The sequence below is a fragment of the Roseateles sp. NT4 genome, from assembly GCF_051857475.1.
GTDB lineage: Bacteria > Pseudomonadota > Gammaproteobacteria > Burkholderiales > Burkholderiaceae_C > Pelomonas.
Genome location: NZ_JBPZGZ010000001.1, coordinates 563,630 through 618,465 on the forward strand (window position 1 = coordinate 563,630; position 54,836 = coordinate 618,465).

At 68.5% G+C, this 54,836-nt stretch carries 53 protein-coding genes (2 of these 53 running past the window's edge); 16 read left to right on the forward strand and 37 right to left on the reverse strand.

Features of this window, described 5'->3' with window-relative positions:
- On the forward strand, positions 1 to 323 hold the 3' portion of the coding sequence (locus ACS5PN_RS02570) for a hypothetical protein (RefSeq protein WP_439462375.1). The gene continues 16 nt to the left of window position 1, outside the view; only the last 323 of its 339 coding nucleotides appear in the window; its start codon lies beyond the left edge, outside the window; it ends in the stop codon at positions 321 to 323.
- Here the strand turns inward: ACS5PN_RS02570 and ACS5PN_RS02575 are convergent.
- The 10 genes from ACS5PN_RS02575 to ACS5PN_RS02620 form a co-directional block, all read right to left on the reverse strand.
- Positions 307 to 717: a DUF2809 domain-containing protein gene (locus ACS5PN_RS02575; RefSeq protein WP_439462376.1), complete on the reverse strand. Its 411-nt coding sequence runs from the start codon at positions 715 to 717 to the stop codon at positions 307 to 309. The genes ACS5PN_RS02570 and ACS5PN_RS02575 overlap by 17 nt on opposite strands.
- Positions 718 to 725: 8 nt before the next feature.
- Positions 726 to 1,124, reverse strand: a complete 399-nt coding sequence (locus ACS5PN_RS02580; RefSeq protein WP_439462377.1) for a VOC family protein — start codon at positions 1,122 to 1,124, stop codon at positions 726 to 728.
- A gap of 101 nt (positions 1,125 to 1,225) precedes the next feature.
- Positions 1,226 to 2,206 carry a succinylglutamate desuccinylase/aspartoacylase family protein gene (locus tag ACS5PN_RS02585; RefSeq protein WP_439462378.1) on the reverse strand — a complete coding sequence of 327 codons (981 nt, stop codon included), beginning with the start codon at positions 2,204 to 2,206 and terminating at the stop codon, positions 1,226 to 1,228.
- Positions 2,203 to 3,039 carry a PIG-L deacetylase family protein gene (locus ACS5PN_RS02590; protein ID WP_439462379.1) on the reverse strand — a complete coding sequence of 279 codons (837 nt, stop codon included), beginning with the start codon at positions 3,037 to 3,039 and terminating at the stop codon, positions 2,203 to 2,205. The genes ACS5PN_RS02585 and ACS5PN_RS02590 overlap by 4 nt, the downstream gene beginning before the upstream one ends.
- 9 nt (positions 3,040 to 3,048) lie before the next feature.
- Complete coding sequence (locus ACS5PN_RS02595; protein ID WP_439462380.1) at positions 3,049 to 3,936, reverse strand: DMT family transporter; 888 nt, start codon at positions 3,934 to 3,936, stop codon at positions 3,049 to 3,051.
- Positions 3,936 to 5,117, reverse strand: coding sequence for an esterase-like activity of phytase family protein (locus ACS5PN_RS02600; protein ID WP_439462381.1), 1,182 nt, complete (start codon positions 5,115 to 5,117; stop codon positions 3,936 to 3,938). Before ACS5PN_RS02600 ends, ACS5PN_RS02595 begins: the two co-directional genes overlap by 1 nt.
- A gap of 41 nt (positions 5,118 to 5,158) precedes the next feature.
- The gene (locus tag ACS5PN_RS02605) at positions 5,159 to 6,475 is read right to left on the reverse strand and encodes an aspartate aminotransferase family protein (RefSeq protein WP_439462382.1); all 1,317 of its coding nucleotides are present in this window, start codon (positions 6,473 to 6,475) and stop codon (positions 5,159 to 5,161) included.
- 36 nt (positions 6,476 to 6,511) lie between these two features.
- Complete coding sequence (locus tag ACS5PN_RS02610; RefSeq protein WP_439462383.1) at positions 6,512 to 7,429, reverse strand: DMT family transporter; 918 nt, start codon at positions 7,427 to 7,429, stop codon at positions 6,512 to 6,514.
- A gap of 7 nt (positions 7,430 to 7,436) precedes the next feature.
- Positions 7,437 to 8,219 (reverse strand): ferritin-like domain-containing protein, encoded by a 783-nt coding sequence (locus ACS5PN_RS02615; RefSeq protein ID WP_439462384.1) that lies wholly within the window; start codon positions 8,217 to 8,219, stop codon positions 7,437 to 7,439.
- Between the two features lie 20 nt (positions 8,220 to 8,239).
- Positions 8,240 to 9,121, reverse strand: a complete 882-nt coding sequence (locus ACS5PN_RS02620) for a hypothetical protein (RefSeq protein WP_439462385.1) — start codon at positions 9,119 to 9,121, stop codon at positions 8,240 to 8,242.
- Between the two features lie 82 nt (positions 9,122 to 9,203).
- Between ACS5PN_RS02620 and ACS5PN_RS02625 the strand changes: the two genes are divergently transcribed.
- From ACS5PN_RS02625 to ACS5PN_RS02635, 3 genes are all read left to right on the forward strand, one after another.
- Positions 9,204 to 9,728 carry a gamma carbonic anhydrase family protein gene (locus ACS5PN_RS02625; protein ID WP_439462386.1) on the forward strand — a complete coding sequence of 175 codons (525 nt, stop codon included), beginning with the start codon at positions 9,204 to 9,206 and terminating at the stop codon, positions 9,726 to 9,728.
- On the forward strand, positions 9,725 to 10,681 hold the full coding sequence (locus ACS5PN_RS02630) for an Hsp33 family molecular chaperone HslO (RefSeq protein ID WP_439462387.1): 957 nt from the start codon (positions 9,725 to 9,727) through the stop codon (positions 10,679 to 10,681). Before ACS5PN_RS02625 ends, ACS5PN_RS02630 begins: the two co-directional genes overlap by 4 nt.
- A gap of 129 nt (positions 10,682 to 10,810) precedes the next feature.
- Positions 10,811 to 14,311 carry a hypothetical protein gene (locus tag ACS5PN_RS02635; RefSeq protein ID WP_439462388.1) on the forward strand — a complete coding sequence of 1,167 codons (3,501 nt, stop codon included), beginning with the start codon at positions 10,811 to 10,813 and terminating at the stop codon, positions 14,309 to 14,311.
- On the opposite strand, the gene ACS5PN_RS02640 is transcribed toward ACS5PN_RS02635, so the two are convergent.
- Positions 14,238 to 15,224 carry a LysR family transcriptional regulator gene (locus ACS5PN_RS02640; RefSeq protein ID WP_439462389.1) on the reverse strand — a complete coding sequence of 329 codons (987 nt, stop codon included), beginning with the start codon at positions 15,222 to 15,224 and terminating at the stop codon, positions 14,238 to 14,240. The genes ACS5PN_RS02635 and ACS5PN_RS02640 overlap by 74 nt on opposite strands.
- A 112-nt stretch (positions 15,225 to 15,336) precedes the next feature.
- Here ACS5PN_RS02640 and ACS5PN_RS02645 point away from each other — a divergent pair, with 112 nt between their 5' ends.
- A complete protein-coding gene (locus ACS5PN_RS02645; RefSeq protein WP_439462390.1) occupies positions 15,337 to 16,209 on the forward strand; it encodes an NAD(P)H-binding protein in 873 nt (290 codons plus the stop codon).
- Between the two features lie 140 nt (positions 16,210 to 16,349).
- The gene (locus ACS5PN_RS02650) at positions 16,350 to 16,820 is read left to right on the forward strand and encodes a hypothetical protein (RefSeq protein WP_439462391.1); all 471 of its coding nucleotides are present in this window, start codon (positions 16,350 to 16,352) and stop codon (positions 16,818 to 16,820) included.
- Between the two features lie 6 nt (positions 16,821 to 16,826).
- On the opposite strand, the gene ACS5PN_RS02655 is transcribed toward ACS5PN_RS02650, so the two are convergent.
- The 14 genes from ACS5PN_RS02655 to ACS5PN_RS02720 form a co-directional block, all read right to left on the reverse strand.
- On the reverse strand, positions 16,827 to 17,354 hold the full coding sequence (locus ACS5PN_RS02655) for an AAA family ATPase (RefSeq protein WP_439462392.1): 528 nt from the start codon (positions 17,352 to 17,354) through the stop codon (positions 16,827 to 16,829).
- The gene (gene pnuC / locus ACS5PN_RS02660; RefSeq protein ID WP_439462393.1) at positions 17,351 to 17,962 is read right to left on the reverse strand and encodes a nicotinamide riboside transporter PnuC; all 612 of its coding nucleotides are present in this window, start codon (positions 17,960 to 17,962) and stop codon (positions 17,351 to 17,353) included. Before pnuC ends, ACS5PN_RS02655 begins: the two co-directional genes overlap by 4 nt.
- On the reverse strand, positions 17,962 to 18,255 hold the full coding sequence (locus ACS5PN_RS02665) for a septum formation initiator family protein (protein ID WP_439462394.1): 294 nt from the start codon (positions 18,253 to 18,255) through the stop codon (positions 17,962 to 17,964). The genes pnuC and ACS5PN_RS02665 overlap by 1 nt, the downstream gene beginning before the upstream one ends.
- Positions 18,256 to 18,258: 3 nt before the next feature.
- The gene (eno, locus tag ACS5PN_RS02670) at positions 18,259 to 19,545 is read right to left on the reverse strand and encodes a phosphopyruvate hydratase (protein WP_439462395.1); all 1,287 of its coding nucleotides are present in this window, start codon (positions 19,543 to 19,545) and stop codon (positions 18,259 to 18,261) included.
- 94 nt (positions 19,546 to 19,639) lie between these two features.
- Entirely contained in the window at positions 19,640 to 20,911 is a 1,272-nt protein-coding gene (locus tag ACS5PN_RS02675; protein WP_439462396.1) for a DUF3999 family protein, read from the reverse strand.
- A complete protein-coding gene (locus ACS5PN_RS02680; RefSeq protein WP_439462397.1) occupies positions 20,889 to 23,609 on the reverse strand; it encodes a DUF2339 domain-containing protein in 2,721 nt (906 codons plus the stop codon). The genes ACS5PN_RS02675 and ACS5PN_RS02680 overlap by 23 nt, the downstream gene beginning before the upstream one ends.
- Before the next feature lie 5 nt (positions 23,610 to 23,614).
- Positions 23,615 to 23,905, reverse strand: coding sequence for a DUF1330 domain-containing protein (locus ACS5PN_RS02685; RefSeq protein WP_439462398.1), 291 nt, complete (start codon positions 23,903 to 23,905; stop codon positions 23,615 to 23,617).
- 109 nt (positions 23,906 to 24,014) lie between these two features.
- Positions 24,015 to 24,872, reverse strand: a complete 858-nt coding sequence (gene kdsA, locus ACS5PN_RS02690; RefSeq protein ID WP_439462399.1) for a 3-deoxy-8-phosphooctulonate synthase — start codon at positions 24,870 to 24,872, stop codon at positions 24,015 to 24,017.
- Positions 24,873 to 25,064: 192 nt separating this feature from the next.
- Positions 25,065 to 26,711, reverse strand: coding sequence for a CTP synthase (locus tag ACS5PN_RS02695; RefSeq protein ID WP_439462400.1), 1,647 nt, complete (start codon positions 26,709 to 26,711; stop codon positions 25,065 to 25,067).
- Positions 26,712 to 26,930: 219 nt separating this feature from the next.
- The gene (locus tag ACS5PN_RS02700; protein WP_439462401.1) at positions 26,931 to 27,725 is read right to left on the reverse strand and encodes an alpha/beta fold hydrolase; all 795 of its coding nucleotides are present in this window, start codon (positions 27,723 to 27,725) and stop codon (positions 26,931 to 26,933) included.
- A gap of 58 nt (positions 27,726 to 27,783) precedes the next feature.
- Positions 27,784 to 28,599, reverse strand: coding sequence for a substrate-binding periplasmic protein (locus tag ACS5PN_RS02705; RefSeq protein WP_439462402.1), 816 nt, complete (start codon positions 28,597 to 28,599; stop codon positions 27,784 to 27,786).
- A gap of 8 nt (positions 28,600 to 28,607) precedes the next feature.
- On the reverse strand, positions 28,608 to 31,181 hold the full coding sequence (gene mutS / locus ACS5PN_RS02710) for a DNA mismatch repair protein MutS (RefSeq protein WP_439462403.1): 2,574 nt from the start codon (positions 31,179 to 31,181) through the stop codon (positions 28,608 to 28,610).
- Between the two features lie 15 nt (positions 31,182 to 31,196).
- Entirely contained in the window at positions 31,197 to 32,165 is a 969-nt protein-coding gene (locus ACS5PN_RS02715; RefSeq protein ID WP_439462404.1) for a Bug family tripartite tricarboxylate transporter substrate binding protein, read from the reverse strand.
- Positions 32,158 to 33,078 carry a LysR family transcriptional regulator gene (locus ACS5PN_RS02720; protein WP_439462405.1) on the reverse strand — a complete coding sequence of 307 codons (921 nt, stop codon included), beginning with the start codon at positions 33,076 to 33,078 and terminating at the stop codon, positions 32,158 to 32,160. Before ACS5PN_RS02720 ends, ACS5PN_RS02715 begins: the two co-directional genes overlap by 8 nt.
- 122 nt (positions 33,079 to 33,200) lie before the next feature.
- Between ACS5PN_RS02720 and ACS5PN_RS02725 the strand changes: the two genes are divergently transcribed.
- Together ACS5PN_RS02725 and ACS5PN_RS02730 are read left to right on the forward strand one after the other, a co-directional pair.
- A complete protein-coding gene (locus ACS5PN_RS02725) occupies positions 33,201 to 34,271 on the forward strand; it encodes a porin (protein WP_439462406.1) in 1,071 nt (356 codons plus the stop codon).
- Between the two features lie 16 nt (positions 34,272 to 34,287).
- Entirely contained in the window at positions 34,288 to 35,622 is a 1,335-nt protein-coding gene (locus ACS5PN_RS02730) for a hypothetical protein (RefSeq protein ID WP_439462407.1), read from the forward strand.
- A gap of 65 nt (positions 35,623 to 35,687) precedes the next feature.
- Here the strand turns inward: ACS5PN_RS02730 and ACS5PN_RS02735 are convergent, their stop codons facing one another.
- Entirely contained in the window at positions 35,688 to 36,002 is a 315-nt protein-coding gene (locus ACS5PN_RS02735; protein WP_439462408.1) for an energy transducer TonB, read from the reverse strand.
- Between the two features lie 226 nt (positions 36,003 to 36,228).
- Positions 36,229 to 37,161, reverse strand: a complete 933-nt coding sequence (locus tag ACS5PN_RS02740; RefSeq protein ID WP_439462409.1) for an inositol monophosphatase family protein — start codon at positions 37,159 to 37,161, stop codon at positions 36,229 to 36,231.
- A gap of 108 nt (positions 37,162 to 37,269) precedes the next feature.
- Here ACS5PN_RS02740 and ACS5PN_RS02745 point away from each other — a divergent pair, with 108 nt between their 5' ends.
- The 4 genes from ACS5PN_RS02745 to ACS5PN_RS02760 all read left to right on the forward strand — a co-directional run bounded on the left by ACS5PN_RS02745 (position 37,270) and on the right by ACS5PN_RS02760 (position 42,864).
- Complete coding sequence (locus ACS5PN_RS02745) at positions 37,270 to 38,016, forward strand: RNA methyltransferase (protein ID WP_439462410.1); 747 nt, start codon at positions 37,270 to 37,272, stop codon at positions 38,014 to 38,016.
- Positions 38,017 to 38,026: 10 nt separating this feature from the next.
- Entirely contained in the window at positions 38,027 to 38,803 is a 777-nt protein-coding gene (gene cysE, locus ACS5PN_RS02750) for a serine O-acetyltransferase (protein ID WP_439462411.1), read from the forward strand.
- 42 nt (positions 38,804 to 38,845) lie between these two features.
- The gene (locus ACS5PN_RS02755) at positions 38,846 to 39,469 is read left to right on the forward strand and encodes a hypothetical protein (RefSeq protein ID WP_439462412.1); all 624 of its coding nucleotides are present in this window, start codon (positions 38,846 to 38,848) and stop codon (positions 39,467 to 39,469) included.
- Between the two features lie 107 nt (positions 39,470 to 39,576).
- The gene (locus tag ACS5PN_RS02760) at positions 39,577 to 42,864 is read left to right on the forward strand and encodes a ligand-binding sensor domain-containing protein (RefSeq protein ID WP_439462413.1); all 3,288 of its coding nucleotides are present in this window, start codon (positions 39,577 to 39,579) and stop codon (positions 42,862 to 42,864) included.
- A 3-nt stretch (positions 42,865 to 42,867) separates the two neighbouring features.
- Here ACS5PN_RS02760 and ACS5PN_RS02765 read toward each other — a convergent pair whose 3' ends face one another.
- Genes ACS5PN_RS02765 through yjgA form a run of 4 tightly spaced genes read right to left on the reverse strand, consistent with a single transcriptional unit; the run spans position 42,868 to position 45,317 of the window.
- Positions 42,868 to 43,359 carry a hypothetical protein gene (locus tag ACS5PN_RS02765; protein WP_439462414.1) on the reverse strand — a complete coding sequence of 164 codons (492 nt, stop codon included), beginning with the start codon at positions 43,357 to 43,359 and terminating at the stop codon, positions 42,868 to 42,870.
- The gene (locus ACS5PN_RS02770) at positions 43,352 to 44,188 is read right to left on the reverse strand and encodes a hypothetical protein (protein ID WP_439462415.1); all 837 of its coding nucleotides are present in this window, start codon (positions 44,186 to 44,188) and stop codon (positions 43,352 to 43,354) included. Before ACS5PN_RS02770 ends, ACS5PN_RS02765 begins: the two co-directional genes overlap by 8 nt.
- Before the next feature lie 15 nt (positions 44,189 to 44,203).
- Complete coding sequence (gene mog / locus ACS5PN_RS02775; RefSeq protein WP_439462416.1) at positions 44,204 to 44,788, reverse strand: molybdopterin adenylyltransferase; 585 nt, start codon at positions 44,786 to 44,788, stop codon at positions 44,204 to 44,206.
- Positions 44,781 to 45,317, reverse strand: coding sequence for a ribosome biogenesis factor YjgA (gene yjgA / locus ACS5PN_RS02780; RefSeq protein WP_439462417.1), 537 nt, complete (start codon positions 45,315 to 45,317; stop codon positions 44,781 to 44,783). Before yjgA ends, mog begins: the two co-directional genes overlap by 8 nt.
- Positions 45,318 to 45,507: 190 nt before the next feature.
- Between yjgA and ACS5PN_RS02785 the strand changes: the two genes are divergently transcribed.
- From ACS5PN_RS02785 to ACS5PN_RS02795, 3 genes are all read left to right on the forward strand, one after another.
- Complete coding sequence (locus tag ACS5PN_RS02785) at positions 45,508 to 46,848, forward strand: serine hydrolase domain-containing protein (protein ID WP_439462418.1); 1,341 nt, start codon at positions 45,508 to 45,510, stop codon at positions 46,846 to 46,848.
- Between the two features lie 46 nt (positions 46,849 to 46,894).
- A complete protein-coding gene (gene pmbA / locus ACS5PN_RS02790; RefSeq protein WP_439462419.1) occupies positions 46,895 to 48,262 on the forward strand; it encodes a metalloprotease PmbA in 1,368 nt (455 codons plus the stop codon).
- Positions 48,263 to 48,371: 109 nt separating this feature from the next.
- Positions 48,372 to 49,454, forward strand: a complete 1,083-nt coding sequence (locus ACS5PN_RS02795; RefSeq protein WP_439463683.1) for a TRAP transporter substrate-binding protein — start codon at positions 48,372 to 48,374, stop codon at positions 49,452 to 49,454.
- 53 nt (positions 49,455 to 49,507) lie between these two features.
- Here the strand turns inward: ACS5PN_RS02795 and ACS5PN_RS02800 are convergent, their stop codons facing one another.
- The 6 genes from ACS5PN_RS02800 to ACS5PN_RS02825 form a co-directional block, all read right to left on the reverse strand.
- On the reverse strand, positions 49,508 to 51,082 hold the full coding sequence (locus ACS5PN_RS02800) for a TRAP transporter large permease (RefSeq protein WP_439463684.1): 1,575 nt from the start codon (positions 51,080 to 51,082) through the stop codon (positions 49,508 to 49,510).
- Positions 51,082 to 51,690, reverse strand: a complete 609-nt coding sequence (locus ACS5PN_RS02805) for a TRAP transporter small permease subunit (protein ID WP_439462420.1) — start codon at positions 51,688 to 51,690, stop codon at positions 51,082 to 51,084. Before ACS5PN_RS02805 ends, ACS5PN_RS02800 begins: the two co-directional genes overlap by 1 nt.
- A 97-nt stretch (positions 51,691 to 51,787) precedes the next feature.
- On the reverse strand, positions 51,788 to 52,132 hold the full coding sequence (locus tag ACS5PN_RS02810) for a TIGR01244 family sulfur transferase (RefSeq protein WP_439462421.1): 345 nt from the start codon (positions 52,130 to 52,132) through the stop codon (positions 51,788 to 51,790).
- A 9-nt stretch (positions 52,133 to 52,141) separates the two neighbouring features.
- Positions 52,142 to 52,588, reverse strand: coding sequence for a GatB/YqeY domain-containing protein (locus ACS5PN_RS02815; protein ID WP_439462422.1), 447 nt, complete (start codon positions 52,586 to 52,588; stop codon positions 52,142 to 52,144).
- A gap of 108 nt (positions 52,589 to 52,696) precedes the next feature.
- On the reverse strand, positions 52,697 to 52,909 hold the full coding sequence (gene rpsU, locus ACS5PN_RS02820; RefSeq protein ID WP_012346814.1) for a 30S ribosomal protein S21: 213 nt from the start codon (positions 52,907 to 52,909) through the stop codon (positions 52,697 to 52,699).
- Positions 52,910 to 53,066: 157 nt separating this feature from the next.
- Complete coding sequence (locus tag ACS5PN_RS02825) at positions 53,067 to 54,284, reverse strand: NAD(P)/FAD-dependent oxidoreductase (RefSeq protein ID WP_439462423.1); 1,218 nt, start codon at positions 54,282 to 54,284, stop codon at positions 53,067 to 53,069.
- A gap of 220 nt (positions 54,285 to 54,504) precedes the next feature.
- On the opposite strand from ACS5PN_RS02825, the gene ACS5PN_RS02830 reads away from it, so the two are divergent.
- Positions 54,505 to 54,836 carry the start of a GGDEF domain-containing protein gene (locus ACS5PN_RS02830; protein ID WP_439462424.1) on the forward strand. It continues 676 nt past the right edge of the window, so 332 of the gene's 1,008 nt are visible here — the first part of the coding sequence; it begins with the start codon at positions 54,505 to 54,507; its stop codon lies off the right edge, out of view.

Below are 54,836 nucleotides of genomic sequence, written 5' to 3' on the forward strand. Positions count from 1 at the left end.
TCATCGCCTTCTACGGCGTCAAGTTCGAGCTGGACCCCGACAACGAGGATGAGCTCGACGCCTGCGATACCGACGCAGATCCGAGGTGTGTGCAGGCCAAGCGCGCCGGGCTCGAGACCTTCACCGGCCGCATGACCGAGGGCGAGGACTACTTCCTCTATGTCGGCCGCCGCCTGGCCTGGCTGGGCATCGAGCATGACCCGCACCAGGCGCGGTCCGCCGAGCAGCTGTCCGCCGTGGTGGAGGACGTCAAGGCGAAGTTGCAGGTGGCCGGTTTTTCCGAATCAGCCGAGCTGCACTTCCAGTTCATCGGGCAGTACTAGGCCGCAGCGCGAGCAGTTCAGCCATCGTGCCGGCGGCCACGCCCACGCTGTAGGCCAGCAGGTCCATGGCATGGAAGCCCGACCCCAGCACCAGGTGGCCCAGCGTGGTGTGTCGGATGGCGTTGATCCAGTCCGCCTGGTAGAGCTGGCTGAACTCGACCGCGAACGAGGTCGCCAGTGCTGCCATCGCAATGCGGACGATGGAGGCATGCGGCCAGGCCAGCCCGTAGAGCAGCATCACCATCAGCGCCCACAGCGCATCGCCGGGGTATTTGCCGAGCTGTGCCGGCAGCAGCCCTGGATAGCGGCGAGAAGCCAGGCCGGCGGCGATGACGGCCAGGACCAGGGTTGCGTAGACGAGGCGGTTTCGACGAGCTTGTGCTTGGGCCGGCATCAGATGGTTTATCGCGATCCGAAGCGTGCCTTGGCGGCGTCCGTGACGGGGGTGAAGAGTGAGACGATGCTGCCCTCAGGGTCGCGCAACTGCGCCGACTTGTTTCCCCACGGCAGCATCTTCGGTTCGTGGACCCAGCTGGCCTTGTCCTTGAGGCGCTCGAACTCGGCGTCCACGTCTTCGACCATGAATTCGAGGAGGGCCGTCCGGTTGGCCGCGGGCTCGGCGCTCCCTTCCTTGAACAAGGCCACGGTTTTGGCGCTGCCGATGGCCAGGGTTGCCGCAGGCGTCACGATTTCGGCGAACACCGGTGCCAGCCATTCGGCCTGACGGCCCGTCACGAGTTCGTAGAAGCTGACCATGGCCTTGATGTCGGCGGCAATCAGTCGGGTGGAGGCGAATTTCATCTTCAATGCTCAGGTTGGCTGCGCTTGTGCAGCGGCCTGCGCATCTTGCGAGACCTGTGCTGACAGTCGATGTCAGCACAAGGCAGGAGGCGTTCAGTCGATCAGCCCAGCTTCCGATCGCTCGGCCTTGCCAGGTAGAACCATTCCGTACCGGGCTGAGACTTCACATTGGGAAAGACGATGCGGCCTTCGCTGGGCGCGATCACGGCTTCGCCGCTGGCGCGGGTACCGATCTTCTGGCCTTTCGCGATGGGGTCGAAGCTTGCCCATTCACGTTCGAAGCCGTCGCCCATGTCCTCGCGGTCGATGACGTCGTAGAGCTGCAGCAGCTCGGGCGGCTGCGCAGGGCGATGCGCCTCGACAGCGCTCTGGTCGAGCATGCCGAGGAAGACCAGGGTGCGCAGGATGGCCAGGCGGGCGACTTCGGGGCCATTCGGGTCCAGGTGCTGGCCACATTCCAGCGTGATGGCCCAGCCGCCGGTGGAGCGCATGTATTCGGTGGTGCCGACGCCGTAGTGCGGGTCGGAGATCAGCGAGGCGCGGCGTGAGCCGTCGTGCTCGCGCTGCTGGCGGCGCTGCAGGCCCAGCGCATAGGTCGACAGCCAGCCTTCGACGATGCGGCTCACGCCCAGGCGTGCGGCCAGGGCCGACTCGGTCGCCTCCTGCGAGAAAGGCTCCAGCTCGCCCGTGTTGTTGCGCGGGCCGATCATGGCGAAGGCCGGGCCGTTGCCCTGGAAGCTGTGCAGGTCCAGGATGCCGTCGTGCTGGGCGATCAGCGGACACAGCACGCGCGCGATGCGGTCCTCGAAGTCATGCGCAATGACGGGTGGACGCAGGTTGCGGTTGAGGTTGCGGTCGCCCTCGCGGCGGTTCAGCTGGTGGGCCAGCGGGTTGACGATGGGCACCAGGGTCAGCGTGCCGCGCAGCAGCGTCAGCTCGCCGGCGTCGAGCTGGCGAATGATTTCGGCCATGGCCTTCGTGCCGTGGACTTCGTTGCCATGCACGGCGCCGGTCACGAGGAGGCGCGGGCCGGTCTGCAGGCCGGCGAATTGGTGGACGCGGATATGGGTCGGGTGTGTCATGGCTTGAGCAGGGCGGAAGTCAGGGCCTCGTCGGCCGGCAGGACGCGGCGCGGCAGGTCGCGCATCGGCTGACCCTTGCGGTAGGCGACCAGGCGGTAGAGGGTGGCGAAGGCGAAGTCGGGCACTTCCTCGCCAGCACCCAGCACCAGCTCGCCGCCGCGGCGCACGGCATCGGCCAGGAAGGCCGGCAGGCGCAGGTGGTAGGGGTTGCGCTCGATTTCGCCGGTGTGGCGCTCCAGCGCGGCGATGAGGCGGGCCGTGTCGGCGATATTGGTCTGCACCAGGGCATTGGGCTCGCTCTGCGTCGACCAGAACTCGGTCAGCGCCAGCACCGTGTCCAGCCGCGCGGCGGCGATGGCCTCGACGACGGCGCGGTGCACGCCGCGATGGCTGGGGTTGTCGTCCAGCGCGTGCGGCGCGAGGACGAGGGCCGGGCGGTGCTCGGCGAGGATGGCGGCCAGGGCCTGCACATGTTCGTTCTTGACTTCGTCGGCGCGCACATCGGACAGGCCGTCCGCACCGACGCGGATGCAGTCGAAGCCCAGCACCTCGCAGGCATCGACCAGTTCGGCCCAGCGTGCCTCGCGGCGCTCGGCATTGCTGCCCAGGGTCACGGCGACATTGCTGACGCGCCAGCCCGCCTCCTGCTGCAGGCGCAGCGGCAGGGCGCCGACGATGCATTCATCGTCGGGATGGGGGGCAAACACCAGGCAGTGGCCGGGGCTGGCCTCGGGCGCCGGCAGGGCCTGGCGGTCGGGCGGGTTGCCCAGCAGGGCGGCGAAACGGTTCAGGTGATCGCGCCAGCGGGCGAGATCGGCTTCCAGGGACGACATCCCGGCATCCTACCGAGAGCCGGCTCTCCCCGGCCATGTCGCCAGCAGCACACCCAATAAGGCCAGGCCATAGGCGAAGGCCTGGATGGCGGAGATGGATTCGCCCAGCGCCAGGCCGATCAGCGCCGTGCTGATGGGCAGGAAGACCATGAAGACCCCGGCCTTGGCGGCCGGCAGCCCCTTCAGCCCGGCCATCCACAGCCAGACGGTGATGACGCTGGCCGTGGCGGCGTAATAGGCCAGCAGGCCCCAGTCCAGCGGGCGTGGGGCGGTGAAGTCGAAGCTCAGGGCTTGCCAGGCGGCCAGCGGCGTGACCAGCACCAGGCCCCAGAGGTTGATCAGCGCACTGATGCGCTTGGGTCCCAGGCCGGCGGTCAGCTTCTTGCCGATGACGACATAGCAGCCTTCGCAGAACACGGCGGCCAGCAGCAGCAGGGCGCCAACAGGCGTCGTTTCCGCACCGCCTTGCTTGCCACCCGCCACCAACGCGATGCCGCCGACGGCACAGGCGATGCCCGCCAACACGCGGCCGCTGAGGCGCTCGCGCAGGAACAGCCAGCTCAGCAGTGCGACGGCCGCCGGGATGCCGGCCATGATGACGCCGGCAACGACGGCCGAGCTCTGCCGCAGGCCAAACAGCATGCAGATGGAGAACAGGAAGTTGCCCAGAAACGATTCGAGGAAGAGCAGCCAGCGCGAGCGCGCGTCCAGCGGCGCTTCCGAGGCCGGCTTCTTCAACCAGGGCAGCATCAGCACGGCGGCGAAACCGAAGCGCAGGCCGGCCAGCAGGAAGACCGGAAAGGCCGCAACCAGCAGCTTGGACAGGCCGACGTAGCTGCCGACCAGGCTGGTGCTGGCGGCGAGCAGCGCGTAGGCGCGCCAAGGGACGGGATGCATCAGTTCAAGTTGCCGTCGAGAGTGAAGGCGATGAACTGCGTGAACTGGGCCGGGTTGAAGTTGTTGTCGGACACCAGGATCAGCGTCCGTTTGCCCTCGTGCATGGGGCCGAAGGTGATGCCCTCGATGTTGTCCAGGGCCAGCACGCTGCCGTCGTCATTCTTCAGCGAGGACAGGTCCAGCAGCATGGCGCGTTTGACGGGCACGACCTCGCGGCCCTTGATGCTGGGCCAGCCCGACACGTCGGTGGCACCGCGCGTGTCGATGAGGTAGAGCTTGATGGTGTTGCCGGTGGGCTGCTTGGTATGGGCGGCGACACCCGGCGTCACGGCGCCGACGGCGAAGGCGCGCTCGATGACGATGAACTCATGGGCCGACAGGGCCAGCATGTCGGGTACGCCGTTGGTCGCAAAGTCGCCCTGGCGGGCCGGCGGGAAGGGCACGGGGCCGACGTCGTAGATGTATTCGGCGCCGGCCTTGCCGCTGTCCAGGTCGAAGGACAGCAGGCGCGCGCGGCTGCCGCGGCCCACGGCGGTGGGCAGGCTGTCCTGGGCCAGGCCGTTCTCGCTCATGGTCCACAGCGTCTTGCCATCGGGCGTGATGGCGATGCTCTCAAAGGCCAGGTTGTTGTAGACGCCGACGTCGCCCGGCGCGATGCCGCTGGCGCTGCCCGAGGGGTTGTAGTAGCCCGGCACCGGGAACTCGCCGGCGGGCTTGCCGTCGCCGCTCATGCGGCGCACGGTCGGGTTCTGCATGGCGCCCGACACGCGCTGGCCTTCGTTGGCCCAATAGATCAGGTTGCGCTTGGTATCGAGGCGCAGGCTCTCGGGGTCGACCGTGTTGCGACCGAAGGGCTGGCCGTCGAGGTCGAGGATGGTGGTCGCGTTGACCCAGGTCACGCCCGCCTCGCCGGGGTTGGCGCTGCGGCGGAACTTGGACAGGTCCAGGCTCAGCTCGTAGAAGCGGGCCGGCGCGCGGTCGCTGCGGTCATCGCAGATGGCCAGGTAGCGGCCCGTCGCCGCCACATAGTCGATGCTGGAGAGGCCGCCGACCGGCGCGCCCTTGAACATCGGGCTGCCCTGCACGATCTGCTGGCCGAGATAGGTCAGCGTCTGGGCGACGGCGGGCAGGGACAGCAGCAGGGAGGCCGCAACGGCGGCGCAACGGGCGGTCAACTTCATCAACAGGATCCTCAGGGGCGGCGCAGTCTAGCCGCCCCGGCTCAAGCCGCTCGCCGCAAGGCTCCGCGCAGTGTTTCGATGATGCGTTCGATGTGGCTGCTCTCGATGATGAGAGGCGGCGACAGTGCCACGGTGTCGCCCGTGGTGCGGACCAGCAGGCCCTTGTCCCAGCAGTCCAGGAAGACATTGAAGGCGCGCTTGGCGGGTTGGCCATCGAGGGGTTTCAACTCGATGCCGCCGACCAGGCCGATATTGCGCACGTCGATGACATTGGGCTCATCGCGCAGCGAGTGCAGCGCCTTGGCGAACTCGTCCTGCATGCGCGCGGCGCGGGTCAGCAGATCGTCGTCGGCATAGGTGTCCAGCGTGGCAATGCCGGCGGCGCAGGCCAGCGGGTGGGCCGAGTAGGTATAGCCGTGGAAGAACTCGATGAGGTGCTCGGGCCCCGTCATGAAGGCGTCATGAATCTTCTGCTGGGCGAACACCGCGCCCATGGGCACGCAGCCGTTGGTGATGCCCTTGGCCACCGTCATCAGGTCGGGCGTCACGCCGAAGGTCTGGGCGCCGAAGGGCTTGCCGGTGCGGCCGAAGCCGGTGATGACCTCGTCGAAGATCAGCAGGATGCCGTGCTTGTCGCAGATGTCGCGCAGGCGCTGCAGATAGCCCTGGGGCGGGATCAGCACGCCGGTGGAACCGGCGACAGGCTCGACGATGACGGCCGCGATGGTGGAGGCGTCATGCAGGGCGACCAGGCGCTCCAGGTCGTCGGCGAAATCGGCGCCATGCTGGGGAATGCCGACCGAGAAGGCATTGCGCGCCGGGTCGTGGGTGTGGCGGATGTGGTCGACGCCGGCCAGCAGGCTGCCGAACATCTTGCGGTTGGCGACCATGCCGCCGACCGAGATGCCGCCGAAGTTGACGCCGTGGTAGCCGCGCTCGCGGCCGATCAGGCGGGTGCGGGCGCCTTCACCGCGCACGCGGTGGTAGGCGATGGCCATCTTCAGCGCGGTGTCCACCGACTCGGAGCCCGAGTTGGTGAAGAAGACGCGGTTCATGCCGGCGGGTGCGATCTGGGCCAGGCGCTCGGCCAGTTCGAAGGCCTTGGGATGGCCCATCTGGAAGGGCGGCGCGAAGTCCAGCTCCGCCGCCTGCTCCTGGATGGCCTTGACGATGCGGGGTCGGTTGTGGCCCGCGTTGACGCACCACAGGCCGGCGATGCCGTCCAGAACCTCGCGGCCCTTGTCGTCACGGAAGAACATGCCGTCGGCCTGGGTCAACAGGCGCGGCGCCTGCTTGAACTGGCGGTTGGCCGTGAAGGGCATCCAGTAGGCGTCAAGCTTGGAAACATCAGCGCTCATGCGGGGCTCCTCGAGGGGGACGGCAGAGTCTAAAAGTTAATTTGACGGGGTGGTCAGAATTTGCCGGCGCCTCAGGGTTCCCACCAGCGGCATCAGTTGCACCAGCAGGATGCAGCCCAGCATCAGTCCGCAGCCGATCAGCCCGGCCGTGTTGAGGCGCTCACCCAGCAGCGCGTAGCCGAAAGCGGCGGCAAACAAGGTCTCGGCCGACAGGATGATGGCCGCGTCCGCCGCATGCGCATAGCGCTGGGCGACGACCTGGGCCGTGAAGGCGATGCCGACCGACAGCACGCCGGTGAAGGCGATAGGCACCGCGGCGGCCTCAAGCCCGGCCCAGCGCACCGGTTCCATGACCAAGGCCGCGACCAGCGACAGCGCGCCGCAGACGGCGAACTGGCCGCTGGCCACCATGAAAGGGGCCGCCATGCGGTCGGCCCAGCGGCCCACCATCAGCACGTGGACGGCCCAGGGAATGGCTGAGGCGGCCACCCAGAGGTCGCCCAGCCCGACCTTGAGCTCATGGGCGCCCGACAGCAGGAAGGCGCCCACCAGGCAGCCCGCCGCCGCCGGCCAGACCGACCAGTGAGCGATCTGGCCCAGCAGCAGCCAGGCCAGCACGGGCACCAGGGGCACATAGACGGCGGTCAGGAAGCCGGCGTTGGTCACGCTGGTGTATTGAATGCCGATCTGCTGCATGACGGCGCCCAGCGTCATCAGGCCACCCAGGCCGGCGATGTGCCAGCCGTCGAGGCGGTTCAGCGGGCGGCCTTCGCGGCCCAGGCGGCGCCACTCCATGACGGCCAGCGGCAGCACGACGAGGGCCCCGACCACAAAGCGCACGCCGGTGAAGAGCAGGGGGCCAACATGGGCCATGGCCTGGTTCTGGAAGACAAAGGCCGAGCCCCAGATCAGGGCGACGAGGGTGAGCAGCAGATTGGCTTGAAAACGGGACATGGGGAAATCAGACGGCTTGCTGCAGTGCAGTCAACTCCGCCTCGTCGAAGCCGGCGGCGCGGCGGGCTTCCAGGTTGAAGGGGGCGCGCAGCTTGGGCGCCTGGTAGCGCTCGGCCAGTTCGGCATAGGTCGCCACCGGCTCCAGCCCGCGCTGCTCGCACAGGTGACGGAACCAGCGGTTGCCGGCGGCCACATGGCCGATCTCGTCGCGCAGGATGATGTCCAGGATGTCGCCGGCGCGGTGGTCGCCGGCACCTATGAGCTTGCGCTTGACGGCCGGCGAGGCGTCCAGGCCGCGGGCCTCCAGCGTGCGCGGCACCAGGGCGATGCGGGCCAGCAGGTCATGCCGGGTGCGCTCGGCCATGTCCCACAGCGCGTTGTGGGCGTCGAAGTCGCCGTAGTCGAAGCCCAGCGTCAGCAGATGCTCGCGCAGCAGCGTGAAGTGCAGGGCCTCCTCGGCGGCAATGCGCAGCCAGTCGCGGTAGAAGGCCGGCGGCATGCCGGCAAAGCGCCAGCTGACGTCCAGGGCCAGGTTGATGGCGTTGAACTCGATGTGGGCGATGGAATGCACCAGGGCCGCGACACCGGCCGGCGTGCGCATCGAGGGCGGCTTGAGCCGGATGTGCTCGACCAGCTGCGGGCGGGCTGGGCGGCCGGGGATGCCGGGCGGCTCGGCCAGCACCGCCTCGGTGTCGAGGGGCGCCGCTTCGTCCAGCGCTCTCGCGGCCGCGGCCTTGGCCAGCGGGTCGGTCAGGGCGAGGATCTCAAGGGCGCGGGCACGGACTTCCATGCCCGCGATTATCCCGGCGCCTAGGTTTTCAACCTGGCCGCCACCAGGGGATGCCAGAGCCTGTCGTCCTGCAGCGGTGTGTCGGTGGGCAGGCTCGGGTTGTGCAGCTTCAGCCAGCGCCTGTCGTTGAGTGCGGCGCGCTGCAGCTGCGGGCCCGCCCATTGCTCAAACAGCGCGACAAAGCTGCCATCGGTCATTGCCAGCTCCCAGCCCTTGCGCAGGCGGGCCGCCAGTTCGGGCTGGCTGGGGCTGACGAAAAAGTAGAGCGGCGCCGGGTAGGCGATCAGCCAGCCGTCCAGCACGCACAGGCCCGGCAGCGCGTCGACGAAAGGGAAGACCTCGATGGCGCCGAGCGCAAACAGGTCGATGCGCTCGCGCTCCAGCAGCAGCGGGAAGCTGTCGCGCCTGGCGATGGCCTGCACCGGCCAGCCATTGGCCTTCAGGATCTGGGTGTCGGGCCAGCTCTCGACCTGGGCCAGGCGCAGGCGGCGCGCCTGCTCCAGCGTCGCAACCCCCTGCAGCTCGGCGCGGCGGCGTGACAGCGCGATGGGCAGGCGGATGCCGAGCAGGCCACGGAAGAGGCAGGTGCGCACAGCCAGGGCCTGGGCCTCGTGCTCGGTCGTCGTGACCGAGGTGGTGAGCTCCAGGTCGCCGGCCGCCAGCTGCAGAAAGGCGCGGCTCTGCGTCATGGCCGGCGCGGCGGCCAGGCGGTAGGGGCCGTGGCTGGCCCCGGTCTTGTCCAGCAGCAGGCGCAGCACGGCGAGCTCGTAGTTGGGCACGCCGGGCGGCAGCTCCACGAGCGCGTGGCGTATCAGCGGCCCGGCCGACGGCGCAGCAATGCCCAGGGCTGGCAGCAGCCCGAGAGCGGACAGGCAGCGCCTGCGATGGCGGCTCACTGACATGCGGCCCAGGCTAGCAGAGCTCCCCTCCTAAAATCGCCGCTTTGCGCGCCCTTGCCGGCCGCAGCGTGCGGGAGTACATGCAATGGCCATCTATCAGCTGGACGACTGGGAGCCCGAGGTCGATGACAGCGCCTGGGTGGCGGACAGCGCCGAGGTCATCGGCCGGGTGACGCTGCAAGCCAACGTCAGCATCTGGTTCAACGCCGTGCTGCGCGGCGACAGCGACACGCTGACCATAGGCGCCGGCAGCAACGTCCAGGACGGCTCGGTGCTGCATGCCGACCATGGTTTCCCGCTGGTGCTGGGCGAGAACGTCACCGTCGGCCACCAGGTCATGCTGCATGGCTGCACCATCGGTGACGAAAGCCTCATCGGTATCGGGGCCGTGGTCTTGAATGGCGCCCGTATCGGCCGCAACTGCATCGTCGGCGCCGGCGCCCTGGTCACCGAAGGCAAGGAGTTCCCGGACGGCTCGCTGATCGTCGGCGCGCCGGCCAAGGTGGTGAGGGAGCTCAGCGAGGCCCAGATTGCCGGGCTCAAGGCCAGCGCCAACCACTATGTCAACAACGGCCGCCGTTATGCGGCCGGCCTGAAAAGAATCCGATGAGCGAATTGCACAAGTTCCTGTTCGAAGGCCTGCCGGTGCGCGGCATGCTGGTGCGCCTGACCGAAGGCTGGCGCGAGCTGCTGAGCCGCCGCGAGCCCGGCCAGGAATACCCGCCCGAGCTGCGCGACCTGCTCGGCCAGATGAGCGCCGCGGCCGTGCTGATGCAGGCCAACATCAAGTTCAACGGCGCCCTGGTGCTGCAGATCTTCGGTGACGGCCCGGTCAAGCTGGCCGTGGCCGAGGTGCAGCCCGACCTGGCCTTTCGCGTGACGGCCAAATGCGTCGGCACGGTGGAGCCCGGCGCGACGCTGGAGGCCATGGTCAACCTGAACGGCCAGGGCCGCTGCGCCATCACGTTGGACCCCAAGGACAAGCTGCCCGGCCAGCAGCCCTACCAGGGCGTCGTGCCCCTGCACGGCGACCAGTGCGAGCCGCTGCAGAAGGTCAGCGAGGTGCTGGAGCACTACATGCTGCAGTCCGAGCAGCTGGACACCCGGCTGGTGCTGGCGGCCAATGGCGACCTCGCCGCCGGCCTGCTGATCCAGCGCCTGCCTGTCGAGGGCGAGGGCAATCTCGAAGGCCGGCGCAACGAGGACGACATCGGCCTGTCCGACGCCTTCAACCGCATCTCCATCCTGGCTGGCACGCTGACCTCCGAAGAGCTGCTGACGCTGGACGCCGACACCATCCTGCGCCGCCTGTTCTGGGAGGAGACGGTGACCCGCTTCGAACCCCAGCAGCCCCGTTTTGCCTGCACCTGCTCGCGCGAGCGGGTCGGCCAGATGCTGCGCGGCCTGGGCCGCGATGAGGTCGACAGCGTGCTGGCCGAGCGCGGCGATGTCGAGATCGGCTGTGACTTCTGCGGCCGGCACTACCGCTTCGATGCGGTGGATGTGGGGGCGCTGTTCGACGATCGGACTCACCCTTCCGGCGGCTCGGCCACCATGCAGTGACCGCGGTGTTGCTGCGGGGTGGCTGGCATCCCGACTTCTGAGGACGTTCGCCAGCCTAGTGATTGACGCCGCCCCGGCGAGCTGAGACTTTCGCCCCTGACCCGTTCCTGCAAGGGTCAGGAGACATGGATGGCGGATTCCAAGGGCGGCGTGCTGGGCAGTTTTCCGTGGGCCAGCGTGGCTGTGCTGATGGCGTTCATCGCCAGCACCCAGCTGGTGCCGCATGCCTTCGACGCATTGCGGCCCGCCGAGAAGGCGCGCGCCCAGGCGCCGCTGGACCCCGACCTGGAGATCAACGCCCGGCTCTGGGAAGACCCGTTCGCGGCGCTGCGCCGCTACGAGGTGGAGCGGTCCGAGCGTTGCGAGCGCCAGCGCAAGGCCTCGCAGCCGGTGGACAGCGACTGCGGCAATGTGATGCCCGAGCTGCGTGACCCGCGCAATCTGCTGTCACGCCTGGACGCCGACCAGAACAAGAGCCTCGACGACACGCTGATCGTGCTGGCCCTGATGCCAGGCGCTGACTTCGTCGGCGCCGAAGAGGCACGGCGGCGCATCCGCTACGCCACGTTGGCCGGCCTGCTGGCTCAGGACTATGTGCCCGACAACGCCGAGCGGCTGAGCCTGCTGGAGTTCAAGCTGCTGGACCCGCCCCCGCCCGGCAAGTCCAAACCGGGCCAGAAGGGCGGCGCGGCAGAGTTCACCTCCGGCGGCGGCTACATGGTGCCCTACGAGCTGTTGTCGCTGCGCCGCGAGAACAGCGATCGCTATGCCCAGGTCGCGCTGCTGTGGGTGGACGAGACGGCGCTGCCGCTGCGCAAGCTGGACGCGGTGGCCCGGTTGACCGAACAGCTGATGGGCAAGACGGCGCGTGGCCGGGCCCAGGTGCGCTTTGCCGACGACCACCAGGAGGCGCTGCCGCGCCTGGCCGTCATCGGCCCCTCGTCCACCGACGCCCTGCGTACCGCGCTGCGTGACCTGCGCTGTGCGGCCGACCTCAACAACGCCGCGGGCATCGCCGGCGGCGGCATCGGCCGCAGCGACGCCGCCCGCTGCGCCCGGCGCGGCGAAGACATCACCGCCGGCAAGGTGCTGCCCGACGATGTGCTGGACGGCTACCGCCTGCTGGCCCGGGCCGAGTTCTACAACCCCTCGTCGACGGCCCCCGAGCGCATGCTGCCGGAGCTGCAGCAGTACGCCCGTGACGTGACCCAGGTGGACGATGGCCTGGACGCCTTCCTGACCCAGCACTTCAGCCGCCTGACCGGTGCCAAGGGCAAGCCGACACCCGTGCACATGGTGCGCACCGTGGGCAGCGATGCCGACCTGATCGAGAACCTGGTCAAGGAGGTGAGGCTGCGCCTGCCGCAGACCAAACGCCGCATCGTCGTCGTCGCCGAGCGCGACTCCATCTATGCCCAGGCTCTGGTGGAGCAGTTGCGCGACTGCCTGCCGCCGGCCATGCAGGACACGCTGCGGGTCATCTACTTCTTCCGCGGCATCGACGGCGTGACCACCAAGGAGGCCAGCGCGGCGGCGGCCCTCGCCACGGCCGCGGCCAAGGCGCCGCCGCTGGAGTGGCCGGAAAGCCGCGACCAGCTCGACTATCTGCGCCGGCTGAGTTCCGAACTCAAGCGCAGCGAGGCCGTGGAAGACAGCCTGCCCATCGGCGCCATCGGCATCTTTGCCAACGACGTGCACGACAAGCTGCTGGTGCTGCAGGCCCTGCACGAGACCTTTTCGGATCGCATGTTCTTCACGACGGACATGGACGCGCGCTATCTGCATCCGCGCACCCAGGCGTTCACGCGCAACCTCGTGGTGGCCAGCAGCCTGCCGCTGTCCTTCTACCCGGCGGGGCCCGGCGAGGCCGACCTGCAGGCCGGCACGCCGCCGCTGCGCGACATCTACCAGACCAGCACCTATGCCGCCGCCCGCCGCGCCGGCTGCCGCAGCGAGGCCTGCAAGGCCGCCGAGGCCAAGGCCCTGGACGGGGTGCTGAAGAACACCTCGGTGTACGAGATCGGCCGCTCCGAGAGCGTGCCGCTGGCGGGCTATGCGCTGCTGCAGCGGCCCCACCAGGCGGCGCCCGGGCGCATCTTCGTCGCGCTGCTGATGGCCACGCTGATCGGCTGCATGCTGTTTGCCTGGCCATCCACACCGTCCATGCGCCAGGCTCGCCGCGTGTTGCTGGCCGGTGGTGGCGGGGCGCCGCGCGTCATGAACTTCACGGCCATCGCCCTGGTGACCCTGCATGCGGTGCTGCTGTCCTATGCCATGGCCAGCCTCATCGAGTTCGTGCTGCCGGGCCGCATGAACTTCAGCCATGCGCGGCTGCTGGCGGCTCTGGCGGCCGGTGGTGCGGTGCTGGTAGGTGTCACGGCCTGGAAGGTCGACGAGAGGCGGCAACTGGTCATCGTGCTGGGTGCGGCCCTGCTCGGCATTGCCGCCACCTGGATGTGGCTGGCCTGGCCGCATGGCGGCTGGTGGCCGGGCAAGGTGCCTTGCCTGACCTGCGAGCCCACGGCCTGGCTGGAGGGGGTGAGTGCCTGGCCGTCCCACCTCATCCATCTGCTGGCCCTGTTCTCGCTGCTGTGGACGCTGGATTGGGCCTGGGCCGCCACGCAGGAGCAATTGAAGCGCGACTCCAACTGGCTGAAGCTGCCCCCGCCCGCACCCCACAGCGTGAAGGAACTGCTGGGCGGCTGGTTTTCCAACGCCAGCGTGATGTTCTGGAAGCCGGGGGTCGGCCTCAGCTGCGACTTCAAGCAGCTGTGGGTGGAATACAGCGAACGCGGTGAGGCGACGCCGCGCCTGATCCGCACGCTGTTCTGGTATGTGCTGACGCTGGCTCTCATGCTGCTGCTGTTCTTCGGCATCAACGACGGCCAGATTCCCGAGGTGCCGGCGCGCGGGCGCGAGCACCGCAGCCTGGTGCGGGTGACGCTGTATGCGGCCCTGCTGCTGCTGCCGCTGCTCATCGTCGCGGTGGCCGATGCAACGGTGCTGCTGACGCGCTTTGTGCGCCACCTGAACGCCGGCCGCAGCTTCTACCCGCCCGAGACCATCGCCCAGTTCGCCAATGCGCTGGGCGACGAGCACAAGGGCCTGTGGTCGCAGCGCTTCTGCGCGCGTCCGGAGGAGCGCAACAAGGATGGCAGCGGCTTCACCATGCACACGCTGCTGGACGACTGGATCGACGTGCAGGTGGTGGCCCTGCGCAGCGCGCCGATTGCGCGCCTGGTCATCGGGCCCTTCGTCGTGCTGGCCCTGCTGGTGGTGGCGCGCAGCCGGCTGTTCGACAACTGGGCGCTGACACCGGCCATCGCGGTCGGCGTGACCTTCTATGTCGCGGTGCTGATCGGCCTGACCTTCCTGCTCAAGCAGGCCGCCGAGAACACCCGCCGCCGGGCGCTGGAATCCATGCAGGCCGACCTGCGCTGGATGGCCGGCAGCGGCAAGCCGCTGTCCGATCTGGTGGAGCCCTTCAAGCGCCTGATCGTCCAGGTCGAGAACGAGCAGCACGGCGCTTTTGCTTCCTTCTTCGACCAGCCCCTGCTCAAGGCGATCCTGGTGCCGCTGGGCGGCGCGGGCGGGACGCAGCTGTTCGACTACCTGCTGCTCGGCCGTTGATGCTGGAGGTGGCCGCCAGGCCCACGACGAAGTCCAGCATGGCCCGCGTCTTGGCCGGCATGTGGCTGCGCGAGGGGTGGTAGGCGTAAAGCGGGAAGCGCTCGTCCGACCAATCCGGGAACAGATTGACCAGGGCGCCACTCGCCAGCAATTCGTCCTCGGCCAGTTCGAACATCTGGGCGATGCCGTAGCCGGCCAGGCAGCTGCTCTGCAGCGTGCCGGCGTCGTTGACCGTCAATGGCCCCTGCACCGGCACAACCAGCTTGCGGCGGCCTTGATGGAACTCCCAGGGGAAAGGGCGGCCCGTGGCGGGGTCGCGGAACAGGATGCCGCGGTGGCCTCCGGCGAGGTCGCGCGGATGGGTGGGCCGGCCGAACTGGCGCAGATAGGCCGGTGAGGCCACCGTCAGCACGCGGGCGTCGAGCAGTTTGCGCGCGACCAGCGACGAGGTCTGCGGGTGACCGAAGCGGATGGCGAGGTCGAAGCCGTCGGCCACCAGGTCGCCGAGGTCGTCGCGGGTGCGCAGCTCCAGCTCCAGCTCGGGATGGGCGTCGAGGAAGGCGCCCAGGCGGGGGCCGAGGATGAGGCGGGAGAAGAAGGGGTCGATGTTGACGCGCAGCTTGCCGCGCACCGCGGCTGCCGAGCCGCTGGCCGTCTCCGCAGCCTCGGCCAGCTCGCCCAGCAAAGGCAGGACGCGCTCGTAGAAGCGCCGGCCCTCGTCGGTCAGGCGCACGCTGCGCGTGGTGCGGTCGAAGAGGCGGATGGCCAGGCGCTGCTCCAGGCGCGCGACGGCGCGGCTGACGCCCGACTGCGACATGTCCAGGGCCTCGCCGGCACGGCCGAAGCTGCGGGCGTCGACGACGGCCACCATGACGCGAAAACCGTCCAGCAGCTGCGGGGTCAAAGAGTGCATGGATGCTTGAGCGGCATGAATCAAATGACATTCATGCTATCGCTTTGCAGACCGCGAATCCCAAGAATCCATCCCCGAAGCCACCCATGGTGGGCGGCCAAGGAGAACATGGATGTTTGCAATCACGGGAATCACGGGCCAGGTGGGTCGCCAACTGGCAGGGCGTCTGCTGGCAGCCGGCCTGCCGGTGCGGGCCGTCGTGCGCGATGCCGCCAAGGGCGAAGCCTGGCGGGCGCGCGGTTGTGAGGTGGCGCTGGCCGAGATGCATGACGCCGCCGGCCTGACCGAAGCCTTTCGCGGTGCCACGGCGGTCTTCGTGCTGCTGCCGCCGGTCTTCGACCCTTCGCCGGACTTCGACGAAACGCGCCGGCATATCGCGGCACTGGCCGAGGCGCTGTCGGCAGCCCGGCCAGCGCGCGTTGTGGCCCTGTCCACCATCGGCGCGCAGGCGGCCGAGCCCAATCTGCTGAGCAAGCTGGGCGTGATGGAGGAGGTGCTGGGGGGCCTGGACCTGCCGGTCACCTTCCTGCGTGCGGCGTGGTTCATCGAGAACCTGGCCTGGGACGTCGCACCCGCGCGTGAAACCGGCCTGATGGCTTCTTATCTGCAGCCGCTGGACAGGCCCGTCGCCATGGTGGCCACTGCCGACGTGGCGGAGGCTGCGGCCGAGCTGCTGCAGGACGACTGGGCAGGCCAGCGCGTCGTCGACCTTGAAGGTCCGAGTCGTCTGGCGCCTGTGAACCTGGCCGCGGCGCTTGCGAGCGCGCTGCGTCGTGATGTTCGCGCCGAGGCCGTGCCGCGCGAGAGCTGGGAGGCCCGCTTTCGCCGCGATGGCATGCGCAACCCCGGCCCGCGCATGCGCATGCTGGACGGCTTCAACGAAGGCTGGATCGACTTCAATGCGGCCACGTCACGCAAGGGCCGCACGACGCTGGAAGAGGTCGTTCGCAAGCTGGTGGGCAAGGTGATGGGCGATGTGGCCTGACGGCAAATGCAAGCCCTAGGTCGTTGAGGCTGGTGGTTTGCCGTCCCCCGTCCATACGATGGTGTTTCCGGTCCAGTGGACTAGCTTGTTAGGAGGCGCCCCGGCATCGCCGTCTTCCATGCCGGCCACTGGAGTGAGACATGACCTCCGACCAACGTTTGCTAGCCCTCATCGGCCGCCGCCTGCCGGCCATCTTCGACGTCATCCCGCGCGGGCCCCAGGGCCTGTCACTGCAGGACCGCGTCAGCGCGGTGGCGCTGAATCCCCAGCCGCTGCCGCCCGGCCCGCCCGAACTGGTCGGTGCCGCGCTGGCGCAGGAGTTCGCCCACATGGCCTTCGTCAGCGACAGGCTGGGACTGGCCTGGAAGACCATGGCCCAGGACCTGGACGACTGGTGCCCGACGCAGCCGCGCAAGATCAAGTGGCCCATCCACTGGCCGCCGGTGCCCGAGCCCGATCCGCATCCCAACTGGTTTGCCGAGCTGCATCTGGGCTTTGCGGCCAAGCTGTCGGCGATCTCGGCCGAGCACGCAGGGACGCCACTGGCCGCGACGCTGGACCGCGCCGTCAATCGTTCCGTCGACGCGCTGTCGCAGCTTCGCGCCCAGTGAGACGGTTCAGCCGCTTCGGGCCCGCAAGGCGTCCACGGCGCGTACGGCCTGCGCCAGCCGCTCCGCCTGCGCCACGCCGTGGATATCGAGCCAGGGCAAGCCGTGGGCGGTCAGGGCCGAGCGCAGGCGGGCGTCAAAGCGCGCCCGCACCTCAGGTCCGTCGCGCAGAAAGCCATCGGCCTCCCACGGCAGGTCAGGCGCGCACAGCAGGGTCAGATGGCAGCGGCGCTGGAAGGCGAGGGCGCCATCCAGCAGTGCGTCGTCATTGAAGTAATGCTGGCTGCACAGGGCGGTGATCAGCGGCGTGGTGTCGCAGATCACCAGCTCGTGCTGCTTCGCCGCGGCCTCGATGCGCGCGGCCTGCTCGGCGGCGATATGGGCCTGCTCGTGCTGTTGCGGCGTGCGTCCGTGGGCGGCGCACCATTCGCGCAGGTATTCGGTGACGAGGCCGGCGTTGAAGTGCCGCGCCAGCGCGGGCGCCAGCGTGGACTTGCCGGTGCATTCCGCACCGAGCAGCGTCACCAGGCGGCTCAAGCTCGTCTCCAGGCGCGCCAGCCGATGACGCTCATCGGGATGAAGCCGGCGTAGAGGATGACGGTCAGCCAGTAGCCCTTGAGGCCGAACAACACGACGCTGACCGTGTTGACGACGATCCAGGTCGGCCAGTTCTCCTCGTACTTGCGGGCCAGAAGCCATTGGCCGAGCAGGCTGGCGACAGTCGGGAAGGCATCCCAGTAGGGCAGGGGGCTGTCGGTGACCTTGGCCAGGAAGAGGCCAAGCAGGGGCCACGCCGCCAGCGTCAGCAACACGGGCCGCAGCAGCCCATGCAGGCCCAGTCGCCTCACCTTCAGCACCTCGCCTTCGCGCGTGCGCCCGAAGCGCCATTGCCACCAGCCCCACAGGGCCAGCGCCGCGAACAGCAGCTGCAGCCCGGCCTCACCGTAGAGCTTGCCATCCAGGAACAGCGCGAAATACATCAGCGAGCTGACCAGGGCGAGCGGCCAGGCCAGCAGATGAACGCGCATATTGCAGACCACCATCCAGACGGCCAGCACGAACGCGACCAACTCCAGCCAGGAGATCGGGCTGCCGAAAGCTGAAAAGGCCGGCGCCAGCAGCGCCGCCCAAGCAGTGGCGAACATCAGCGTTTGATGGACGAGGCCGCCGCTGGAGCCAGCGGCACGAAGACTTCGTCGGACTTGATCATGCCCAGCTCGTAGCGGGCCTTCTCCTCGACCATCTCCAGGCCTTCGCGCAGATCGCGCAGTTCAGCCTGCAGCTGGGCGTTGCGTGCCCGGGCCTTCTCGTTGTCGGCCTGAGCACGGCTCAGCTCCTCCCGGAGCTGAGCAACGTGCGGAATGCTGCCCCGGCCCACCCAGAGCTGGGCTTGGATGGCGATCAGAAAGAGCGCCAGGACCGCGGCAAGAACCTTCAAGATTTACTTGAGGTTGTAGAAGGCAGCACGGCCGGGGTAGACAGCGACGTCACCCAGGTCTTCTTCGATGCGCAGCAGCTGGTTGTACTTGGCCATGCGGTCCGAGCGCGACAGCGAGCCGGTCTTGATCTGGCCAGCGTTCAGGCCGACGGCGATGTCGGAGATGGTGCTGTCTTCGGTCTCGCCCGAGCGATGCGACACGACGGCGGTGTAGCCGGCGCGCTTGGCCATCTCGATGGCGGCGAAGGTCTCGGTCAGCGTGCCGATCTGGTTGATCTTGATCAGGATGGAGTTGGCGATGCCCTTCTCGATGCCCTGCTGCAGGATCTTGGTGTTGGTGACGAAGAGGTCGTCGCCAACGATCTGCACGTTCTTGCCCAGGCGGTCGGTCAGGATCTTCCAGCCGTCCCAGTCGCCTTCGGCCATGCCGTCCTCGATGGAGATGATGGGGTACTTGTCCACCCAGGTGGCCAGCATGTCGGTCCATTCGGCCGAGGTCAGCTGGATGCCGCCTTCGCCTTCGAGCACGTACTTGCCGTCCTTGTAGAACTCGCTGGCGGCGCAGTCCAGGGCGATGGCGATCTGGTCGCCGGCGCGGTAGCCGGCCTTGTCGATGGCCTGCAGGATCATCTGGATGGCGGCCTCATGGCTCTCGACGCTGGGCGCGAAGCCGCCTTCGTCGCCGACGGCGGTGGAGATGTGCTTGTCGTGCAGGATCTTCTTCAGCGCGTGGAAGACCTCGGCACCCCAGCGCAGGGCTTCGCGGAAGCTCGGCGCGCCCACGGGGACGATCATCAGTTCCTGCAGGTCCAGGCTGTTGTTGGCGTGGGCGCCACCGTTGATGACGTTCATCATCGGCACGGGCAGCTGGCAGCCGTTCATGCCGCCGAAGTAGCGGTACAGCGGCAGGCCGGACTCTTCAGCGGCGGCGCGGGCCACGGCCATCGACACGGCCAGCATGGCGTTGGCGCCCAGGCGGCTCTTGTTCTCGGTGCCGTCCAGGTCGATCAGGGTCTTGTCCAGGAAGGCCTGCTCGGAGGCGTCCAGGCCGAGCACGGCCTCGGAGATCTCGGTGTTGATGTGCTCGACGGCCTTCAGCACGCCTTTGCCCAGGTAGCGGCCCTTGTCGCCGTCGCGCAGCTCGATGGCTTCACGCGAACCGGTGGACGCACCCGACGGCACGGCCGCACGGCCCATGACGCCGGACTCCAGCAGCACGTCGCATTCGACGGTGGGATTGCCGCGGCTGTCGAGGATTTCTCGGCCGACGATGTCAACGATGGCGCTCATTCAGTGTCTCCAGGAAGTGAAAAATTCGGGCGGCGAAAGTGTGCCAAGCGGGCGTTACCGTGTCACAACAAGCGGCAGCAATTGGGGCGGGAGTTTAAGTGCTGGTCTGCGTCGGCCCCTGGCGCCACAGTCGCCAGGTGACGGCCGCCAGCAGCACGACGCCCACGCCGAGCACGGCCCACAGCAGCAGGCGGCGGGGCGGCACGGCGGGTTCTTCCTTCACCGCCGTGGCCTCGGGCGTGAAGGCGCCGAGCTGGGCGCGGCCCAGCCGGGCCTGCTCGCGTGACCAGTCCGGCACCACGTCAGCCAGCGAGCGCGGGCCGGCTTCGGCCGCCACCGCACCCACCTGCAGGCTGAAGGGCGGCTCGCCCTGGGCAGCCCAGACGATGTGGGTGACGCGCACCGTCCAGTCCAGGCGCAGGCTGTCGGCGGGCGGCAGAGCGGTGCCGCGCGGCGGGAGCAGCCGCAGTTCGCTGGCGCCGATGTTCAGTGGCAGCGAAGGCGCGGTATCGGCCGGCGCCGCGCCGCGATCCACGCGGTAGAAGACGCTGCGGGCCACGGTCTGCCACGGCGATTTGGCGCCGGAGCGCGTCTGCACCTGCACAGGCAGCACCCAGGTGCCCTGCTTGCCGGCGAGCGCGAGGCTCAGCAAGGGCTGCGGGCCGCCGAGAGGAATGACCCAGCCGCCCTCGGCATCGGGCGCTGGCAGCGGGGCGCTGCGCAACTGCTGCTGGGGCGCCATGCCGGCGGGCTGGGCCAGCAGGGTCGCGGCTTCAGGCTGGACGGCGCGGGTGGCGTCGTCCCAGACCAGGCGCAGATAGCGCTGGGGACGACCGACCAGAGGCACCAGCGGTTGGGCCAGCGGCGCGCCTTCGGTCGTGCGCAGGCCGAGCAGCTGTCCCGTTCCCAGCGTTTGCCAGGCTTGCAGGTCGCTGCTGGTTTCCAGCCGGTAACCGGCCCGGAAGGGGGCGGCTTCGGCGGGCCAGCGCAGCCGCAACTGGCGCGGCTCGGCAAGCCATTGGGCCGGCTCGCCCAGGTCCAGCAACCATCCCGCGGGCAGGCGGCTGGGCGGCGCCGACGCGGCGGTGGTGGGCGCGGGCGGCAGCGCGGCCAGTTTCAGCTCGCGCTCGGGCGTGGCGAGCAGCTCGTCCGGCAGCAGTGCGAAGGGCACGCGACGGCCCTGGGCGTCCAGCAGCTGCCAGTCGTGCAGGTCGCTGCCCAGGCTGTGCTGCCAGGCTTCGGCCGTGGCATCCAACGTCAGGAAGGGCGCGGGCTGGGTGACCTGGAGCGGGGCGCGGTGCGGCGTGGCTGCGGCCGAAGTGGCGGCCAGCAGCAACAGCAGCTCAAGAAGGCTTTTGTTTCTCATCGTGTGTAGAGCCCGCCGAACCGGGTAGAGGGGCGACATAGCCGATGACCAGCATCAGCACGCCCACGCCAATGAAGGAGACGATGCGCAGCACGGTGCCGCTGCCCTGCAGGTCGAACAGCATCAGCTTCAGCACGACGGCGCCCAGAAGCACGGCGCCGGCCAGCCAGGGCATGCGTTGCTGGCGGCGCGTGCCCCACAGCATCAGCACCAGGGCCAGGGCGCTCCACAGCAGGGCCAGGCCGGTCTGCACGCCGCGCGAGGCCAGCCAGCCGTCGACGTGATAGGGCACATCGCCCCAATGATGGAAGCAGCGGATCAGCATGCCGTTGAGCCACAGGAAGGCCAGGACCGCCGGCACGGCCAGCACGGTGGGTCGCAGGCCGACAGCAGCGGCGGCCGGGCTGCGCAGCCAGGCGACGACGGCCAGCAGGGCCGCGGCGATGCCGAGGTCCAGCGGGTTCAGCACCGGGATGTAAGGCAGGGGCTGGGCATTGCCGGGGCTGGACCAGTTGGCGATCAACACCCAGGCCGCCAGCGCCAGGCTCAGCACGCCGGCGCCGATCTGCGCGTAGGCCGGCGGTGCCAGGCGCAGCGGCCAGGCCTGCAGCACCGGTGCGCGGCGCTGCTGGCGCAGCACGGCGGCCAGCAGCAGGGCCGGCACGGCCAGCCAGCCCAGCCAGCCCCAGGCGCTGCCGCCATCGCCATCGATATTGCCGAGGTCGGCCGTCCAGTGCCGGCCCTGCAATGCGCCAAGCAGTGCGAACGCGAGCAGGCTGCCGGCGTGCGTGGCGTAGCGCAGGGGTTCGGGCCAGTGCGGCGCCGTGCGTTGCAGCACCCAGGCCTGGGCGGCCCAGGCCAGCGGCAGGGCCCACCAGCCGCCCTCGGACAACGGTGCGCCATGCAGGACGCTGCCGGCCGCGCCCAGCAGCGCCCAGGCGGGCATCAGCAGCGCCGTCGGCCAGGCAACGGTCGGCCAGCGCCACAGCGCCTGCAGGCCGAGCAGCAAGGCACTGGCGCCAGCCAGCAGCGCCACGCCGACGGCCCAGACCTGTTCGTCGGGCACCCAACGGGTCAGCGCGACGGCGGCGGCCACGGCAAGCCAGACCGTGGCCCAGCCGACCAGCACAAACGCAGCGATGGCATGCACGGGCCGGCGCTCGTCCAGACCGAAGCAGCGTGCGCCACCCAGACCCGCTGCGGCGATCAGCAGCGCGTTCAGCAGTTGCGTGGCCGCGTGCAGGCCACCGATGTCCATCGACAGCGACCTCGTCAGCGTCAGCCCGCCCAGGGCCATCAGGGCCAGGCCGCTCAGCAGCACGCGGTCGCGGCGCTGGCGCAGGCCCAGCCAGACGGCGCCCAGGCCCTCCAGCGCCCAGGCGCCGGCAGTGGCTTCGGCACTGAGGGCGAATGGGATGACCAGCGTGCCGAAGACCGCGCCCAGGGCCAGCAGGGCCTCGAAGATGCGGGCATGGGCCGTGCGCTTGCGGGCCCAGGCCGCGAGGCCGACGTAGAACGCGCCGATCAGCAGCGCGGCCAGCGCGATGGCCATGGAGTCCGGGCGCATCAGCAGGTATTGCATGGCCGCGCCGAGCGCCGGCGTGCCGAACAGCAGCGTCGACTGCAGCCACAGCTCGGGCTCTTGGGCGCGGCGGCCGGGCATCAGCAGCACGGCGGTGAAGAGGGCCCAGAAGGCGATCAGCCAGCCCTGGGCCGTTGCGTAGTCGGCCGGCGTGTAGCTCTGCGCGGCCCAGGCGCTGGCGACCCCGGCGGTGAAGCCGAAGGCGATCAGGTTGAGCCGCGGCCAATGCCTGAACCAGGCCACCAGGGCCACGCCGAGGCCGAGCACGAAGTAGTAGCCCAGCAGCACGGCGATGGCGCCGCCGCCGGTGGACAGCAGCAGCGGCGTGGCATAGCCACCCAGGGCGCCGACGACGGCGAGGGCCTGAGCGTCCTGGCGCACGGCCAGCAAGGCGGCCAGCAGCGAGACCGCCAGCATCAGCACGAAGACTAACGCCAGCGGTTCCAGGCCAGCCAGCTTCACGGCGGCAAACAGCGTCAGATAGACGACGGCGACGCCGCCGCCCTGCAGCAGCAGGCCATAGGCCCGTGAACGCAGCCGCAAGCGCCAGCCCACCACCAGCAGCGCGATGCCGGTGGCGGCTATGCCGGCCAGGCGCACCTCCAGCGGCACGGTGATGTTCTCCGCCGCAAAGCGGGCCAGGAAGACCAGGCCGAGGAAGAGCATGGCCAGCCCGACCTTGACGATGGTGTTGGCCGCCGCGATGCGCTGGGCCCAGGCGGGCATGGGGATGGGGCGACGCGGCGCGGGCGGCGGGGCCGGTGGCGGCTTGGGCTTCGGTGCCGGCGCCGCGGTGGGCGCTTCGGCGGCGAGCGGCAGCGGCACGGTCGGCACTTCAGCCGGCTGCGATGCGATCACTGGCGCGCTCACAGTCGCCTGCACGGGTGATGTAAGGGGCTGGGGTGATGCCACCGGCGGTGAAACGGACTGGGGCGCCACCGCCGGCGGCGCCGGTGCCCGTGTCTTCAGCCGTTCTTCCAGGTTGGCGACGCGCTGGCCCAGTTGCATCTGGCGCCAGCCCAGCCAGCCGACGGCAGCGCCGAGCAGGGCGCCGACCAGGTTCTCGGACGCCAGGCCGCCGAACAGCGCACCCAGCAGCAGTGCGACGATGGCCACGCCGCTCAGACGCCTTCGATCAACACCATGCGCATCACGGCGATGCCCTCGCGGGCCTGCCGTGCCGCGCCGTACTCGGGCGAGTCGTAGAAGGCCTGCGCCGCTTCTGGCGTCGGGAACTTCAGCAGCACAACGCGTTCGGGCGCCCAGTCGCCTTCGAGCACGGTGGTCTTGCCGCCGCGCACCAGCACCTCGGCGCCGTGCTCCTTCATGGCCAGCGTCGAGAGGCGCCGGTAGTCCTCGTATTGCTCAGGATTCGTGACCTTGACGTTGGCGAGGATGTAGGCGGCAGTCATGTGAGCCTCTCGGTTGCGGAGTACCGCACCCGATCTCCCGAGGAGATGCGGGCCGGCTCGGGAGCGGCCCAGCGCTCGGCCCGCTCCACGCTGATGGGTGGTTGCTTGATCAGCAGCTGAAGTCGTTCTCTAGGAGGGGTTGCTTCTTGACGACGCGATCCAGCGCGACAAGCTGCTCCAGCAGCGTCTTCATGTGCTTGAGCGGCACGGCATTGGGGCCATCACTGAAGGCCTCGGCCGGGTTGGGGTGGGTCTCCATGAAGAGGCCCGCCACGCCCACGCCGACGCCGGCACGGGCCAGCACCGGCACCATCTCGCGGGCACCGCCGCTGGAAGTGCCCTGGCCGCCGGGCTTCTGCACCGAGTGGGTCACGTCAAACACCACCGGCGCGCCGGTGTTGCGCATCTCGGCCAGGCTGGTCATGTCGGCAACCAGGTTGTTGTAGCCGAAGCTGACACCGCGCTCGCAGGCCAGGAAGAGGTCTTCGGACAGGCCCACCTCGCGCGCGGCGGCGCGGGCCTTGTCGATGACGTTCTTCATGTCCCAGGGCGCGAGGAACTGGCCCTTCTTGATGTTGACCGGCTTGCCCGATTGCGCGACGGCGCGGATGAAGTCGGTCTGGCGGCACAGGAAGGCGGGTGTCTGCAGCACGTCGACGACGCTGGCGACCTCGGCCACCTGCGAGTTGTCATGCACATCCGTCAGCACCGGCAGGCCGGTCTGGCGGCGCACCTCGTCGAGGATCTTCAGGCCGGCGTCCATGCCCAGGCCACGCTTGGTGGTGCCCGAGGAGCGGTTGGCCTTGTCGAAGGAACCCTTGTAGATCAGCGGAATGCCGAAGGTCGTGCAGGCCTCCTTCAGCAGGCCGGCGACGTCGAGCGACATCTGCAGGCTCTCGATGGAGCAGGTACCGGCGATCAGAAAGAAGGGCTTGTCGAGGCCGACGTCGTATCCGCAGAGCTTCATTTCAGTTGTCCATTTCTCTAGCACCGCATTCGCGGGGCATGAAACCGGGTCTTGCGGGCCGAGCGACGGGCCGCTCCCTAGCCGGCCCGCGCTGGCGATGTGCTCGCGGCTCGACGCCGTGAGCATCGCCGTCCCCGCGGGGGACCGACCAGGATTGCCGGCGTGCAGCCGGCGCAAGACTGGGCGAGGGGCTCATTGCTTGTGTTTGTGGTCCAGCGCCGCCTTGATGAAGGCCGTGAACAGCGGGTGACCGCCCCAGGGCGTGGACTTGAACTCGGGGTGGAACTGCACGCCGACGAACCAGGGGTGCACCTCGCGCGGCAGCTCGACCATCTCGGTCAGCTTCTCGCGCTGGGTGATGGCCGAGATGACCAGACCGGCCTTGGTGAGGCGGTCCAGGTAATGCTCGTTGGCCTCGTAGCGGTGGCGGTGGCGCTCGTTGACGACCGGGCCGTAGATGTCATGGGCCAGCGTGCCGGCCTTGACGTCGGAGCTCTGGGCGCCCAGGCGCATGGTGCCGCCGAGGTCGGAATTGGCGTCGCGCTTCTGGATGCTGCCGTCGGCGTCCTGCCACTCGTCGATCAGGGCGATGACGGGGTGCGGCGTGTTGGGCTCGAACTCGGTGGAGTTGGCGCCTTCCAGGCCGGCCATGTGGCGGGCGTACTCGATGGTGGCGACCTGCATGCCCAGGCAGATGCCCAGGTAAGGCACCTTGTGCTCGCGGGCGTACTGGGCGGCCAGGATCTTGCCTTCCACACCGCGCTTGCCGAAGCCGCCGGGCACGAGGATGGCGTCGTAGGCGCTGAGGCTGCCCACCGTCTCGGGCGTCAGCGTCTCGCTGTCCACGTACTCGATCTTGACGCCCGAGTGGTTGTGGATGCCGGCGTGGCGCAGGGCCTCGTTGAGCGACTTGTACGAGTCCGACAGGTCGGTGTACTTGCCGCACATGGCGATGGTGATCTGTTCCTTGGGGTTCTCGACCTCGAACACGAGGTTGTCCCAACGCTTCAGGTCGGCGCTCTTGGTGTTGAGCTGCAGCTTGGTGCAGATCAGCTGGTCCAGGCCCTGCTCGTGCAGCACGCGCGGCACCTTGTAGATGGTGTTGACGTCCCACATCGAGATCACGCCGTACTCGGGCACGTTCGTGAACAGCGAGATTTTCTCGCGCTCGTCGTCGGGAATGCGGCGGTCGGCGCGGCACAGCAGCGCGTCGGGCTGGATGCCGATCTCGCGCAGTTTCTGCACCGTGTGCTGGGTGGGCTTGGTCTTCAGCTCGCCGGCGGCGGCGATCCAGGGCACATAGGTCAGGTGCACGAAGGCGACGTTGTTCGGGCCGGCCTTCAGGCTCATCTGGCGCGCGGCTTCGAGGAAGGGCAGCGACTCGATGTCGCCCACCGTGCCGCCGATCTCGACGATGGCCACGTCCACGGCCTCGGGCGTGCCCTGGCCGGCGCCGCGCCGGATGAACTCCTGCATCTCGTTGGTGATGTGCGGGATCACCTGCACCGTCTTGCCGAGATAGTCGCCGCGACGTTCCTTCTCCAGCACGGACATGTAGATCTGCCCGGTGGTGAAGTTGTTGGCCTTCTTCATCCGCGTGGTGATGAAGCGCTCGTAGTGGCCCAGGTCGAGGTCGGTTTCGGCGCCGTCGTCGGTGACGAAGACTTCACCGTGCTGGAAGGGCGACATCGTGCCGGGGTCGACGTTGATGTAGGGGTCCAGCTTGATGAGGGTGACTTTGAGGCCGCGCGATTCGAGGATGGCAGCCAGGGAGGCCGACGCGATGCCCTTGCCCAAGGAGGACACCACACCGCCGGTGACGAAGACGTATTTGGTCATGTCTTGCAGCAGGCCAGAACAGCCTGCTGAGGTGGGAAATTCCGATTGTACGGGAGCATGGACTGAGGCCCCTCGTCTGGTCCCGTTTCGCTGAACGCGAACGTGCCCAAACGGTCCCCCGAGGGCACGGCGATGCTTGCGGCATTGAGCCGCAAGCACATCGCCCGCGGGCCGGCTAGGGAGCGGCCCGGCGCTCGGCCCGCGGGCCGTCGCGGCTGCTCATGCGAGCAGTTCCAGCACCAATTCCGCGGTTGCGTCGGGTTTCTCGAAGGGGAAGAGGTGGGAGCCCTCCATCCAGCGCCAGTTCTCACCGACCAGCTTCTTGGATGCCGCCGCACCGGCCTGACGCAGTTCTGCCGAGCGCGTGCCGCCGACGAAGGCCACCGGGCATTGCGGCGGGCGCAGGCGCAGCAGCAGTGGCAGGTGGTGGGGCAGGGTGCGGTAGATGTGGGCTTCGACCTCGCGGGTGAAGCGCAGCCTGACCTGGCCGTCGCCGCCCTCCTCGAAGCCGGCGGCGATGTAGTCGGCCAGCACCCGTGGGTCCCAGCGGGCAAAGATCTTCTTGGCCGAAAAATGCTTGTGGACGGCGTCGCGGTCCGGCCAGACATCGCGGCGCTCGCGGGCGATCTTGGACGGGCCGTAGCGGTGGATCAGCCCGGTCGTCTTGGCCAGGGCGACGGCGGCGGCTTTCATGCCGGAGACGACGGGCGAGTCCAGCATGACCAGGCGGCTGACCAAATCCGGTCGGCGGCAGGTGGCCATCAGGCTCAGCATGCCGCCCAGGGAGTGGCCGACCAGGGCGACCTGGCCATTCGGTCTAACCTCGGTATCGATGAAATCCAGCAACTGGTTGCGCAACTGGCGCCAGTCGCCGGTGACCGGGAAGCGCGGGTCGTGGCCGAAGCGGTCCAACGCCTCGACACGCCAGCCGGCGGCACGCCAGCGTTCGAACAGCACGCGGTAGCAGCCAGCGGGGTAGCTGTTGGCGTGGGAGAAGACCAGCGTTTTCTTCATGGGCCCGCAGTGTGCCTGCGCAGTGCCCAGCAGTTTTGGAGTGCCGCCTCCAGACGGCTCAGTCCTGCGGCAGCTGCAGTTCAATCACGCGGCGCCTGCCGGCATGGATCTCGTCCAAGCTGCGCCTGAAGCTGGGAATGCTGTGGAACAGGCTGTCAAAACTGCCGTCGGCCATGGCGGCGCGCAGGCCGCGCTCGACGCGATCGGCCAGGGTCGGGTTCTTGCGGCTCACGAAGAAATAGAAGGGCACGCGGTAGTGCAGGAATAGGCTGTTCTCTATGGCGAGACCGCTGTGCTGGGACTGCTCGAACCAGGCTTCGTAGACGCCGCGCGGCATGTAGTCGAAGCGCTTGCCGCTCAGCATCGCGAACAGCTGTTCGTAGCTGATGGACGTGACCACCGGCAGGCCGTTGGCGCGCAGCACGGCGGTCGAGGGCCAGCCGTCGCCGGCGCCGGCGGCGAGTTGGCGCAGATCGGCCAACGTGCGCACGGCCCGGAAGCGCCCCTGGTCGCCCTTGCGGATCAGGAAGACGCGGTAGTCGTTGAGCTCGCGCAGCAGCGAGATGCGGACCGGCAGCAATTCGGCCTCGCGCTTGGCGTCGGTGCCGTCCCAGATCAGGTTGAGGGCACCGTTGTTCTTCAGCTCGGCGAACTGGCGTGGGCCGCTCATGGCCTCGTCGTAGTGCTGGATCTCGAAGGGACCGTCGCTGGCGCGCGTCTTCTCCAGCGCCAGCCGCAGCAGCTGCGGGAAATAGCGGGAGTGCTCGTGAGCGCTGGGCGCCAGCTGCGGGATGGTGAGGCGCAGCGGCTGCGCGGCGCGCGCGGGGGCCAGGGCGGCCGAGGACAGCAGGGCCAGGACTGCGCGGCGCTGCATCATGCGACTCAACCGTTGTTCGCGATGCGCTTGAGCTGGTAGAGCGCTTCCAGGGCGTCGCGCGGCGACATCGCGTCGGGGTCGACCTTGGCCAGGGCCTGCAGCAGCTCGCTGGGTTCGGGCAGGGGCGGCGGCGCGGGCGGGGCGGCGAAGAGATCGAACTGGTCGTCGGCCGCGTTCTGGCGTGCCTCCAGCGCCTCCAGCGTCGCGCGCGCCTGGCGCACCAGGCTGGCGGGCATGCCGGCCAGCTTGGCGACCTGCACGCCATAGCTGCGGCTGGCAGGGCCGGCTTGCAGTTCGTGCAGGAAGACGATGTCCTCGCCGCTTTCGACAGCGGACACATGCCAGTTCTGCGCCATCGAATGCTTGGCCGGGAACTCGGTCAGCTCGAAGTAGTGGGTGGCGAACAGCGTGAAGGCGCGCGTCTTGTCGTGCAGATGGCTGGCGATGGCCGAGGCCAGCGCCAGGCCATCGAAGGTCGACGTTCCCCGCCCGATCTCGTCCATCAGCACCAGGGACTGGTCGGTCGCCGAGTGCAGGATGGCCGCGCCTTCGGTCATTTCCAGCATGAAGGTGGACTGGGCGTTGGCCAGGTCGTCGGCCGCGCCGATGCGGGTGTGGATGGCGTCCATGGGCCCGAGGCGGCAGCTGGTGGCGGGCACATAGCTGCCGATGGCGGCCAGCAGCGCGATCAGCGCCACCTGGCGCATGAAGGTGCTCTTGCCGCCCATGTTGGGGCCGGTGATGACCAGCATGCGGGTGCGCGCGTCCAACCGGCAGTCGTTGGGCATGAACTCGGCACCGCCGGTTTCGGCCAGGCGTGCCTGCACGACGGGGTGGCGGCCGGCTTCGATTTCCAGGCAGGGCTGGCTGACGAACTCGGGCCGGCACCAGTTCAGCGTGATGGCGCGCTCTGCCAGGGCCGCGAGGGCATCCAGGCCCGCCAGCGTTCGGCCCAGGGCCGTCAGCGGTTCCAGCCGCGTGATCAGCGCATCGATGACCTGCTCGTAGAGCAGCTTCTCGCGCGACAGCGCGCGCTCGTTGGCGGACAGGGCCTTGTCCTCGAAGGCCTTGAGCTCGGGCGTGATGTAGCGCTCGGCGTTCTTCAACGTCTGGCGGCGCTGATAGTCCATCGGCACCTTGTCGACTTGGCCCTGGGTGACCTCGATGTAGAAGCCGTGCACGCGGTTGAACTGCACGCGCAGATTGGCGATGCCGGTGCGGGCGCGCTCTCGCGTCTCCAGGTCGAGCAGGAAGCCGTCGCAGTTCTGCTGGATGCCGCGCAGCTCGTCCAGGTCGGCATCGAAGCCGTCGGCGATGACACCGCCGTCCCGGGCCAGCACTGCCGGCTCCAGCGCGATGGCACGTTCCAGCAGTTCCAGCACGTCGGACGGCGGGTTCATGCTCGCATCGCGCAGCGCAGCGGGCGTCGTGGCACGCAGGGCGGGCAGGGCCTGCAGCGTGGCGCGCAGGCCGGTCAGCTCGCGCGGGCGCACCTGGCGCAGGGCGATGCGGGCGGAGATGCGCTCGACGTCGCTGACCGACTTCAATGCCTCGCGCAGCGGCTCGAAGCCCTCGGCATGCAGGGCGGCAATCGCGTTGTGGCGGGAGATGGCCTCGGCGCGGTCCCGCTTGGGATGCAGCAGCCATTGGCGCAGCGTGCGGCTGCCCATGCCGCTCTTGCAGCTGTCGATCAGCGAGAACAGCGTCGGGCTGGTCTCGCCGCGCAGGGTCTGCACCAGCTCCAGATTGCGCTGGGTGGCGGGTGGCAGATCGAGCAGTTCGCTGGCGCGCTGCACGCGCAGCGAACGCACATGGGCCAGGGCCCGGCCCTGGGTGTGCTCGGCAAAGGCCAGCAGGGCGCTGCCGGCGGCGTGGGCCAGGGTCAGCTCATGGGCGTTGAAGCCCTGCAGATTGGCCACGCCCAGTTGCTCGCTGAGCTTGCGCTGACCTAAGGCAGCGTCGAACTGCCATGCCGGCCGGTTCGTCACCGGGAAGCGAGCCTTCATGACGCCGGCCGGCTGCTGCTCGCGGTTGACCAGGATCTCGGCGGGCATCAGCCGCGCCAGCCAGGCCGGCAGCTCGATGTCGCTGCATTCGGCCAGGCCGATTTCGCCCTGGGTCAGCGACAGCCAGGCTAGGCCATGGCGTCGGCCATGCCCGGAGACCGACAGCAGCACGGCGTCCTGCTTGTCGGCCAGCAGCTCCGTATCGGTGATAGTGCCCGGCGTGACGACGCGCACCACCTTGCGCTCGACGGGGCCCTTGCTCGCGCCGACTTCGCCCACCTGCTCGGCGATGGCGACCGCCTCGCCCAGCTTGATCAGCTTGGCGAGATAGCTTTCCAGCGCATGCACCGGCACGCCGGCCATGATGACGGGCTGGCCGGCGCTCTGGCCGCGCTGGGTCAGCGTGATGTCCAGCAGCGCATTGCACTTGCGGGCGTCGTCGTAGAAGACTTCGTAGAAATCGCCCATCCGGTACAGCAGCAGGGTGTCCGGGAAGTCCGCCTTCAAACCCAGGTACTGGGCCATCATGGGCGTGTGAGGAGCGAGGTCGGGGGCGGCGGAATCGGCTTTCATCGAGCCGCGCATTATCTAGTCGGCCGGTACCCGCAGCGCCCGCTCCCTCTCCTTGGCGATGCGCGCCGCAAAGTCGGCCGCACTGCCGCCCGTCGGCAGGTTGCTGACGTCCAGAATCCTGGCGCGGATGTCGGGCTGGCGCAGGGCTTCGTTGACGACCGCATTGATCAGGCGCAGCCGCTCCGGTGGCACGCCGCGCGGTGCGAACAGGCCGAAGGTGGAGACCAGGTTGGCCTCCGGGAAGCCCAGTTCGGCCAGCGTCGGCACGTCGGGCAGCACCGGCAGCCGCGTCGGCGAGCCGATGGCCAGCGGCTTCAGCAGGCCGCGCTGCACGTATTGCAGCTGCTGCGCGGCGACGTTGGACGACAGCAGTTCGAACTGGCCGGCCAGGGCGTCGGTCAGCTGCTGGCCGCCGCCCTTGTAGGGTATGTGGGTGATGGCCACACCGGCCGCGCTGCGGATCTGCGCCAGCACCATGTGGCCGACCGTGGCCTGGCCGGAGGTGGCCCAGCGCAGCTTGCCCGGCGCGGCCCGCGCGGCGGCCAGCATGGCGGCGAAGTTGGCGGGCTTGAACGAGGGATGGGCCAGCACCAGCACCGGCGTGTCCATCAGGCTGACCACCGGCGTGATGTCGTGCAGCAGGGCCTCGCTGCCGCGCCCCGTCGGCTGCGAGGGCGCCGCGGCGGGCGCAAAGACCAGGGGTGAGATGGCGCAATAGGCCAGCGTATAGCCGTCAGGCGCGGTGTGCGCCAGCGCCTCCAGCGCGACCAGGCCGCCAGCACCCGCACGGCTCTCGACGAGGACCGGCACCTTCAGCCGCGCGCTCATGAAATGCGCCAGGCCGCGCGCCGTGTCGTCGCTGACGCCGCCGGGAGGGTAGGCCACGACGAGATGGATGGGCCGCGACGGCCAGGGCTCGTCGGCACTCCAGGCCGGTGAGCACAGGGCGGCGCCGGCGCTCGCCAGCAGCGCGCGCCTATGCATCGCGATGGGTCTGGGCGATGCGGCGCGCCAGCGCAAGGAAGGTGCCCGTCGGGCCGGCCTGGTCGTGGCTGCGGTAGGCCAGCGTCAGCGGGGCTTCGAGCTGGGCATGCTTCTCCAGCGGCCGGCAGACGATGGAGTGGGCATGCATGCCCCGCATCGAGGCCGGTACGACCGAGATGCCGGCGCCGGCAGCGACGAGGTTGAGGTTCATCGTCATGCGGTCGACCTCGATGAAGCTGCGTGGTCGCACGCCGTGGCGTTCGCACAGGGCCAGCAGGTTGGCATAGAGGCCGGGCGCGCCCGGACGGCGCACGAGGATGAGGTCCTGGTTTTCCAACTCGCCCAGAGGTACGGGCGTGGTCGATGCGCGTGGCACCGAGGCCAGACGGTGGTCCAGCGGCAAGGCCAGCAGGGCCGGCTCCGTCAACAGGGTCTCGAAGCCGACGCCCTCGGGCTGGGCCACCGGCACGCGCAGGAAGCCGCAATGCAGCTTGCCCTTGGCAATCGCCTCGGTCAGCCCGGCGGCGTTGTCCTCGGTCATGGTCAGCGCGATGCCGGGCTGCTCGCTGCGGCAGGCGCGCAACACCGCCGGCGTGAAGGCGTGCGCGGCGGCCGAGCTGGTGAAGCCGATGGTCAGCACGCCATGCTGACCGCTGGCCAGTCGCGCCATGCGGTCGCGCATGTCCGTGAAGTCGCGCAGCAGGCGCTTGGCCTCCTCGAGGAACTGGCGGCCACCGTCGGTCAGGCTCACCCCCTTGGGATGACGGTGCAGCAGCACCAGGCCGAGCTCCTGCTCCAGCGCCTTGATCTGCTGGCTCAGCGGCGGCTGCTGCATGCCGAGCAGGGCCGCGGCTCGTGTCATGTGGCCCGTCTCGGCCACGGTCACGAAGTAGCGCAGATGGCGCAGCTCCATGTTGTCTCCATATTTATTAAGTCTTCTGTCGAGGTGTTTACTGTATTTGACGCTATGAGGTCGCGTCACTAAGGTCCGGCCCGGATTCCGATCTGCCACAACACAAAGACCAGGAGACAAAGATGAAGACAAGAATTTCGAGGGTGGCTTTTCTCGCCCTGACCGCCGCGGCAGCGAGCGTTCAGGCCCAGCAGACCAGCAGCGTGCAGCTGTTTGGCCTGCTGGACATCGGGGCGCAATACCTGAAGGCCGATGGCGTGGGCAAGCGCTGGCTGGTCAACAGCGACGGCAACACGTCCAGCCGCGTCGGCGTGCGCGGCACGGAAGACCTGGGCGGCGGGCTCAAGGTCGGCTTCTGGCTGGAGTCGGCAGTGGCCGTGGACGACGGCACCAGCGGCGCCACCAGCAGCAACAACAAGGATTCGGTCAGCGGCGGCCTCACCTGGGGGCGGCGCGCGACGGTGCAGGTTTCGGGCGATTGGGGCGAACTGCGCCTGGGCCGCGACTACGTGCCGTCCTTCGGCAACCTGACCACGACCATGCATCCCTTCGGCACCAACGGCGTCGGCAGCTCGGGCCTGATGTACTACCCGGTGGCCGCCAACGGTACGACGGCGCGCACCAATGTGCGGGCGTCCAACTCCATCGGCTACTTCCTGCCCGCGGGCCTGGGCGGCGTCTATGCCCATCTGATGCTGGCCCTGGGCGAGCAGGGCGATGGCCCGACGCACAAGGACGGCGAGCTGACGGGCATCCGCATCGGCTGGCGCAACGAGGCCTTCAATGTCTCGGCGGCCACGTCGAAGACGCGCTATGCGACGGGCGACTACACGCAGAGCAATGTCGGCGCAGCCTGGCAGATCGGGCCGGTCAAGCTGATGGGCCTGTGGGGCCAGAACAAGGTCGGCGTCACCAGGACGACGGCGCGCATGATCGGCGGGCAATGGCAGGTCGGCGTGCAGGACGAGATTCGTTTCGCCTACACGACGCTGGACGCGAAGAACGTGGCCAGCGACGCGACCCATCTCGCGCTGGGCTGGGTGCATGACCTGTCCAAGCGCACGGCGCTGTATGCCAACGTCGCGCGCATCGACAACAAGGCGGCGGGCGTACGCTTCAATGTGGGCATCGCGCCGACGCAGCCGGGCGGCAACAGCAGCGGCGTCGAGGCCGGCGTGCGACACAGTTTCTGAGCAGAAAGACAGCGAGATGAAGACGACGATGAAGTGGGCGGGGGCAGGGATGCTGCTGGCGGCGGGCTTGTCTCCCGCCGCGGCTTTCGACACCGCGGCCGAGATCCCGCCCGTGTCGACGGCGTGCCCGCAGAACGTCGGCGAAGGCACGACCTGCCTGGCGGGGCGGGACAGTGCCGGTGCCTTCTATCTGATCGCCATGCCCAAGGCCTGGAACGGCGACCTGGTGCTGCATTCCCATGGTGGCCCCTTCCTCGGCGCGCCGACGGCCAAGCGCGTGGCTGAAGACCTGGAGCGCTGGTCGGTCATGCCCCGCCTGGGCTATGCCTGGGCGGCGTCCAGCTACCGCCAGGGCGGGGTGGCGGTGACCGCTGCCGCCGAGGACACCGAGAGGTTGAGGCAGCTCTTCATCGACAAGGTGGCGAGACCGAAGCATGTGTGGCTGCATGGCCAGTCCTGGGGCGCCAGCGTGGCGGCCAAGGGGGCGGAGCTCTTCACCGAGGGCCGGCCCTACGACGCGGTGCTGCTGACGGCCGGCGTGCTGGGCGGGGGCACGCGCAGCTACGACTTCCGTCTCGACCTGCGCGTCGTCTACCAATACCTCTGCCACAACCACCCGCTGCCCACCGAGACGCAGTACCCGCTCAATATCGGCTTGCCGACGGATGCCAAGCTGACCCAGCATGAACTGGCGCGGCGTGTCGACGACTGCCTGGGGCTGGACAAGCCGGCGGCCCAGCGTTCGGCCGAGCAGGCAGCCAAGGTGAAGACCCTGGTTGATGTCATCCACATCCCGGAGCGCAGCATCGCTTCGCATCTGAATTGGGCGACCTGGCATTTCCAGGATGTCGTCCAGAAGCGCACCGGCGGCGCCAGCCCCTTCGGCAATGCGGGCGTGGTCTACGCCGGTTCGGCGGATGACGCGGCGCTGAATGCGGGGGTGCTGCGCTACACGGCCGATGCCAAGGCCGTGGCCACCTTGGCAGCGGATGCCGACCTGAGCGGGCGCATCCCGGTGCCGGTGCTGACGGTGCATGCCATCCACGACCCGACCGCCGTGGTTGAGTTGCAAGACAGCTTCGGCCGCGCCATGGCGGCGGCCGGGCGCGAGGCGGCCCTGGTGCAGACCTACACCGGTGACCGCGACCACAGCTATCTCAGCGACCCGACCTATGCGGCGCTGATGGAAGCCTTGTCGGCCTGGGCGACGCAGGGGAAGAAGCCGACGGCCGAGGGCGTGGCGGCGGGCTGCGAGAAGGCGAGGGCGGCGCTGGGGGCGACCTGCAAGTTCGAGCCTGGGTTCACGCCCAAGCCCTTGGACACCCGCGTGCCGCCGCGGGCGAAGCCATAAACGAACAAGGCCCGCGATGCGGGCCTTGTTGATTCAGCGAAGCTTCGAGTTATCGAAGCGTCTAATCAGTCTTCCGACTTGAACACCAGCTTGACTTCGTGGGTCTGGGCGGCGCCCGTGCCTTCGAACTTCCACTGGCTCAGGGCTTCGGTGGCGGCGCGGTCGAACACGCGCTTGGGTTCGGCTTCCACGACTTCGACGTTGGAGACCTTGCCGTCGCCGGCGATGGTCATCTTGGCGCGGACGCTGCCGGCGCTGATGTTCTTCTTGACAGCTTCGCTGGGGTACTCGGGGGCGACCTTCTTCAGGACCTTGGCATCGGCGTGAGCCAGGGAAGCAGCGGCGACGAGGGCGAGGGCGACAGCGGAACGGGCAAACATCGGAGGCGTCTTTCGGTGAAGTTGGGTGGTCTGGATGAAGCGGCTTGTGACCGCGTTGCAGCACGCATTCTGTCCAGCTACCCTCCCTTGGGTAAGGGGTATGGCCGTGCAGAAGTCACACACGAATGGCCGGGTTAGCCCGTAGATAGCGCTAGCGCCAACTCCTTCACGTCCATCCAACGAAAAAGCCCTCGCGAGAGGGCTTGTTTCGGGGATCAGGCGGGCCTCAGACCGGCGCGTCGTCGCTGGCGTCCTTCTTGATGCGCACCGGAGCGCGCTTCTTCGGCGCGGCCGCGGCCGGCACCACCTCGACGACCGGGGCTGCCGGCGCGGCGGCGTCTTCTTCCTTGATGACGCGGGTGTAGGGTGCCAGCATGGTGACGAGCTGGGCGTAGATCTTGGGGTTGCCGCAGACCACTTCGCGCTGGTGCAGGAAGTCGGATTCGCCGGTGAAGTTGCCGATCAGGCCACCGGCCTCGGTGACGATCAGCGAGCCGGCCGCCAGGTCCCAGGGCTGCAGGCCGGTCTCGAAGAAGGCGTCGTAATAGCCGGCGGCCACATAGCAGAGGTCCAGGGCGGCAGCGCCCGGGCGGCGCAGGCCGGCGCAGTGCTGCATGACTTCCTCGAACATCTTCACGTAGCGCTTGAAGTTGTCGCCGCGGCGGAAGGGGAAGCCGGTGCCGATCAGCGCGTCGCTCATGCGGGTGCGCTTGGACACGCGCAGGCGGCGGTCGTTCAGGAAGGCGCCGCGGCCCTTGGTGGCGTAGAAGAGGTCGTTGCGGGTCGGGTCGAAGACGACGGCCTGCTGGACGACGCCGCGGTGGGCCAGTGCGATGGACACGCAATAGACCGGCAGGCCATGGATGAAGTTGGTGGTGCCGTCCAGCGGATCGATGATCCAGACGTATTCGGAATGCTTGGCGCCGTGGGTGCGGCCCGACTCTTCGGCGAGGATGCCATGGTCCGGGTAGGCGCCCAGCAGCGTCTCGATGATCACCCCTTCTGCGGCGTGGTCGACCTCGGTCACGAAGTCGTTCGGGCTCTTGGTGTTGATGCGCAGAGCTTCGAGATCCAGCGAGGCGCGATTGATGATGGCGCCGGCCGCACGTGCCGCCTTGATGGCGACATTGAGCATGGGATGGTGAGACGTTTGCAGCATGCGTGGCACTCGCTGGGAAGAAGGGGCTGACAGGGGGAAAGAGCGGCGGGGCGCCCTAAGACGCCCCGGATAATCGCCAGATTCTAGCCGCAGCCCCCGTAGTAACCCGTGGAATCCACACGCTTCGTTCTGATCAACACCAGCCATGCCGGCAACGTCGGCGCCACGGCGCGGGCGATGAAGGTGATGGGATTCAAGGATCTCGTGCTGGTGGCGCCGCGCTTCCCCGATGTGCTCTGCCATGAGGAGGCCGTGGCCATGGCCAGCGGCGCTGCCGACATCCTGGCCCGCGCCCGTGTCGTCGAGACCCTGGCCGAAGCCCTGGACGAGGTCGACTTCGCCTGCGCCACCGCCATGACGCCACGCGACTTCGGCCCGCCGACGCGCGAGCCGCGCTCCCTGTTCGCCGAGCTGGCCGCCCGCGAGGCCGCGCCGAGGCTGGCCCTGGTGTTCGGCTCCGAGCGCTATGGCATGAGCAACGAGGACGTCTACCGCTGCCATGCGGTGCTCAGCATCCCGACCCATCCTGACTACGGCTCCTTGAACCTGGCCCAGGCTGTGCAGCTGCTGGCCTATGACCTGCGTCAGGCCGTGGGCGGCTTCGGCGTGCAGGCCCGCACGCCCGATCCCGAACTCGCCGATGCGCGCGCCGTGCAGGGCCTGCTGGAGCATCTGCAGGCTGCACTGATCGACATCGGCTACCTCGACCCGGGGGCGCCCCGGAAGCTGATGCCACGGCTGAACCAGCTTTTCAACCGGGCCGCCCTGACGAACGAAGAGATCCACATCCTGCGCGGCATCGCGCGGCAGATGCAGAAGACCTCAGTCCCGGCAGGCCCAAGCCAGGACTCCTAGACTCCGCGCCATGTTTCAACGCCTGCGCGAAGACATCGCCCTGATCCTCGAACGCGATCCGGCCGCAAGGTCGACGTGGGAGGTGCTGACCTGTTACCCGGGTCTGCATGCGTTGTGGATGCACCGCCGCGCCCACTGGTTCTGGCAGCGCGGCTTCAAGTGGCTGGGCCGCTGGACCTCGCACTGGGGCCGCTGGCTGACGGGCATCGAGATCCACCCCGGCGCACGCATCGGCCGCAAGGTCTTCATCGACCATGGCATGGGCATCGTCATCGGCGAGATGGCCGAGATCGGCGAGGGCTGCACCATCTACCAGGGCGTGACGCTGGGCGGCACCTCACTCGTCAAGGGCGCCAAGCGTCATCCGACGCTGGGCCCGGGCGTCATCGTCGGCGCCAATGCCAGTGTGCTGGGCGGCTTCACGGTCGGGGCCGGTGCGCGCATCGGCTCGGGCGCCGTCGTCACCAAACCCGTGCCTGCTGGCGCCACAGCGGTGGGCAACCCGGCCCGCATCATCGAGGCCGAGAGCGACCAGGCCCGCGAGGAGGCCGCCGCCAAGATGGGCTTCTCCGCCTATGGCGTGACCCAGGGCGACGACCCGGTGGCCATGGCCATGCGCGGTCTCATCGACAGCGCTTCGGGCCATGAGCACCAGATCACGCTGTTGTGGAACGCGGTCTGCAAACTGTCCACGCAGGCCGGCCGTCCGGTGGGCGACTGCGTGCCCGACGATGCACAGCGCAACGAGGCCTTCGACGCGGCCGAGATGAACCGCCTCGTGAAATAGCCGGCTTAGACTGCGCGCCCACACCAACAGGGGAGCGCAGTCTTGGAAGAGCCGGAAGTCCATTCGCATCACCATGGCGGCCACAGCGGCCACCGCTGGTTCGACATCACGGCCTCCGTCTGCGCGATGGTGGTGTCCTTCGCCTCCCTGTATCTGGCCATCCATCATGGCCACGTGATGCAGGAGATGGCCGAGGCCAATGCCCGCATGGTCACGGCCACGTCCTGGCCCCAGGTCAGCTACTCGACGAGCAATACCGATGTGACGGGCCAGTTCACGCGGCTGCGCTTCAGCCTGACCAACAAGGGGGTCGGCCCGGCGCGCATCGAGGGCATGGAGGTGAGCTACGAGGGCAAGCCCGTCCAGAGCGTCCAGGATCTGCTCAAGACCTGCTGCAGCACCGGCGGCAAGCCTTCGGGCCTGGCCTGGCGGCTGTCAACGGCCAACGGGGAGATCCTGCGACCCGGTGAGGAGAAGGACTTCCTGCAACTCGACAAGAGCGCCAACGAGGAGCTGTGGGCGCGGGTCAACGACTTGCCGGGCAAGGTCACCGTCAAGGCCTGCTACTGCTCCGTCTTCGATGAATGCTGGGTCACGGACAGCCGGGCCAAGAAGGCCGCCAAGGTCAAGGCCTGCCCGACCGACTGGGCGCAATACGGGGATTAGGACGGCCGAATAAGCCCAGACCCGCGGCTGGTTTGCGCGCGGGTCTGCTGGCGTGGATGAGAATCGGCGATCCCGGACCATGAGGGTCCGCCACCAGACCGCCCGCTGTGCTTCTGCGCGAGTTCCGACTGCGGCTTTCTCCGGCTTGGCGCCTGGCGCTCGGCCTGGTGATGGCCGTCGCGTGGCTGGCCGTGCAGGCAGCACCCACGCCAGCGCCGCGGCGCTGGTCCAGCCTGGCCGACATCAGCTTCCAGCACCTGACCCAGGAGCAGGGCCTGCCCAATGCCATCGCCACCGCCATGGCCGAGGACGGCCAGGGCTTTCTGTGGGTGGGCACGCTGGGCGGCCTGGCGCGTTGGGACGGCTACCGCTTCAAGGTCTACAAGGCCGACGCGCAAAGGCCCGGCGCCTTGCCCGACAACTATGTGCAGTCCCTGCACGGCGACGCCAAGGGGCGGCTGTGGGTGGGGACGAGTGCGGCGGGCCTGTTCCGGCATGACCCGGCGACGGACCGTTTCGTCGCCATTCCGGTCGGCGGGCCCCAGGGCCTGATCCATGTCAGCGTGCGCCAGGTGATGGACGATGGCGCGGGCGGCCTCTGGGTCGTCACCGATGGCGGCCTGGACCATCTGGACCCTGACAGCGGCCGCATCCAACATGCCAGCGCGGCGGGTGGCTGGGCCGCAGCCGCCGGTACGCGCGTCTGGGCCGTGCTGCGCGACCGGCGCAACCAGCTCTGGATCGGCAGCGCCGCCGGCCTGTTCCGCCGACCGGCGGCCGACGCAGGCCTGCAGGCCGTGCCCTTGCTGGCAGGCCGGGTCGTCCAGCCCCAGGCCCTGGCTGAGGACAGCGCCGGGCGCATCTGGGTCGGCGGCATGCACGACGGCGTGTTTGTGCTGGGCCATGAAGGCGAGGCACCGGCCGTCCAGGTGCGCGAGGCCGGCATCGAAGGCAAGGCGGAGGTGCTGGGCAACAGCCAGATCACCAGCCTGCTGGAGGTGCAGCCCGGCGAGATGTGGGTCGCGACCCTGGGCCAGGGACTGGTGTCCTTCGATGTCGAGCGCGGCGACAGCCGGCGCATCCGCCATGTGTCGGCCTGGCCGGTCAGCCTGGCGGACAACGCCCTGCGCACCCTCTATCGCGATCGCGCCGGCCTGGTGTGGGCGGCGTCCAACCGCGGCCTGAGCCGCTACGACCCGCGCCAGGGCGGCGTGCTGACCCGCCTGGGCATCAGTCCCGAGAACGAAGATGTGCTGGACGCGCGCTTCATCAGTGCCGAGATCAGCTGGATCCTGCCCATGCCTGAGGGGCGGCTCTGGCTGGGCACGCACAAGAGCGGCATCGACATCCTCGATGCCACCGGCACGCGTGTCGCTGCGCTGCGGCCCGATGCGAGCAAGCCCGAGACCGCCTTGCCCTCCGACATCGTGCTGGGCATGGTGCGCGTGGCGGATGGCAGCGTCTTCATCGCGACCAAGCGTGGCCTGTACCGGTCCGACGCGGACGGGCGACGCCTGCGCCGCGTGGCCCTGGACGGCCGGGATCCGGCGGCGTCCACCTGGGCCCTGCTGGCCGACGGCGGCACGCTGTGGATTGGCGGCCAGTTCGACGGCGTGTGGCGGCTGGACTTGGCCAGCGGTCGCGCCGCAGCCGTCAAGCCGGCAGCGCCGGGTCTGACCGACCAGCGCATCATGGTGCTGGCGCGTGGCGCCGCCGGCGAGCTCTGGGTGGGCACGCGCAATGGTCTGAATCGCGTCGACACCGTCAGCGGCAGCGTCGAGCAATACCCGGCCGGGCGGACACTGTCGCACGGCCTGTCGGCTGGCTTTGTCACCGCGCTGATGCTGGACGGCGAGCGGCGGCTCTGGGTGGGCAGCTATGGCGGTGGCATCGATGTGCTGCCAGCGCCGGGCAAGGGCGACGCCCTGCTGCGCGTGGGCGTGGCCCAGGGCCTGCCCGATGGCACCGTCAATGCGCTGCTGCAGGACGGCGAAGGCCGCGTCTGGGCCAGCACCGACGATGGCCTGGCGCGCATCGAGCCGGCGCACATGGCCGTAAAGGCCCTGCGCCGCGCCGAGGGCGTCATCTTCCCGACCTACTGGACCGGCTCCGCGGCGCGTACCGAGCGCGGTGAACTGCTGTTCGGCGGGGCTGGCGGCATGACCGTGGTGCTGCCAGAAAGGCTGCAGTCCTGGAGCAACAAGCCCGAGGTCCTGGTCGCCGATGTGCAGATCGGTGGGCGCTCGGTCGGTTTGGCGCCGGGCGGCGAGGCGCGGCTGGATGTGCCGGCCGACGGCAACAGCCTGGCGGTGGAATTCGCGTCCACCGACTTCTCGGCGCCCGAGCGCAACCGCTATGCCTACAAGCTCGAAGGCTATGACGCCGGGTGGACGGCGGCCGACGCGGCACGCCGCCTGGCGGCCTATACCAATCTGCCGCCGGGTGACTACCGGCTGCGCCTGCGCGCCTCCAATCGCGACGGGCAATGGAGCGAGCGCGAGCTGTCCCTGCCCGTGACCGTCAAACCGAACTGGCATGAAACCTGGTGGTTCCGCGCCGCCTTGGTGCTGCTGCTGGGCCTGCTGGTGCTGGCGACGGTGACCGCGCGCACGCGGCTGCTGCGCCACCGCCAGCTCGAACTCGAGCACAAGGTGCGTGAGCGCACGGCGGCGCTGCGTGCCCTGCACGAAGCGCTGGAAGAGAAGACGCTGGAGCTGCAGCGCAGCAGCGTGACCGACCCGCTGACTGGCCTGCACAACCGCCGCTTCCTCAGCGAGCACATCGAGCAGGACCTGGCCGTCGGCCTGCGTCGCGCCCAGGAGGTGAGGGCCGCGGGCGGCCAGCCGCTGGACACGGACTGCGTCTTCCTGCTGCTGGACATCGACGCCTTCAAGCGCATCAATGACCGCTACGGCCATGCCGCCGGCGACGAGGTGCTGGTGCAGTTCGGCGCGCGGCTGCGGGCTGTCATGCGCGAGTCGGACTATCTGGTGCGCTGGGGCGGCGAGGAGTTCCTGGCCGTGGCGCGCGACACCGACCGCTCACGCGCCGAGGAACTGGCCGAGCGCATGCGTGCCGCCGTGGCGGACAAGCCCTTCCGCCTGGACGATGGCATCGAGCTGGACGTCAGTTGCTCCATCGGCTTTGCCTGCGTGCCTTTCGAGATGGAGAGGCCGGCGTCGCGCAGCTGGCAGCAGGTCGTCAACCTGGCCGATCTGGGGCTGTACGCCGCCAAGCGCTCCGGCCGCAATGCCTGGGTCGGCGTGCACACGGCCCTGGGGCGGGCAGCCGGTGGGCAGCGCGTCGTCGGCGGCTTCGGCCTCAGCAGCAACCGCAATCTGGACGATGTGGCGGCGGCCCTGGCCGAGCCCGGCACGGTGGAGAACCAGGCCTGAGCTTCAGCGGGCAGCGGGCCTCTCGGCCAGGCGGCTGGCCAGCTCTGCGTCCATTGCCTGGATGGCCTCCGTGGCGTCGGGGGCCGGATGCGACAGGCCGCACAGGCCGGCGCGCCAATGCCCGGCCCTGGACAGGTAGAGCAGGTGCTGGCGCGACTGGCCCCAGCTTTCGTAGCCGCATAGGGAGCCATCGACTTTCTCGACCACGAACGCCGAGGTCTCCGTCAGTTCACCCTTCCAGCGATGCTTGACGACCAGATGCAGCAGCGCGCGGCGCCGCAAGGGCGAATCATGGCCGAGCACGTGGTTGCGCGAGAACCAGCGGGTGCTCGGCTCCGACGACTCGCCCACGACTTCGGCGAGGACGACTACCTGCGCATCGGCCCATTGGCGCTGCCGGTCCGCGGCTTCGTCCTCCGGTCGCATGCAAGTGCAGGCGAGCGAAGTGCCGGCCAGGCTTGTCAGCAGCAGGGCAAGAGCGATGCGCTTATGCATCGGCGCTGCTCCATCGGTCGGGCCAGCGGGCCAGCCACAGGCCGGCGGGCAAGGACGCAGCGACCATGGCCAGCAGCACGATCAGGGGCGGTGCCGCATTCGCTGCGGGGTAGGGCCACTGCGGGCTGTCGTCGGCGTCCAGCAGGGTGCTGCACGCGAGCGCGCACCAGATGGCGGTCGCGACGAGGATCGCTGTGCGGGGAACGCCCGGGCTGCGCGGCCACAGCAGCCGCCAGGTGAAGCCGACGGCCAGTCCGCCCAGCATGTAGTACAGCGCGATCTCGAGGTCGGAAGGGAAGGGGGATTCGGGCTTCCACGCGCTGTAGATCAGGCCGATCAAAGGCCACAAGAGTTGCGGGTGCAGCACGACAAACAGGCCGACGGCGAGGCCGGCAGCGGTCGCGGCGACGGCTCCCAAGCGCTGGCGATGCAGCAAGAGGCGGTCGAATCCGCGGCGCCAGACCAGGGCAGCCACCGTCCCGACACCGATCCACAGCAGCAGCACCGCGCCGATGCCCAAGACCGCCGGCAGGCCTTCGCGCCAGGCCGCGGACCGCAACAGTTCCAGGAGGAAGAAGGTGGCTGCGGCGATGCTCAGGCCGATCCAGGCCCGCTTGAACAGGCGCGCTGCCATCAAGCCTGAAAGGAGAAAGACCGCCAAGCCCGTCGCGACCGCAGGCACTGGCTCCTGGCGCAGCCTCGCCATGTCTTCGATCAGGGCGACCGGCAGCAGGCCGTACCACAGCACCATCCCGCCGAGCAGCAGGGCCTTCAGCGCTGTCGCGCCGCGCTGCAGCATCGAGGGCCGGGCTGCAAGCGGCGTCGACATGGCTTCGCAGCCTGGTCAGGCTCGAGCGGGGCGAACCGCCGACTTCGGCCGGAAGGCCTTGCAGACCTCGTCGCGGGTCTCGAGATAGGGCCCGCCGATCAGGTCGATGCAATAAGGCACGGAGGCAAAGATGCCGCTGGCCTTCTCGTGGCCGGCCAAGGTCTCGGCGATGGCCTTGGGCTGACCGGGCAGGTTGATGATCAGCGCCTGGCCGCGGATGACGGCGACCTGGCGTGACAGGATGGCCGTCGGCACGAAGTGCAGGGAGATCTGGCGCATCTGCTCGCCAAAGCCGGGCATGACGCGGTCGGCCACGGCCAGTGTCGCTTCGGGTGTCACATCGCGTGGTGCCGGGCCGGTGCCGCCGGTGGTCAGCACCAGGTTGCAGGCTTCGGTATCGACGAGGTCGATCAGGGCCTGCGAGATGCCGGCCTGCTCGTCGGGAATCAGCTTTGGCACGAATTCGATGGGGTTGTGCAGGGCGCTGGACAACCAGTCCTTCAGTGCCGGCAGGCCCTTGTCTTCGTAGACGCCGGTCGAAGCCCGGTCGCTGATGGAGACGATGCCGATCCGTACCGACTCAGGAGCCGCGTCACTCATCTTCGGCCGCGGCTTCTGAGGACTTGATGAACTGGAACAGCTCGCGGAAGGCGCGTCCGCTGCGTTTCTCGGGTTCGTTGGCGGCGTCCTTGCGCGCGGCGCGCACGAGGCTGCGCAACTGCTGGATGTCGACCTCGGCGTGCTCGGCCAGGAACTCCTGCAGTGCGTCGTCGCTGGCCAGCAGGCGCTCGCGCCAGCGCTCGGACTGGTGCAGCTTGAGGCTGTCCTGCGCATGGCCGAGCTTGAAGGCGGCAACGGCTTCGCGGATCGGCTCCGGGTCGATCTTGCGCATCAGCTTGCCGATGTATTGCATCTGGCGGCGCTTGCCCTCGAAGTTGGTGATCTTCTTGGCGTGGCGCAACGCGTCGTAGAGGATTTCGGGCAGGGCCAGCGGCTCCCAACGGCTCTCGGGCAGGGCGAGCAAATCGTCGCCCAGCTTCTGCAGCGCGGTCGAGTCACGCTTGAGCTGGGACTTGCTGGGGCGGTCGAAGTCGTCGTCGTCTTCGAATTCAGGAGTGTTTTCTTGCATCGGGGGCCGTGTTCGGGCGAGACCTTACATTGTCGCCCACCCCGATTCAGTCTGCCTCATGCCCCAAGCTCTGCGCCTCCTGTTCGCCTGCACCGTGTTGGTTGGCGTCGCCCACGCGGCGCCGCAGGGGCGCGTCTGCGTACAGCAGGCTGGGGCCGATGCAAGGCGAGTGGCTTTCGAGGAGGGAGTGATGCCGAGCGTCGTGTTCGAGGGCGAGACGCAGGCGCAACGCTTGAGCGCGCGCATGGCCGAGCAGCATGTGCCGGGCCTGGGCGTGGCGGTGATCCGCGCCGGCCGGCTGGACTGGGCGGCCGTCTATGGTGTGCGCGCGGTCGGCAAGCCGGCGGTGTCCTGCCGTACGCTGTTCCAGGCAGGGTCGCTGGCCAAGCCCGCCACGGTGCTGGCCGCGCTGCGGCTGGCCGACGCCGGACGGCTGGACTGGGACCGCGATGTCGCCGCCCTGCTGCGCGGCGTGCAGCTGCCGGCAGGAAAGCAAAGTGCCGAGCATCCGGTGACGCTGCGCAAGCTTTTCGCCCACACCGCGGGCATCACGCCGGGCGGCTATCCCGGCTATGCGCAGGGCGGGCCGGTGCCGTCGCTGGTCGATATCGTCACGGCGGCGCCCGGCACGAACACGCCGCGGGTCGAGGTGCTGGACACGCCCGGTGCCAACCTGCGCTATTCAGGCGGCGGCTACACGCTGGCCCAGATCGCCATGCAGGACACGCAGGGCCTGGCATTCGAGCCGCTGATGAGACGCTGGCTTTTCGAGCCCGCCAAGATGCGCGTCGCCACGTTTGCCTTGCAGTCGCCGGGCGCCGATGTCGCCGAGGGACATGCGGACAGCGGCGCTGCCGTGCCGGGCGGATGGCTGCACCTGCCCGAGAGTGCCGCGGCGGGGTTGTGGTCCAACGCCAGCGACCTGGCCCTGCTGCTCACTGAGGTCTGGAAGGGCTATCACGGCCACAGCGCCGTGTTCCGCCAGGCCAGCCTGCGCAAGCTGCTGGACACCCCGCCCATCGACGGCCATGTCTACGGCTTTCGCGTCGTTGGCGAGGGCGATCAACGCTTGCTGGTGCACTACGGCGGCACCACGGGCTACAACGCCGGCATGGCCATCAATCTGCGCACGGGTGACGGCGCCGTCTACCTGGCCAACGGCGAAGGCGGACGAGGGCTGGGCAACGAAGTGCTGGTGGCGGTATCGCACCTGTATGGCTGGCCGCAGTTTCACGAAACGCGTGTGCGCCGCGCCAGCCTCGATTCCGCGGCCGTTGCAGGCCTGGGCGGGCGTTATGCCTTCGGCGCCTCCGGTCCGCGCGTTGTCGTCGAGCAGACTCAGGCCGAGCTGACCTTGGTCTTTCCCAACGGCGACCGTTACCTGCTGACACCCATCGAAGCATCCGAACCGCTGCAGTTCATCCATGCGGGCCGCGGCGTGCGGGCTGGTTTCCAGCGCGGTGCCGCCGGAGTCGTCACGCTGCAGCTCTACGGCCAGCAGGGCCTCCGTGAGGCCGATGCCAAGCCCTGATTTCCCGAGGCCTATGATTGCCTCTCACCCCGATTCGATGCCTTTCATGTCCCAAGCCCAAGCCGGTTTCGCCTACAGCCCCGAACAGTTCCAGCAGTGGATAGAAGACGCCCTCGCGGAGGCGAAGAAACTGGGCGCCAGCGATGCCGGCGCCGAGGTGTCGGAAGGCTGCGGCCTGTCGGTTTCGGCCCGCTTGGGGCAGCTGGAAAACGTTGAGCGCAACCGCGACAAGTCGCTGGGCATCTCGGTCTACCTGGGCCAGCGCCGCGGCAACGCCAGCACTTCCGACTTCTCCGCTCAGGCCATCCGCGACACGGTGCGCGCGGCCTATGACATCGCCCGCTTCACGGCCGAAGATGAGTTCGCCGGCCTCCCGGACGAAGCCGACCTGGCACTCGACGCCTCGGCGCGGCCCGAACTGGACCTCTTTCACCCCTGGGCCATCGACGCCGCGGCGGCCGCCGAGATCGCGCTGCGTTGCGAGGCTGCGGCCCTCTCCGTGGACAAGCGCATCACCAACAGCGAGGGCGCGGCCGTGTCGGCCCAGCAGTCGCATTTCTGGATGGGCAACACGCGCGGCTTTCGTGGTGGCTATGCCAGCTCGCGCCACTCGTTGTCCGTCGCGCCCATCGCCGGCCGTGGCAATGACATGCAGCGCGACGCCTGGTACAGCTCCATGCGCGACGCTGCCGACCTGGCCTCGGCCGAGGCCGTCGGCCGCTATGCCTCTGAGCGCGCTCTCTCCAGGCTGAAGGCGCGCAAGGCCGCGACGGCCGAGGTGCCGGTGCTGTTCGAGAGTACGGTGGCCATAGGCCTGCTGGGCGCCCTGGTGCAGGCCACCAGCGGTGGTGCCTTGTACCGCCGCACCACCTTCCTGCTCGACAGCCTGGGCCAGCCGGTCACGGCGGCGCATATCGACATCAGCGAGGACCCGCATGTGAAGAAGGGCAAGGGCAGCTCGCCCTTCGACGACGAAGGTGTCGTCACGCGTGCGCGCTCGGTCGTCGAAGGCGGCGTGCTGCAGGGCTATTTCCTGTCCAGCTATTCGGCCCGCAAGCTGGGCATGAAAACGACCGGCCATGCCGGTGGTTCGCACAATCTGCGCATGTCCAGCCGCGCCACGGCGCCCGGCGATGATCTGCCGACCATGATCCGGCGCCTGGGCACGGGCCTGCTCGTCACCGAGCTGATGGGGCAGGGCGTCAACTACGTGACCGGCGACTACTCGCGCGGTGCCAGCGGTTACTGGGTCGAGAACGGAGAGATCGCCTACCCGGTGCATGAAGTCACCATCGCCGGCAACCTCAAGGACATGCTGATGAACATCGTCGGCATCGGTGCCGACGAGTACTCGATGGGCACCAAGACCATCGGATCGGTGTTGGTCACCGGCATGAAATTGGCGGGCAATTGAGGCGTTCGCGTCCGGGGTAAATCCGGGCGAGTGCAGGGGTTTCGCTTCCTAGAATCGCCCGGCGCTTCACCTCTCTTTGCAAATCCGAAAACAGGAGACTTCAATGACCATGGAACGTCGTTCCTTCGTGCGCCATGCCGGCCTGGCTGGCGTGCTGGCGGCCGGTGCCGCCCCGGCCATCGTGCAGGCCCAGGCCCAGCTGCGCTGGCGCCTCGCATCGAGCTTCCCGAAGTCGCTGGACACCATCTTCGGTGCGGCCGACGTCTTCGCGAAGAAGGTCTCCGAGATGACGAGCGGCAAGTTCCAGATCTCGGTGCATGCCGGCGGCGAGATCGTGCCGGCCCTGCAGGTCGTCGATGCGGTGCAGGGCGGCACCGTCGAGATCGCGCACACCGCGCCCTACTACTTCTTCGGCAAGGACGAGACCTTCGCGCTGGGCTGCGCCATCCCCTTCGGCCTGAACAGCCGCCAGATGACGGCCTGGATGGTGGAAGGCAATGGCCTGAAGCTGATGCGCGATTTCTATCGCAACTACAACATCATCAATTTCCTCGGCGGCAACACCGGTGCCCAGATGGGCGGCTGGTACCGCAAGGAGATCAAGAGCATCGCCGACATGAAGGGCCTGAAGATCCGCATCGGCGGCTTCGCGGGCCGTGTCATGGAGCGCATGGGTGCGGTGCCCCAGCAGATCGCCGGTGGCGAGATCTATTCGGCGCTGGAGAAGGGCACCATCGACGCCGCCGAGTGGGTCGGTCCCTACGATGACCAGAAGCTGGGCTTCAACAAGGTCGCGCCCAACTACTACTACCCCGGCTGGTGGGAAGGCGGCCCGCAGCTGGACTTCTTCATCAACACCAAGGCCTGGGATGCGCTGTCGACCGAGTACAAGGCCATCGTCGAGGCGGCCTCGGCCATGGCCCACATCGACATGCAGGCCAAGTACGACGCCAAGAACCCGGCCGCGCTGAAGCAGCTGGTCGGCTCCGGCACCAAGCTGTTCCGTTTCCCCAAGGACACCATGGACGCGGCCTTCAAGGAGTCCATGGGTATCTACGCCGAGCTGTCGGCCAAGAACCCGAACTGGAAGAAGGTCTACGAGGACTATTCCAACTTCCGCCGCGACCAGAACCTGTGGTTCCGCTTTGCCGAAGCCGGCTTCGACGACTTCATGCAGGCGCAAAAGCTCTGAACCGCTGCTGCAAAGAAAAAGCCCCGCACTGCGGGGCTTTTTTGTTGGCGCGCTTATTTCTTGGCGGCGTCCTGTTCGAGGGCGCGGCGCACCGCATCACCGTCGTCGGCTGGCGCGCTGGCGGACGAAGCCGCTGAAGCCGCCGGCTCGGGGGCGAACAGCTTGCTGGCGTCGTCGGCGCTCATCTCGTTGCTGCCCTTGTCGTGGCCGCCCATCTGCTGCAGCAGCTCCGAGGCCTGGTTCAGGTCGACCGCCTTCTCCTTGTCGAGGAAGGCCGTCACCGTCTGCGGGAAGAAGATGACGATGGCCACCAGGATGAGCTGCATCAGCACCCAGGGAATCGAGCCGAGGTAGATGTCGTTGGACTCGACCTTCTTCGGGATCGAGCCATTCTTGAACAGGGTGTCGGAGATGCCGCGCAGGTAGAAGAGGGCGAAGCCGAAAGGCGGATGCATGAAGCTGGTCTGCATGTTCACGCACAGCATGACGCCGAACCAGACCAGATCGATGCCCATCTTGTCCGCCACCGGGCCCAGCAGCGGCAGGATGATGAAGGCGATCTCGAAAAAGTCGAGGAAGAAGGCCAGGAAGAAGATGAAGAGGTTGACGGCAATCAGGAAGCCGATCTGCCCGCCCGGCAGGTTGCTGAGCATGTGCTCGATCCAGCGGCCGCCCTCGACGCCCTGGAAGACCAGCGAGAAGGTGCGCGAGCCGATCAGGATGAAGACCACCATGGCCGTGATGCGCATGGTGCCCAGCATGGTCTCCTTGATCAGCGGCCAGTTCAGGCGCCTGTGCAGGCCGGCCAGGATGAAGGCGCCGACGGCGCCCATGGCGCCCGCCTCGGTCGGTGTGCAGATGGCCGTGTCGATGCCCGGCAGGCCGCCCATCGAGCCCAGCACGGCGAAGATCAGCACGGCTGAGGGGATGATGCCGCGCAGGCATTTCTTCCACAGCGCCCAGCCCTGCAGTGTGCGGGCTTCCTTCGGGACGCCGGGCACGTGGTGGGGCTTCACGCGGCTCAGCACGAAGGTGTAGAGCGCGAAGATCAGCACCTGCAGGATGGAGGGGCCCCAGGCGCCCTTGTACATGTCGCCCACCGAGCGACCGAGCTGGTCGGCCAGCACGACCAGCACCAGCGAGGGCGGCACTAGCTGCGTGATGGTGCCCGACGCGGCCAGCACGCCGGTCGCGTAGCGCATGTTGTAGCCGTAGCGCATCATGACCGGCAGCGAGATCATGGCCATGGCGATGACCTGGCCGGCCACGGTGCCGGTGATGGCGCCGAGGATGAAGCCGACGATGATGACCGAGTAGCCCAGGCCACCGCGCACAGGGCCGAACAGCTGGCCCATCGAATCGAGCATGTCTTCCGCGAGGCCGCATTTCTCCAGCAGCGAGCCCATCAGCGTGAAGAAGGGGATGGCCAGCAGCAGGTCGTTGGACAGGATGCCAAAGACGTTCTGCGGCAGGGCGCTCATGAACTCCGGCGGGAACCAGCCCTGGCTGACGGCGAAGAAGCCGCAGGCCAGGCCCAGGGCCGCCAGCGAGAAGGCGACGGGGAAGCCGATCAGCATGATGGCGATCAGCCCCGCGAACATCAGCGGCGGGAAGCTCTCCATCGAGATCATTGCAGCGGCCTCTCGTAGTGCGTATCCATCTCGAACTTGTGCGCGAGCCAGGCCACGCGCTTGATGATTTCGGCCAGCCCCTGCAGCGTGACGAGGGCGAAGCCCAGCGGCAGCACCAGCGCGGCCGGCCAGCGGATCAGGCCGCCGGCGTTGCTCGACACCTCACCCGAGGTCAGCAGCTTGGTGGTGTAGGCCATCAGCCCCATGCTGGCGATCGAATCACCGGGCGCCATGCCGGTGCTGAGCTTGACGACGAAGAAGCCCCAGGACAGCCAGGTCAGGTAGAGCATGACCGGCATCAGGAAGAGGATGAGGCCGAACAGGTCGACATAGACCTTGCCGTGGCCGGTGAGCCGGCTGTAGACCAGGTCGACGCGCACATGCTCGTTCAGGCGCAGCACCTGGGCCGCGCCCAGCATCACGCAGGCCGCGAACAGATACCACTGGATCTCGAGGAAGGAGTTGGAGCTGTAGTCCAGGCTGTAGCGGACGACGGCGTTGGCAGCGCTGATGAAGCAGGACAGCAGCACGGCCCAGGCGGCAAACTTGCCGAAGCGGTCGTTGAGGCTGTCGATGCGCTGCGCCAGGGAGAGCAGGGCGTTCATGGAGGAGACGGCAGAAATGCGAAGCGGTCGCCAATGTAGCGACCGCTTGAGGGGTGGCGGCTTCGTTCAGCCGTCGCCGAGGGTAAGCCCCGACGCTTCAGCCGAGTTGCTGGGCCTGCATGAACAGGCGGGTCGAGCGAGCGCCGGAGCGGCAGAACACCAGCAGCGGGCGCGGCAGCTCGGCCAGCAGATCGGCAAATGCCGCGATCTCCTCGGGCGACTGGTAGCCACCGGCCACCGGCAGGTGGCGGTACTCGAGGCCGACGGCTTCAGCGGCGGCCTGGATGGCAGCCGAGGTTGGCTGGTCGGGGCCGTGCTCGAAGTCGGGGCGGTTGTTGATCACGGCCTTGAAGCCCATGGCCGCGGCTTCGGCCATGGCTTCGGGTGTCAGCTGCGGTGCGGCGCAGATGTCAGGGGCGATCGCTTGCATGGGCAGGCTCATGGCGACTCCTTACTTGGCCAGCGCGGCTTTGACCGCGGCGGACACCACGCTCATCTCGGCGCTGTTGCCCAGGGCAGCCTTGGCCGCAGCCATGACCTTGCCCATGTCGCCCGGGCCGCTGGCACCCAGCTCGGCGACGATGGCCTTGACCTTCTCGGCAACGGCCTCGGCCGACAGGCGCTCGGGCAGGTAGACCTGCAGCACGGCCAGCTCGGCGGTTTCCTTGGCGACGAGGTCGTCACGGCCGGCGGCGGCGAACTGGCTGATCGAGTCCTTGCGCTGCTTGATCAGCTTGTCGACGATGGCGACGAGGGCGGCGTCATCGACGACGACGCGTTCGTCGACTTCCTTCTGCTTGACGGCGGCCAACAGGCCGCGGATGGTCAGCAGACGGTCGCTTTCCTTGGCGCGCATCGCGGCCTTCATGTCTTCGGTGATGCGGTCTTTCAGGCTCATGGGGAGATCCGGTTCAAAAAGACAAAAACCCGCAACAGCGTCCTGTAGCGGGTTTTGGAGTTCACCGGAGTTGTCGTGAAACAAGGCTCCGGGTCGCGTCAGAGACGATCAGTACAGCTTCTTGGGCAGCTGCATGCTGCGCACGCGCTTGTAGTGGCGCTTGACGGCGGCAGCCTTCTTGCGCTTGCGCTCGGCGGTGGGCTTTTCGTAGAACTCGCGGGCGCGGAGTTCGGTCAGCAGGCCCAGCTTTTCGATGGTGCGCTTGAAGCGACGCAGGGCGACGTCGAACGGCTCGTTTTCCTTGACGCGGATGGTGGTCATGTATTTCCTTCAGATTGCGCTCGGTGTTCGCAGCTAGTTTCAGCAGCAGGTTCCGGATTACTGCGTCACTTCTTGACGACGGCAGCGAATCGACGCGCGGGTTTGCCAGCAAAGCCGAGGATTGTAGCCGGGAAATCAAGGACTTGCCAAGATTTGCTCAGGCGGACGCGAATGAGTCGGCCATGGCCCGCGCGCAGGCGGCCGCACTGGCCCAGGCCCACTGGAAGTTGTAGCCCCCCAGCCAGCCCGTCACGTCGACCACTTCGCCGATGAAATACAGGCCCGGCAGGCGTTTGCTCTCCAGGGTCTGGGAGCTGAGGTCTCGGGTCGAGACGCCGCCACGCATGACCTCGGCCTTGCGCCAGCCCTCGTCGCCGCTGGGCATCAGCTGCCACTCGTGCACGCTGCGGCCCAGGCGCTGCAAGTCGGCGTCGCGGCATTCGGCCAGCGGCTTGGCGGCGTCCAGTCCGGCGCGTTCCAGCCAGGCCGAGGCGAGGCGCTGGGGCAGGCGGGCGGCGAACTCGTTGCCGAGCTGGCGCCGTGACGCCGTCTTGGCTTCGACGAGTTCCTTGTCCAAGTGCAGTTCCGGCGCCAGATTCAGCTGCAGCGCCTGGCCGTCGGTGCGGTAGCTGGATATCTGCAGGATGGCCGGGCCGCTGAGGCCGCGGTGGGTGAACAGCAGGTCTTCCAGGAAGCGCATGCGCGTCTTGCCGCTGCCCACGCTGACCTCCACGGGCAGTGACAGGCCGGCCAGGGCGGCGAAGGGGGCCCAGGCATCCGGGTCGAAGGTCAGCGGTACCAGGGCAGGCCGTGGTTCGACGATGGCATGCTCGAAACGCTTGGCCAGGCGCAGTCCCCAATCGCTGGCACCAATCTTGGGCACCGGCAGGCCGCCGGTCGCGACGACCAGCCGGGGCGTGCTGACAGGGCCCTGGCTGGTGTCCAGCTCGAAGCCACCCCCAGGCAGCTGCCTGACGTCCGCCACGGTGCAGGGCTGCCAGCGCGTGACGCCGCCGGCCTCGCACTCCTTGACCAGCATCCGGATGATCTGCTCCGCGGAGTCGTCGCAAAACAACTGGCCTTTGTGCTTCTCATGGAAGGCGATGCCGTGGCTCTGCACCAGCTTGATGAAGTCCTGGGATGTATAGCGTGCCAGGGCCGAGCGACAGAAGGCCGGGTTTTCGGACAGGAAGTTGGCCGGCCCTGCGTCACGATTCGTGAAATTGCACCGGCCACCTCCCGAAATACGAATTTTTTCGGCCAGCTTGGGTGCGTGGTCGATCAGCAGCACCTTGAGCCCGCCTTGGCCGGCCAGGCCTGCGCAGAACAGGCCTGCAGCCCCCGCACCCACCACCACCGCATCGAATCCCTGCATAGACCTCCCGTGAATGGGGCGGGATTGTCGTGGGTGGCGGCGTCGAAACTCGTTAGGATTCAGATCAGCTAGCAAACGGGCCTTCTAGGGGGGAGGCCCGATTCGTGGGGTGGCGCGGTCTTGCTGGCGCCGCTTTGGCCCCACTACAGTCCCCCGACACCCTTGGCACTCGCAACTTTTTGTTGCGAGTGCGTGATCGCATCAAAACGATTTCATGGACATGACCGCTGACCCAACCGCGATGCAGCCGCCACCCGGCAGCCTGGCGCATTGGCTGGCTGGCCATGGGGAGCTGGGCAGCGACGCGCTGGTCGGCCTGGTCTCGCTGATCGAGCCCCTGGGCAGCCAGGCGGCAATCAAGGCCATGTCCACGGGCCGCTATGTGTTCGCGAGCGCGGGCCTGGCGCAGATGTTCGAGCGCGAGGCCGTCGTCGGCCACACGGACGCCGAGCTGCTCAAGCCCGATGAAACGACGGCCTTGCGCCGCGTCGAACAGACGGTCATGGCCCAGCGCCACTCCGTCGTCAGCGAGCACAAGCTGGAAATCAGCGG

Coding starts and splice junctions, on each gene's coding strand:
- ACS5PN_RS02575 (WP_439462376.1), bottom strand. CDS start 717: ATGCCGGCCCAAGCACAAGCTCGTCGAAACCGCCTCGTCTACGCAACC.
- ACS5PN_RS02580 (WP_439462377.1), bottom strand. CDS start 1,124: ATGAAATTCGCCTCCACCCGACTGATTGCCGCCGACATCAAGGCCATG.
- ACS5PN_RS02585 (WP_439462378.1), bottom strand. CDS start 2,206: ATGACACACCCGACCCATATCCGCGTCCACCAATTCGCCGGCCTGCAG.
- ACS5PN_RS02590 (WP_439462379.1), bottom strand. CDS start 3,039: ATGTCGTCCCTGGAAGCCGATCTCGCCCGCTGGCGCGATCACCTGAAC.
- ACS5PN_RS02595 (WP_439462380.1), bottom strand. CDS start 3,936: ATGCATCCCGTCCCTTGGCGCGCCTACGCGCTGCTCGCCGCCAGCACC.
- ACS5PN_RS02600 (WP_439462381.1), bottom strand. CDS start 5,117: ATGAAGTTGACCGCCCGTTGCGCCGCCGTTGCGGCCTCCCTGCTGCTG.
- ACS5PN_RS02605 (WP_439462382.1), bottom strand. CDS start 6,475: ATGAGCGCTGATGTTTCCAAGCTTGACGCCTACTGGATGCCCTTCACG.
- ACS5PN_RS02610 (WP_439462383.1), bottom strand. CDS start 7,429: ATGTCCCGTTTTCAAGCCAATCTGCTGCTCACCCTCGTCGCCCTGATC.
- ACS5PN_RS02615 (WP_439462384.1), bottom strand. CDS start 8,219: ATGGAAGTCCGTGCCCGCGCCCTTGAGATCCTCGCCCTGACCGACCCG.
- ACS5PN_RS02620 (WP_439462385.1), bottom strand. CDS start 9,121: ATGTCAGTGAGCCGCCATCGCAGGCGCTGCCTGTCCGCTCTCGGGCTG.
- ACS5PN_RS02625 (WP_439462386.1), top strand. CDS start 9,204: ATGGCCATCTATCAGCTGGACGACTGGGAGCCCGAGGTCGATGACAGC.
- ACS5PN_RS02630 (WP_439462387.1), top strand. CDS start 9,725: ATGAGCGAATTGCACAAGTTCCTGTTCGAAGGCCTGCCGGTGCGCGGC.
- ACS5PN_RS02635 (WP_439462388.1), top strand. CDS start 10,811: ATGGCGGATTCCAAGGGCGGCGTGCTGGGCAGTTTTCCGTGGGCCAGC.
- ACS5PN_RS02640 (WP_439462389.1), bottom strand. CDS start 15,224: ATGCACTCTTTGACCCCGCAGCTGCTGGACGGTTTTCGCGTCATGGTG.
- ACS5PN_RS02645 (WP_439462390.1), top strand. CDS start 15,337: ATGTTTGCAATCACGGGAATCACGGGCCAGGTGGGTCGCCAACTGGCA.
- ACS5PN_RS02650 (WP_439462391.1), top strand. CDS start 16,350: ATGACCTCCGACCAACGTTTGCTAGCCCTCATCGGCCGCCGCCTGCCG.
- pnuC (WP_439462393.1), bottom strand. CDS start 17,962: ATGTTCGCCACTGCTTGGGCGGCGCTGCTGGCGCCGGCCTTTTCAGCT.
- eno (WP_439462395.1), bottom strand. CDS start 19,545: ATGAGCGCCATCGTTGACATCGTCGGCCGAGAAATCCTCGACAGCCGC.
- ACS5PN_RS02675 (WP_439462396.1), bottom strand. CDS start 20,911: ATGAGAAACAAAAGCCTTCTTGAGCTGCTGTTGCTGCTGGCCGCCACT.
- ACS5PN_RS02685 (WP_439462398.1), bottom strand. CDS start 23,905: ATGACTGCCGCCTACATCCTCGCCAACGTCAAGGTCACGAATCCTGAG.
- kdsA (WP_439462399.1), bottom strand. CDS start 24,872: ATGAAGCTCTGCGGATACGACGTCGGCCTCGACAAGCCCTTCTTTCTG.
- ACS5PN_RS02695 (WP_439462400.1), bottom strand. CDS start 26,711: ATGACCAAATACGTCTTCGTCACCGGCGGTGTGGTGTCCTCCTTGGGC.
- ACS5PN_RS02700 (WP_439462401.1), bottom strand. CDS start 27,725: ATGAAGAAAACGCTGGTCTTCTCCCACGCCAACAGCTACCCCGCTGGC.
- ACS5PN_RS02705 (WP_439462402.1), bottom strand. CDS start 28,599: ATGCAGCGCCGCGCAGTCCTGGCCCTGCTGTCCTCGGCCGCCCTGGCC.
- mutS (WP_439462403.1), bottom strand. CDS start 31,181: ATGAAAGCCGATTCCGCCGCCCCCGACCTCGCTCCTCACACGCCCATG.
- ACS5PN_RS02715 (WP_439462404.1), bottom strand. CDS start 32,165: ATGCATAGGCGCGCGCTGCTGGCGAGCGCCGGCGCCGCCCTGTGCTCA.
- ACS5PN_RS02720 (WP_439462405.1), bottom strand. CDS start 33,078: ATGGAGCTGCGCCATCTGCGCTACTTCGTGACCGTGGCCGAGACGGGC.
- ACS5PN_RS02725 (WP_439462406.1), top strand. CDS start 33,201: ATGAAGACAAGAATTTCGAGGGTGGCTTTTCTCGCCCTGACCGCCGCG.
- ACS5PN_RS02730 (WP_439462407.1), top strand. CDS start 34,288: ATGAAGACGACGATGAAGTGGGCGGGGGCAGGGATGCTGCTGGCGGCG.
- ACS5PN_RS02735 (WP_439462408.1), bottom strand. CDS start 36,002: ATGTTTGCCCGTTCCGCTGTCGCCCTCGCCCTCGTCGCCGCTGCTTCC.
- ACS5PN_RS02740 (WP_439462409.1), bottom strand. CDS start 37,161: ATGCTGCAAACGTCTCACCATCCCATGCTCAATGTCGCCATCAAGGCG.
- cysE (WP_439462411.1), top strand. CDS start 38,027: ATGTTTCAACGCCTGCGCGAAGACATCGCCCTGATCCTCGAACGCGAT.
- ACS5PN_RS02765 (WP_439462414.1), bottom strand. CDS start 43,359: ATGCATAAGCGCATCGCTCTTGCCCTGCTGCTGACAAGCCTGGCCGGC.
- ACS5PN_RS02770 (WP_439462415.1), bottom strand. CDS start 44,188: ATGTCGACGCCGCTTGCAGCCCGGCCCTCGATGCTGCAGCGCGGCGCG.
- mog (WP_439462416.1), bottom strand. CDS start 44,788: ATGAGTGACGCGGCTCCTGAGTCGGTACGGATCGGCATCGTCTCCATC.
- yjgA (WP_439462417.1), bottom strand. CDS start 45,317: ATGCAAGAAAACACTCCTGAATTCGAAGACGACGACGACTTCGACCGC.
- ACS5PN_RS02785 (WP_439462418.1), top strand. CDS start 45,508: ATGCCGAGCGTCGTGTTCGAGGGCGAGACGCAGGCGCAACGCTTGAGC.
- pmbA (WP_439462419.1), top strand. CDS start 46,895: ATGTCCCAAGCCCAAGCCGGTTTCGCCTACAGCCCCGAACAGTTCCAG.
- ACS5PN_RS02795 (WP_439463683.1), top strand. CDS start 48,372: ATGGAACGTCGTTCCTTCGTGCGCCATGCCGGCCTGGCTGGCGTGCTG.
- ACS5PN_RS02805 (WP_439462420.1), bottom strand. CDS start 51,690: ATGAACGCCCTGCTCTCCCTGGCGCAGCGCATCGACAGCCTCAACGAC.
- ACS5PN_RS02810 (WP_439462421.1), bottom strand. CDS start 52,132: ATGAGCCTGCCCATGCAAGCGATCGCCCCTGACATCTGCGCCGCACCG.
- ACS5PN_RS02815 (WP_439462422.1), bottom strand. CDS start 52,588: ATGAGCCTGAAAGACCGCATCACCGAAGACATGAAGGCCGCGATGCGC.
- rpsU (WP_012346814.1), bottom strand. CDS start 52,909: ATGACCACCATCCGCGTCAAGGAAAACGAGCCGTTCGACGTCGCCCTG.
- ACS5PN_RS02825 (WP_439462423.1), bottom strand. CDS start 54,284: ATGCAGGGATTCGATGCGGTGGTGGTGGGTGCGGGGGCTGCAGGCCTG.